This window comes from Streptomyces sp. NPDC002784, from assembly GCF_053592135.1.
Genome location: NZ_JBSFVD010000013.1, coordinates 55,325 through 110,900 on the forward strand (window position 1 = coordinate 55,325; position 55,576 = coordinate 110,900).

At 72.7% G+C, this 55,576-nt stretch carries 51 protein-coding genes and 1 pseudogene (2 of these 52 cut by a window edge); 26 read left to right on the forward strand and 26 right to left on the reverse strand.

Annotated features, from left to right (window positions below; all coding sequences use genetic code 11):
- Positions 1–909: the 3' portion of a catalase/peroxidase HPI gene (gene katG, locus ACWD1Z_RS22335; RefSeq protein WP_451121100.1), read on the forward strand. Its footprint begins 1,281 nt before the window's first position; only the last 909 of its 2,190 coding nucleotides appear in the window; the start codon falls outside the window, past its left edge; the stop codon is at positions 907–909.
- Positions 910–931: 22 nt separating this feature from the next.
- On the opposite strand, the gene ACWD1Z_RS22340 is transcribed toward katG, so the two are convergent.
- Entirely contained in the window at positions 932–2,317 is a 1,386-nt protein-coding gene (locus ACWD1Z_RS22340; protein ID WP_451121101.1) for a glycoside hydrolase family 43 protein, read from the reverse strand.
- Between the two features lie 196 nt (positions 2,318–2,513).
- Between ACWD1Z_RS22340 and ACWD1Z_RS22345 the strand changes: the two genes are divergently transcribed.
- The 7 genes from ACWD1Z_RS22345 to ACWD1Z_RS22375 all read left to right on the forward strand — a co-directional run bounded on the left by ACWD1Z_RS22345 (position 2,514) and on the right by ACWD1Z_RS22375 (position 9,467).
- Positions 2,514–3,938: an amidase gene (locus tag ACWD1Z_RS22345; RefSeq protein WP_451121103.1), complete on the forward strand. Its 1,425-nt coding sequence runs from the start codon at positions 2,514–2,516 to the stop codon at positions 3,936–3,938.
- 58 nt (positions 3,939–3,996) lie between these two features.
- Positions 3,997–4,443 (forward strand): type II toxin-antitoxin system PemK/MazF family toxin, encoded by a 447-nt coding sequence (locus ACWD1Z_RS22350; protein ID WP_451121104.1) that lies wholly within the window; start codon positions 3,997–3,999, stop codon positions 4,441–4,443.
- 392 nt (positions 4,444–4,835) lie between these two features.
- A complete protein-coding gene (gene egtA / locus ACWD1Z_RS22355; protein ID WP_451121106.1) occupies positions 4,836–6,131 on the forward strand; it encodes an ergothioneine biosynthesis glutamate--cysteine ligase EgtA in 1,296 nt (431 codons plus the stop codon).
- Complete coding sequence (egtB, locus tag ACWD1Z_RS22360) at positions 6,128–7,444, forward strand: ergothioneine biosynthesis protein EgtB (protein ID WP_451121108.1); 1,317 nt, start codon at positions 6,128–6,130, stop codon at positions 7,442–7,444. Before egtA ends, egtB begins: the two co-directional genes overlap by 4 nt.
- Positions 7,444–8,235, forward strand: a complete 792-nt coding sequence (gene egtC, locus ACWD1Z_RS22365; protein WP_451121109.1) for an ergothioneine biosynthesis protein EgtC — start codon at positions 7,444–7,446, stop codon at positions 8,233–8,235. The genes egtB and egtC overlap by 1 nt, the downstream gene beginning before the upstream one ends.
- On the forward strand, positions 8,232–9,194 hold the full coding sequence (gene egtD, locus ACWD1Z_RS22370) for an L-histidine N(alpha)-methyltransferase (RefSeq protein ID WP_451121111.1): 963 nt from the start codon (positions 8,232–8,234) through the stop codon (positions 9,192–9,194). Before egtC ends, egtD begins: the two co-directional genes overlap by 4 nt.
- 66 nt (positions 9,195–9,260) lie before the next feature.
- On the forward strand, positions 9,261–9,467 hold the full coding sequence (locus tag ACWD1Z_RS22375) for a dodecin (protein WP_451121113.1): 207 nt from the start codon (positions 9,261–9,263) through the stop codon (positions 9,465–9,467).
- A gap of 31 nt (positions 9,468–9,498) precedes the next feature.
- Here ACWD1Z_RS22375 and ACWD1Z_RS22380 read toward each other — a convergent pair whose 3' ends face one another.
- Complete coding sequence (locus tag ACWD1Z_RS22380; RefSeq protein ID WP_451121115.1) at positions 9,499–9,990, reverse strand: phosphatase domain-containing protein; 492 nt, start codon at positions 9,988–9,990, stop codon at positions 9,499–9,501.
- Positions 9,991–10,054: 64 nt separating this feature from the next.
- Here ACWD1Z_RS22380 and ACWD1Z_RS22385 point away from each other — a divergent pair, with 64 nt between their 5' ends.
- From ACWD1Z_RS22385 to ACWD1Z_RS22400, 4 genes are all read left to right on the forward strand, one after another.
- Complete coding sequence (locus tag ACWD1Z_RS22385) at positions 10,055–10,456, forward strand: (2Fe-2S) ferredoxin domain-containing protein (RefSeq protein WP_451121117.1); 402 nt, start codon at positions 10,055–10,057, stop codon at positions 10,454–10,456.
- A 74-nt stretch (positions 10,457–10,530) separates the two neighbouring features.
- The gene (gene rpmF / locus ACWD1Z_RS22390) at positions 10,531–10,701 is read left to right on the forward strand and encodes a 50S ribosomal protein L32 (protein ID WP_451121119.1); all 171 of its coding nucleotides are present in this window, start codon (positions 10,531–10,533) and stop codon (positions 10,699–10,701) included.
- A gap of 59 nt (positions 10,702–10,760) precedes the next feature.
- Positions 10,761–11,765 carry an LLM class flavin-dependent oxidoreductase gene (locus tag ACWD1Z_RS22395; RefSeq protein ID WP_451121121.1) on the forward strand — a complete coding sequence of 335 codons (1,005 nt, stop codon included), beginning with the start codon at positions 10,761–10,763 and terminating at the stop codon, positions 11,763–11,765.
- Positions 11,766–11,860: 95 nt separating this feature from the next.
- Positions 11,861–14,197: an ATP-binding cassette domain-containing protein gene (locus tag ACWD1Z_RS22400; RefSeq protein WP_451121123.1), complete on the forward strand. Its 2,337-nt coding sequence runs from the start codon at positions 11,861–11,863 to the stop codon at positions 14,195–14,197.
- Here ACWD1Z_RS22400 and ACWD1Z_RS22405 read toward each other — a convergent pair.
- The 7 genes and pseudogenes from ACWD1Z_RS22405 to ACWD1Z_RS22435 form a co-directional block, all read right to left on the reverse strand.
- Positions 14,138–15,192: pseudogene (locus tag ACWD1Z_RS22405) on the reverse strand (BtrH N-terminal domain-containing protein). The gene ACWD1Z_RS22400 and the pseudogene ACWD1Z_RS22405 sit on opposite strands and share 60 nt — an antisense overlap.
- An 11-nt stretch (positions 15,193–15,203) precedes the next feature.
- The gene (locus ACWD1Z_RS22410) at positions 15,204–16,154 is read right to left on the reverse strand and encodes a lysophospholipid acyltransferase family protein (protein WP_451121125.1); all 951 of its coding nucleotides are present in this window, start codon (positions 16,152–16,154) and stop codon (positions 15,204–15,206) included.
- Between the two features lie 5 nt (positions 16,155–16,159).
- On the reverse strand, positions 16,160–16,933 hold the full coding sequence (locus ACWD1Z_RS22415; protein ID WP_451121127.1) for a GNAT family N-acetyltransferase: 774 nt from the start codon (positions 16,931–16,933) through the stop codon (positions 16,160–16,162).
- 130 nt (positions 16,934–17,063) lie between these two features.
- Positions 17,064–18,089 carry a hypothetical protein gene (locus tag ACWD1Z_RS22420; RefSeq protein ID WP_451121129.1) on the reverse strand — a complete coding sequence of 342 codons (1,026 nt, stop codon included), beginning with the start codon at positions 18,087–18,089 and terminating at the stop codon, positions 17,064–17,066.
- A 103-nt stretch (positions 18,090–18,192) separates the two neighbouring features.
- Positions 18,193–18,942 (reverse strand): succinate dehydrogenase/fumarate reductase iron-sulfur subunit, encoded by a 750-nt coding sequence (locus ACWD1Z_RS22425; protein WP_451121131.1) that lies wholly within the window; start codon positions 18,940–18,942, stop codon positions 18,193–18,195.
- Positions 18,939–20,885, reverse strand: a complete 1,947-nt coding sequence (locus tag ACWD1Z_RS22430; RefSeq protein ID WP_451121133.1) for a fumarate reductase/succinate dehydrogenase flavoprotein subunit — start codon at positions 20,883–20,885, stop codon at positions 18,939–18,941. Before ACWD1Z_RS22430 ends, ACWD1Z_RS22425 begins: the two co-directional genes overlap by 4 nt.
- 1 nt (position 20,886) lies before the next feature.
- Positions 20,887–21,558 carry a succinate dehydrogenase gene (locus ACWD1Z_RS22435; RefSeq protein WP_250077381.1) on the reverse strand — a complete coding sequence of 224 codons (672 nt, stop codon included), beginning with the start codon at positions 21,556–21,558 and terminating at the stop codon, positions 20,887–20,889.
- Positions 21,559–21,679: 121 nt separating this feature from the next.
- Between ACWD1Z_RS22435 and ACWD1Z_RS22440 the strand changes: the two genes are divergently transcribed.
- Positions 21,680–22,564: a LysR family transcriptional regulator gene (locus ACWD1Z_RS22440; protein ID WP_451121135.1), complete on the forward strand. Its 885-nt coding sequence runs from the start codon at positions 21,680–21,682 to the stop codon at positions 22,562–22,564.
- Between the two features lie 129 nt (positions 22,565–22,693).
- On the opposite strand, the gene ACWD1Z_RS22445 is transcribed toward ACWD1Z_RS22440, so the two are convergent.
- The 3 genes from ACWD1Z_RS22445 to ACWD1Z_RS22455 form a co-directional block, all read right to left on the reverse strand.
- Positions 22,694–24,829: a putative bifunctional diguanylate cyclase/phosphodiesterase gene (locus ACWD1Z_RS22445; RefSeq protein ID WP_451121137.1), complete on the reverse strand. Its 2,136-nt coding sequence runs from the start codon at positions 24,827–24,829 to the stop codon at positions 22,694–22,696.
- A complete protein-coding gene (locus tag ACWD1Z_RS22450) occupies positions 24,826–25,638 on the reverse strand; it encodes an SAM-dependent methyltransferase (RefSeq protein ID WP_451121139.1) in 813 nt (270 codons plus the stop codon). The genes ACWD1Z_RS22445 and ACWD1Z_RS22450 overlap by 4 nt, the downstream gene beginning before the upstream one ends.
- Before the next feature lie 236 nt (positions 25,639–25,874).
- Positions 25,875–26,831, reverse strand: a complete 957-nt coding sequence (locus tag ACWD1Z_RS22455) for an SCO0930 family lipoprotein (protein ID WP_451121141.1) — start codon at positions 26,829–26,831, stop codon at positions 25,875–25,877.
- A 270-nt stretch (positions 26,832–27,101) separates the two neighbouring features.
- Here ACWD1Z_RS22455 and ACWD1Z_RS22460 point away from each other — a divergent pair, with 270 nt between their 5' ends.
- The 3 genes from ACWD1Z_RS22460 (at position 27,102) to ACWD1Z_RS22470 (ending at position 29,243) form a co-directional block, all read left to right on the forward strand.
- Positions 27,102–27,710 carry a hypothetical protein gene (locus tag ACWD1Z_RS22460; RefSeq protein WP_451121143.1) on the forward strand — a complete coding sequence of 203 codons (609 nt, stop codon included), beginning with the start codon at positions 27,102–27,104 and terminating at the stop codon, positions 27,708–27,710.
- 15 nt (positions 27,711–27,725) lie between these two features.
- A complete protein-coding gene (locus ACWD1Z_RS22465; protein WP_451121145.1) occupies positions 27,726–28,490 on the forward strand; it encodes a bestrophin-like domain in 765 nt (254 codons plus the stop codon).
- A gap of 213 nt (positions 28,491–28,703) precedes the next feature.
- The gene (locus tag ACWD1Z_RS22470) at positions 28,704–29,243 is read left to right on the forward strand and encodes a hypothetical protein (protein WP_451121147.1); all 540 of its coding nucleotides are present in this window, start codon (positions 28,704–28,706) and stop codon (positions 29,241–29,243) included.
- A gap of 98 nt (positions 29,244–29,341) precedes the next feature.
- Here ACWD1Z_RS22470 and ACWD1Z_RS22475 read toward each other — a convergent pair whose 3' ends face one another.
- Entirely contained in the window at positions 29,342–29,827 is a 486-nt protein-coding gene (locus ACWD1Z_RS22475) for a hypothetical protein (protein WP_451121149.1), read from the reverse strand.
- A 342-nt stretch (positions 29,828–30,169) separates the two neighbouring features.
- Here ACWD1Z_RS22475 and ACWD1Z_RS22480 point away from each other — a divergent pair, with 342 nt between their 5' ends.
- Positions 30,170–30,835, forward strand: coding sequence for a class F sortase (locus tag ACWD1Z_RS22480; protein ID WP_451121151.1), 666 nt, complete (start codon positions 30,170–30,172; stop codon positions 30,833–30,835).
- A gap of 30 nt (positions 30,836–30,865) precedes the next feature.
- On the opposite strand, the gene ACWD1Z_RS22485 is transcribed toward ACWD1Z_RS22480, so the two are convergent.
- The gene (locus tag ACWD1Z_RS22485) at positions 30,866–31,714 is read right to left on the reverse strand and encodes a polysaccharide deacetylase family protein (protein ID WP_451121153.1); all 849 of its coding nucleotides are present in this window, start codon (positions 31,712–31,714) and stop codon (positions 30,866–30,868) included.
- A gap of 534 nt (positions 31,715–32,248) precedes the next feature.
- Here ACWD1Z_RS22485 and ACWD1Z_RS22490 point away from each other — a divergent pair.
- Positions 32,249–32,710 (forward strand): universal stress protein, encoded by a 462-nt coding sequence (locus tag ACWD1Z_RS22490; protein ID WP_451121155.1) that lies wholly within the window; start codon positions 32,249–32,251, stop codon positions 32,708–32,710.
- 28 nt (positions 32,711–32,738) lie between these two features.
- Here ACWD1Z_RS22490 and ACWD1Z_RS22495 read toward each other — a convergent pair whose 3' ends face one another.
- Positions 32,739–33,554: an alpha/beta fold hydrolase gene (locus ACWD1Z_RS22495; RefSeq protein ID WP_451121157.1), complete on the reverse strand. Its 816-nt coding sequence runs from the start codon at positions 33,552–33,554 to the stop codon at positions 32,739–32,741.
- A gap of 72 nt (positions 33,555–33,626) precedes the next feature.
- On the opposite strand from ACWD1Z_RS22495, the gene ACWD1Z_RS22500 reads away from it, so the two are divergent.
- Positions 33,627–34,100 carry a MarR family winged helix-turn-helix transcriptional regulator gene (locus ACWD1Z_RS22500; protein ID WP_451121159.1) on the forward strand — a complete coding sequence of 158 codons (474 nt, stop codon included), beginning with the start codon at positions 33,627–33,629 and terminating at the stop codon, positions 34,098–34,100.
- Between the two features lie 42 nt (positions 34,101–34,142).
- Here the strand turns inward: ACWD1Z_RS22500 and ACWD1Z_RS22505 are convergent, their stop codons facing one another.
- Positions 34,143–35,291, reverse strand: a complete 1,149-nt coding sequence (locus ACWD1Z_RS22505) for a CapA family protein (protein ID WP_451121161.1) — start codon at positions 35,289–35,291, stop codon at positions 34,143–34,145.
- A gap of 211 nt (positions 35,292–35,502) precedes the next feature.
- Between ACWD1Z_RS22505 and ACWD1Z_RS22510 the strand changes: the two genes are divergently transcribed.
- The 4 genes from ACWD1Z_RS22510 (at position 35,503) to ACWD1Z_RS22525 (ending at position 38,811) form a co-directional block, all read left to right on the forward strand.
- Positions 35,503–36,048: a sigma-70 family RNA polymerase sigma factor gene (locus ACWD1Z_RS22510; protein WP_351980407.1), complete on the forward strand. Its 546-nt coding sequence runs from the start codon at positions 35,503–35,505 to the stop codon at positions 36,046–36,048.
- A gap of 135 nt (positions 36,049–36,183) precedes the next feature.
- A complete protein-coding gene (locus ACWD1Z_RS22515; protein ID WP_451121163.1) occupies positions 36,184–36,699 on the forward strand; it encodes a hypothetical protein in 516 nt (171 codons plus the stop codon).
- Between the two features lie 182 nt (positions 36,700–36,881).
- Positions 36,882–37,535: a zf-HC2 domain-containing protein gene (locus ACWD1Z_RS22520; protein WP_451121165.1), complete on the forward strand. Its 654-nt coding sequence runs from the start codon at positions 36,882–36,884 to the stop codon at positions 37,533–37,535.
- Between the two features lie 94 nt (positions 37,536–37,629).
- Positions 37,630–38,811 (forward strand): PP2C family protein-serine/threonine phosphatase, encoded by a 1,182-nt coding sequence (locus tag ACWD1Z_RS22525; RefSeq protein WP_451121167.1) that lies wholly within the window; start codon positions 37,630–37,632, stop codon positions 38,809–38,811.
- A 13-nt stretch (positions 38,812–38,824) separates the two neighbouring features.
- On the opposite strand, the gene ACWD1Z_RS22530 is transcribed toward ACWD1Z_RS22525, so the two are convergent.
- The 3 genes from ACWD1Z_RS22530 to ACWD1Z_RS22540 all read right to left on the reverse strand — a co-directional run bounded on the left by ACWD1Z_RS22530 (position 38,825) and on the right by ACWD1Z_RS22540 (position 43,153).
- Positions 38,825–39,688 carry an Fpg/Nei family DNA glycosylase gene (locus ACWD1Z_RS22530; RefSeq protein WP_451121169.1) on the reverse strand — a complete coding sequence of 288 codons (864 nt, stop codon included), beginning with the start codon at positions 39,686–39,688 and terminating at the stop codon, positions 38,825–38,827.
- A 26-nt stretch (positions 39,689–39,714) separates the two neighbouring features.
- On the reverse strand, positions 39,715–41,802 hold the full coding sequence (locus ACWD1Z_RS22535; RefSeq protein WP_451121171.1) for a SpoIIE family protein phosphatase: 2,088 nt from the start codon (positions 41,800–41,802) through the stop codon (positions 39,715–39,717).
- A 64-nt stretch (positions 41,803–41,866) separates the two neighbouring features.
- Positions 41,867–43,153, reverse strand: a complete 1,287-nt coding sequence (locus ACWD1Z_RS22540) for a DUF6777 domain-containing protein (RefSeq protein ID WP_451121173.1) — start codon at positions 43,151–43,153, stop codon at positions 41,867–41,869.
- A 141-nt stretch (positions 43,154–43,294) separates the two neighbouring features.
- On the opposite strand from ACWD1Z_RS22540, the gene ACWD1Z_RS22545 reads away from it, so the two are divergent.
- The gene (locus ACWD1Z_RS22545) at positions 43,295–44,722 is read left to right on the forward strand and encodes a lipase maturation factor family protein (protein WP_451121175.1); all 1,428 of its coding nucleotides are present in this window, start codon (positions 43,295–43,297) and stop codon (positions 44,720–44,722) included.
- Here ACWD1Z_RS22545 and ACWD1Z_RS22550 read toward each other — a convergent pair.
- From ACWD1Z_RS22550 to ACWD1Z_RS22575, 6 genes are all read right to left on the reverse strand, one after another.
- Positions 44,710–45,528, reverse strand: a complete 819-nt coding sequence (locus ACWD1Z_RS22550; protein WP_451121177.1) for an amidohydrolase family protein — start codon at positions 45,526–45,528, stop codon at positions 44,710–44,712. The two genes, ACWD1Z_RS22545 and ACWD1Z_RS22550, sit on opposite strands and share 13 nt — an antisense overlap.
- Entirely contained in the window at positions 45,525–46,466 is a 942-nt protein-coding gene (locus tag ACWD1Z_RS22555) for an aldo/keto reductase (RefSeq protein ID WP_451121179.1), read from the reverse strand. Before ACWD1Z_RS22555 ends, ACWD1Z_RS22550 begins: the two co-directional genes overlap by 4 nt.
- Entirely contained in the window at positions 46,463–47,218 is a 756-nt protein-coding gene (locus ACWD1Z_RS22560) for an SDR family NAD(P)-dependent oxidoreductase (protein WP_451121181.1), read from the reverse strand. Before ACWD1Z_RS22560 ends, ACWD1Z_RS22555 begins: the two co-directional genes overlap by 4 nt.
- Entirely contained in the window at positions 47,215–48,543 is a 1,329-nt protein-coding gene (locus tag ACWD1Z_RS22565) for an L-fuconate dehydratase (protein ID WP_451121183.1), read from the reverse strand. The genes ACWD1Z_RS22560 and ACWD1Z_RS22565 overlap by 4 nt, the downstream gene beginning before the upstream one ends.
- A 67-nt stretch (positions 48,544–48,610) precedes the next feature.
- The gene (locus tag ACWD1Z_RS22570; protein ID WP_451121185.1) at positions 48,611–49,744 is read right to left on the reverse strand and encodes a winged helix DNA-binding domain-containing protein; all 1,134 of its coding nucleotides are present in this window, start codon (positions 49,742–49,744) and stop codon (positions 48,611–48,613) included.
- Positions 49,741–52,764, reverse strand: a complete 3,024-nt coding sequence (locus ACWD1Z_RS22575) for an alpha-mannosidase (RefSeq protein ID WP_451121187.1) — start codon at positions 52,762–52,764, stop codon at positions 49,741–49,743. The genes ACWD1Z_RS22570 and ACWD1Z_RS22575 overlap by 4 nt, the downstream gene beginning before the upstream one ends.
- A gap of 168 nt (positions 52,765–52,932) precedes the next feature.
- Between ACWD1Z_RS22575 and ACWD1Z_RS22580 the strand changes: the two genes are divergently transcribed.
- A complete protein-coding gene (locus tag ACWD1Z_RS22580; protein ID WP_451121189.1) occupies positions 52,933–53,958 on the forward strand; it encodes an alpha/beta hydrolase family protein in 1,026 nt (341 codons plus the stop codon).
- A 104-nt stretch (positions 53,959–54,062) separates the two neighbouring features.
- A complete protein-coding gene (locus ACWD1Z_RS22585) occupies positions 54,063–55,406 on the forward strand; it encodes an amidase (protein WP_451121191.1) in 1,344 nt (447 codons plus the stop codon).
- Between the two features lie 10 nt (positions 55,407–55,416).
- Here the strand turns inward: ACWD1Z_RS22585 and ACWD1Z_RS22590 are convergent, their stop codons facing one another.
- Positions 55,417–55,576 carry the 3' portion of an N-acetyltransferase family protein gene (locus ACWD1Z_RS22590; RefSeq protein WP_451121193.1) on the reverse strand. Its footprint extends 323 nt past the window's final position, so 160 of the gene's 483 nt are visible here — the last part of the coding sequence; its start codon lies beyond the right edge, outside the window — the gene reads right to left on this strand; it ends in the stop codon at positions 55,417–55,419.

Consider the following 55,576-nt stretch of genomic DNA (forward strand, 5'->3'; position numbering starts at 1 on the left):
CAGGACCCCGTCCCCGAGGCCGACCACGAGCTGGTCGGGGACGAGGACATCGCCGCCCTCAAGGCCACGATCCTCGACTCGGGACTGTCCGTGTCCCAGCTGGCCACCACCGCGTGGGCGGCGGCGGCGAGCTTCCGCGGCACCGACAAGCGCGGCGGGGCCAACGGCGCCCGGATCCGGCTGGCACCGCAGAAGGACTGGGAGATCAACGACCTGCCCGAGGTCACCGATACGGTGGCGGCCCTGGAGCGGATCCAGCAGGACTTCAACGCCGCGCAGACCGGCGGTACGAAGGTGTCGCTCGCCGACCTGATCGTCCTGGGCGGCTGCGCGGCCGTCGAGCAGGCCGCGAGGAACGCCGGGCACCCGGTCACGGTCCCGTTCGCCCCCGGCCGCACGGACGCCTCCCAGGAGCAGACCGACGTGGAGACGTTCGCCATGCTGGAGCCCCAGGCGGACGGGTTCCGCAACTACCTGCGGGCAGGCGAGAAGCTGTCGCCGGAGACCCTCCTGCTGGACCGCGCCAACATGCTCACCCTGACCGCGCCCGAGATGACGGTGCTGATCGGCGGCATGCGGGCCCTGAACACCGGCTTCAAGCAGTCCCGGCACGGAATTCTCACCAACCGGCCGGAGACCCTGACCAACGACTTCTTCATCAACCTGCTCGACATGAGCACGGAGTGGAAGGCGTCGGCCGCGGACGAGAACGTCTTCGAGGGCCGGGAGCGCGCCACGGGCGAGGTCAGGTGGACCGCCACGGCCGTCGACCTCGTCTTCGGCTCGCACTCCCAGCTCCGGGCCCTGTCGGAGGTGTACGGCTCCAGGGACGCGGAGGAGAAGTTCGTGCGCGACTTCGTGACGGCGTGGGACAAGGTGATGAACCTGGACCGGTTCGACCTGTCCTGAGCGGATCCGGCCGCCGTACGACTCAACCCCAGGCCGCTACCGGCACGAAGGAGCTGTCCTGCCGGAACAGGTCCGTCCCGTCGGACCGTTCCACCCGCAGCTGATAGCCGTAGTGCCGCAGGTAGCGGCCCGGGTAGTTGTACGACTCGAAGCGCAGCGCGCCCGTCGCCGTGCCGGTGCGGGCGATGAACGTGGCGTCCCGGGCGAACGCCGCGGTGCCGTTGTCGGCGTCGAAGCGGGCGCGGAAGTCGTAGTGGCGCAGGTAGGCGCCGGAGGCGTCGCGGAAGGAGTAGCCGCCCGCGTCGGCGAGGCCCGCGGTGACCGTGAAGGTGGCCGCCTGCTTCTCGGCGGTGGTGCTGGAGGCGCTCACCACGGGGAGGTTGAGCAGGGCCGACTGCTGCTGCCAGTAGCGGGTGGGGTAGTTGGCGGACCGGAAGGAGCGGGTGGTGCCTCGGGCCAGGCTCGGGCCGCCCGGCACGGTCTCCTTGACCACCGTGAAGTGCCGGGCCGTGCCGGAGATCGCGGGCAGCGCGGCCGGTGCCGACCAGGTGGCGAAGGTGTCGTGGCTGTCGCTGTAGTAGTACCTGCCGTCGCCGTAGCCGTCGAAGAACATCCGCCAGGCGCCGTTGTCGAGCTGGACCAGCGCCGGGCCCTCGCGGTAGCTGCCCCAGCCGGCCCAGTCGCCCGTGCGGGAGATCGTGTAGGGCCCGGCCAGGGAGGTCGCGGTGCCGTACTCGATGTACTTCGTCGTCTCGTTCTTGGTGAAGGCGTGATAGGTCGAGCCGGTCCGCACCAGGAAGGTGTCGATGTGGTTGGCGCCGATGCCGGTCAGGGCGACCGGTGAACTCCACGCGGTCAGGGCGGAGTTGGTGGCCCTGAGCCGGTACGGCGTGAAGATCCACTCGTCGTTCGTCGTGGAGCAGGACACGATGACGTGCACGCTGCCGTCGCCGTCGACGAAGAACTCCGGCGCCCAGGCGCGGGAGAGGTTCGCGATCGGGACCGGATGGTCGTGGAGGAAGGTCCAGTTGACCCGGTCCGTGCTGCGCGCGAAGCCGATGGTGGTGCTGGTGTCCTGCCAGGTGCGGGTGGTGTAGGTGACGTAGTAGTAGCCGTCGGTGTGCCGGATGACGCTGGCGTCGCGGATGCGGCCGGCGGGCGGGGTGTAGGCGGCGGAGCGCAGCAGCCGGAAGTCGGTGGCGTCGTCGGACTGGTAGACGTTGACCGTGCCGTCGTTGCTGTTGAGGAACGGCACGATGGTGTAGCGGGTGGCGGAACCGCTCGGCGGCGCGGCGGCGGCCGTCCCGAGCAGTCCGGGCGCCTCGGACAGCAGCAGGGCCGAGGCGGGCAGGGCGGTCATCGCCCGGAGCAGGGTGCGGCGGGACGTGGTGGGGTGTTGCGGGGTCATGGGCGGCTCTCCCTCTGACGCGTGGGGCACACACCGAGTTGTTCGACTTACCGAACCCGGTTCGGAAGATCGGTCAGAAGGTAGGGGTGGGACGAGAGTGCGTCAATGGTCCGCGCACCGCCCGACGCAAGCCGACTCAAAGGGCGCCCCAGAGGCTACTGTTCAGTAGACAAGGCCGTCACCGGAGGTGCCCCGTATGACGTTCGACCGTTCCGCAGGGCTCACCGAGTCCGCCCGCGCGCTGGCCGACGGGGAGGTGACCTCCCGGGAGCTGGTCGAGCGGGCGCTCGCGCGTATCGAGGCGACGCGGGGCTCCCTCAACGCCTTCCGGATCGTCCGCGCCGAGGCGGCGCTCGCCGAGGCGGACGCGGCGGACCGGGAACTCGCCTCGGGCGGACGGCGACCGCTGCTCGGGGTGCCGGTCGCCGTCAAGGACGACATGGACGTGGCCGGGGAGCCCACCGCGTTCGGCTGCCAGGGGGAGTTCCCGCCGGTCGCCGAGGACGGCGAGGCGGTACGGCGACTGCGCGCGGCCGGGGCCGTGATCGTCGGCAAGACCAACACCTGCGAACTGGGGCAGTGGCCGTTCACCGAGGGCCCGGCCTTCGGCGAGACCCGCAATCCGTGGAACACCGAGCACACGCCGGGCGGTTCCTCGGGCGGTTCGGCCGCCGCCGTCGCCGCCGGGCTGGTCCCCGCCGCGCTCGGCTCGGACGGCGCCGGGTCGGTGCGGATCCCGGCGTCCTGGACCAACCTGGTCGGCATCAAGCCGCAGCGCGGCCGGATCTCGACCTGGCCGCGCGGCGAGTCCTTCCAGGGCATCACGGTCAACGGCACGCTGGCCCGCACGGTGGCCGACGCGGCCCTGCTGCTGGACGCGGCGAGCGGCAACCACGCCGGGGACCCCTGCCGTCCGCCGGCCGTCGACGCCTCGGCGGCCGTGGGCCGCGACCCCGGACGACTGCGCATCGCCCTGGCCCTGAAGCCCCCGTTCACCGCGGTACCGGCCCGGCTCCGGCCCGAGGTCCGCGACAAGGTGGTCCGACTCGCCGAGAGACTGGCCGCGTTGGGGCACACCGTCGAGGAGGCCGATCCGCCGTACGGACAGATCGGGCTGGCCTTCGTGCCGCGGGCCACCATGGGGATCGCCGAGTTCGTGAGCGAGTCGCCCTTTCCCGCGCTGCTGGACCGGCGCACCCTGGGCGCCGCCCGGCTGGGCCGGCTGCTCGGCGGGGCACCGCTGCGGGCGGCCCGGCGCGCCGAGGCGGTGCTGCACCGCCGTATCGGCACGTTCTTCGAGGCGTACGACGTGATGCTCGCGCCGACGACGGCCGCTCCCCCGCCGCGGATCGGCGCGATGCTGGGGCTCGGCGGGCTCGCCACCGACCGCGCGATGATCGCCGCCTGTCCCTTCGCCTGGCCGTGGAACGTGCTGGGCTGGCCCGGCGTGAACGTCCCCGCGGGCTTCGTGGAGGGCGGTCTGCCGGTCGGCGCCCAACTGCTGGGCCCGGCCCACAGCGAGCCCCTTCTGCTGTCGCTCGCCGCCCAGTTGGAGGCGGAACTGCGCTGGCACGAGGCATGGCCGCCGGGGCAGCTCGCCTCGGACATCCCGGCCGGGTAGAGCAACGGCGGGGTGCCCGGCACCCGTTCGCCCCGGCGCACGCTCTACCGTGATCCCCGTGACTGCGTCCACCGAAGAGAACATCCCCGGCCGTCAGGGCCCTTTCGCCACCGTCGAGGCCGACCCCCGCGAGGTGGGCCGGGTGCGCACCGAGTACTCGCCCGCCCACGACGGCGACCCGGATCCCGGCGAGATCGTGTGGACCTGGGTGCCGTACGAGGAGAACGACGGCCGCGGCAAGGACCGGCCCGTGCTGGTGGTGGCAGGGGAGCCGGGCGGCACCGTCCTGGCCGTGCAGTTGTCCAGCAAGCGGCATGACGCGCACCGGGACTGGGTGGCGATCGGGCGCGGGCCCTGGGACCGGTCCGGGCGGGACTCCTGGGTCGCCGTGGACCGGGTGCTGCGGCTGCACGAGCGGGGCATGCGGCGCGAGGCGTGCGCGCTGGACCGGATGCGGTTCAACGCGGTCCGCCACCGGCTGCGGGAGCGCTACGGCTGGAGCTGAGACTCCGGGCACGAACGCTACGGCTGAAGCTGAGACTCCGGGAACGCCCGTTCGAAGGCCGCTCGGGTCGTCGTTCCGTCTGCTGTGCGAGCTCCCGCAGGCGCGCGCTCATGGCGCCACCCCCGTGAGCGCCATGAGCGCGCGCCGGGCGCACTCCCCCGTCGTGCTCATGTACGCATCGTGGGCGATGGGCCACGGGTGGTGCAACGGAGTTTTTCCGGCCCGCGAACGGGCCCGGAAACCGGCGGGAACTCGATGTGTCCGATCCGGAACATCCCGGGAGGCGCCCTTGTGCGGAGCCCTCTCAGCGTCTTGGGTGGGACGAGTGTGCCGTCCCGGCCCACCCGAAATGCCGGGCCGGTGGCATGGTGGAATATCAGGAGGATTCCGATATGCCAGATTCATCCAGCGGTTCGCCGCCGAGCGGCTGTACCAAGCCCCGGACCTCGGTGTCCGAGGCGGAGGTCGAGGCCCTCGTCCGCGGCATCTGCTTCAAGACCGGCCCGCCGCGCACCCTCGGGGTCGAGGTGGAATGGCTCGTCCACGAGCTGCGCAGCCCGCAGCTCCCCGTCACACCCGAACGACTGCGGGCGGCCTACGCCGCCCTGCGGACCGTGCCCCTGAGGTCGGCGCTCACCGTCGAGCCCGGCGGCCAGCTGGAGCTCAGCTCGCCGCCCGCCGCCTCCCTGATGGAGTGTATCGGTACCGTCTCCGCCGACCTCGACGCCGTCCGCGCGGCCCTGCGCGAGCACGGTCTCGGACTGGTCGGCATCGGCCAGGATCCCTGGCACGAACCCCGCCGCTATCTGCGCGAGCCTCGCTACGACGCCATGGAGGCATGCCTGGACCGCAGAGGTCCGGCCGGGCGCGCCATGATGTGCACCTCGGCCTCCGTCCAGGTCTGCCTCGACGCCGGCCACGAGGAGCCGGGCCCGCTGGGGCACGTACGGCGCTGGTGGCTCGCCCACCAGCTCGGCGCGGTCCTGGTGGCGGCCTTCGCCAACTCCCCCCTCGCCGGGAGCGAACCCACCGGCTGGCGCTCCACCCGGCAGCTGCTGTGGATGGAGATCGGCGAGGGCCGGGCGGGCGCTCCCCCGCTGGACGGCGACCCGCGCGCCGCGTGGGCCCGGCATGTGCTGGACGCGCCGGTGATGTGCGTACGCCAGGACAGCGGACCGTGGGAGGTCCCGGAGGAACTCACCTTCCGGGAGTGGACCAGGTCGGCGCTGCCGAGACCGCCCACCCGGGAGGACCTCGGCTATCACCTGACGACCCTGTTCCCGCCGGTGAGACCGCGGGGCCATCTGGAGCTGCGCATGATCGACGCGCAGCCGGGCGAGGACGGCTGGATCGTCCCGCTCGCCGTGACGGCGGCCCTGTTCGACGACCCCGCGGCCGCGGAGACCGCCTACCGCGCGGTGAAGCCGCTGGCCGAGCGGGCGGTGCCGGTGCCCGCGCCGCACAACCCGCTGTGGACCGACGCGGCCCGGCACGCGATGAGCGACCCCGAGCTGCACGAGGCCGCCGTCATCTGCTTCGCCGCCGCGCTGGAGGCGCTGCCCAGGATGGGTGCCACCCCCGAGGTCACGGAAGCCGTCGCGGCCTACCGGGACCGCTACATCGCCCGGGGCCGATGTCCCGCCGACGACCTGCTCGACCGCCTGCCCGGGAAGGACATCCGCACATGACCGACCCCGCCATCGATCCCGAGACGCTCCGGGAGCGGGCCGTGACCACGCTGGTCACCGCGCGGGACCGCACCACCCTGCTCACCTCGTGCGTCGAGGATCCCGACCTCACCGCGCAGCACTCCCCGCTGATGTCGCCGCTGGTGTGGGACCTGGCGCACATCGGCAACCAGGAGGAGCAGTGGCTGCTGCGGGCCGTGGCGGGCCGGGAGGCCATGCGCCCCGAGATCGACAGCCTCTACGACGCCTTCGAGCACCCCCGCTCCGAGCGCCCCACCCTGCCGCTGCTGCCGCCCGCCGAGGCCCGCCGGTACGCCGCCGACGTGCGCGGCCGGGTCCTGGACCTGCTGGAGAGCACCGCGTTCCACGGCACCCGGCTGACCGAGGCGGGCTTCGCCTTCGGGATGATCGCCCAGCACGAACAGCAGCACGACGAGACCATGCTGATCACCCATCAGCTGCGCAAGGGGCCGCAGGCCCTCACCGCCCCGGACCCGGAACCGGCCGAGCTGTTCACCGGTCCGGCCGAAGTCCTGGTCCCCGGCGGCCCGTTCACCATGGGCACCTCCACCGAGCCGTGGGCGCTGGACAACGAACGGCCCGCGCACCGGCGCGAGGTGGCGCCCTTCTTCATCGACACCACGCCCGTCTCCAACGGCGCCTACCAGGCGTTCATCGAGGACGGCGGCTACGACAACGAGCGCTGGTGGGCCCCGGCGGGGTGGGCCCACATCCGGCAGCACGCCATCCAGGCGCCGCTGTTCTGGCGGCGGGACGGCAAGCAGTGGCTCCGGCGCCGGTTCGGGGTCACCGAGGTCGTACCGCCCGACGAGCCGGTGCTGCACGTGTGCTGGTACGAGGCCGACGCCTACGCCCGCTGGGCCGGACGCCGGCTGCCCACCGAGGCCGAGTGGGAGAAGGCCGCCCGCCACGACCCGGCCGGCGACCGCTCCGCCCGCTACCCCTGGGGGGACGCCGACCCGGCCCCCGAGCACGCCAACCTCGGCCAGCGCCATCTGCGCCCGGCGCCGGTCGGCAGCTACCCCGAGGGCGAATCCCCGCTCGGCGTGCGGCAGTTGATCGGCGATGTGTGGGAGTGGACGGCGAGCGACTTCCTGCCCTACCCCGGGTTCGTCGCCTTTCCGTACAAGGAGTACTCGGAGGTGTTCTTCGGGCCGGACCACAAGGTGCTGCGCGGCGGTTCGTTCGCCGTGGACGCGGTCGCCTGCCGGGGCACGTTCCGCAACTGGGACTACCCGATCCGCCGGCAGATCTTCGCCGGGTTCCGCACGGCCCGCTCGGAGGGCGTCTGATGTGCCGTCATGTGGCGTATCTGGGGCCCGAGCTGCCGCTCGCCGACTGCCTGGTGCACCCCCCGCACGCCCTGTACCGCCAGTCCTGGGCCCCCGGACGGCAGCGGTACGGGACGGTCAACGCCGACGGCTTCGGCGTCGGCTGGTACGCGGCCGGTGATCCGGTGCCGGCCCGGTACCGGCGGGCCGGGCCGATCTGGGCGGACCTGTCCTTCGCCGATCTCGCCCGCGTCGTCAGGACGACGTCCCTGCTGGCCGCGGTGCGGGACGCGACGCTCTCCGGGGCGGACGCCGAGGCCGCGGCGGCGCCCTTCGCCTCCGGCACCTGGCTGTTCAGCCACAACGGCGCCGTCCCGGGCTGGCCCGGCTCCCTCGCACCGCTCGCCGGGACCCTGTCCGCGACGGACCTGCTGTCGCTGGAGGCCCGCAACGACTCGGCGTTCGTGTGGGCACTGGTCCTGGCCCGGCTGCGCGCCGGGGACGGCGAGGCCCAGGCCCTGGCCGACACCGTCCGGGAGGTCGCCGAGGCGGCCCCGGACGCCCGGCTGAACCTGCTGCTGACCAGCGGCGACAGCATCACGGCGACCGCCTGGGGCGACACGCTGTGGTACCTCACCGCACCCGGCCGCGGCACGGTCGTGGCCTCCGAACCGTACGACGACGATCCGCTCTGGCACGAGGTCCCGGACCGCACGCTCCTCGTCGCGAGCCGCACGGACGTCACTCTCACTCCGCTGAAGGAGCCGGGCGAGTCCTCGGCCCCCGCACCGTCGAAGGAGCCCCGCACGTGAGCCCGTTCCTTCTCACCCGCCAGCTGCCCGAGGACGCCACGGAGGCCGCCCTGCGCGCCGACGTCCTGCACGGCCTGACCCGCACCCCGAAGACACTCCCGCCGAAGTGGTTCTACGACGCCCACGGCAGCGAACTGTTCGAGCAGATCACGGAGTTGCCCGAGTACTACCCCACGCGTGCCGAACGGGAGATCCTGATCGACCGTGCCGACGAGATCGCCGCGGCCACCCGCGCCCGCACCCTGGTCGAACTCGGCTCCGGCTCCTCGGAGAAGACCCGGTACGTCATCGACGCGCTCACCGAACTGCACACGTACGTCCCCGTCGACGTCAGCGAGAGCGCCCTCACCCAGGCCGGGCACGCCCTCATCGAGGAGCGGCCCGCCCTGGACGTGCACGCGCTGATCGCCGACTTCACCGGCGGGCTCACCCTGCCCGACACACCGGGCCCCCGGCTGATGGCGTTCCTCGGCGGCACGATCGGCAACCTGCTGCCCGCCGAGCGGGCGGCCTTCCTCGCCCGGGTCCGCGCGCTGATGGCGCCGGGGGACGCCCTGCTGCTCGGCACTGACCTGGTCAAGGACGAGCAGGTGCTGGTCAGGGCCTACGACGACGCGGCCGGGGTGACGGCCGCGTTCAACAAGAACGTCCTGACCGTCGTCAACCGGGAACTGGGCGCCGACTTCGATCCCGGCGCCTTCGCGCACGTGGCGCTGTGGGACGCCGGCCACGAGTGGATCGAGATGCGGCTGCGGTCCCTGACCGCGCAGACGGTGAAGGTGCCCGCCCTGGACCTCGCCGTCGACTTCGCGGCCGGCGAGGAACTGCACACCGAGGTGTCGGCGAAGTTCCGCAAGGAGGGCGTGCGCGGCGAACTGTCCGCTGCGGGGCTGGAGCTGACCTACTGGTGGACGGACCAAGACGGCCGGTTCGCGCTGTCGCTGAGCGTGGCCCGGTGACGGACGGCTCGCGCGATGTCCCGCCGTGGGGCACCGTGGAATGACGCGTGTGAGAGGAGCACCCACATGTCGAACCACACCTACCGGGTCACGGATATCGTCGGCACCTCGCCCGAGGGCGTGGACCAGGCCATCCGCAACGGTATCGAGCGGGCTTCGCAGACCCTGCGCAACCTGGACTGGTTCGAGGTGACCGAGGTGCGCGGCCAGCTGAACGACGGGCAGATCGCGCACTGGCAGGTGACCATGAAGGTCGGCTTCCGCCTGGAGTAGACCGGCCGGCGGGCGGTGCCGCCCGGTCCGCTCAGGTCCGCCCCTCCCGCTCCTGCGCGGTCTTCAGCGCGGCGGAAGGGGCGGTCCAGCGCGCCCGTACGACGGTGAACCCGGCCTGCTCGGCGTCCGCGCACACCAGCTCGTCGTCGTCCACCAGGACCCGGATCCGACGGGTCCTGGCCAGGCGGCGGAGGATCTCCAGCTTGGTGCGCCGGGCGGGCCTGCGGTCGGTGTCGCGCCGCATGTACACACGGCCCTCGGGCAGTTCCTGGGCCGCGAGCCACTCCAGGGTGTCCGCACGGCAGCGTTCGGGCCGCCCGGTCAGATAGACGACCTCGCACTCCTCGGCGCTGTCCAGCACCAGCGCGATGCCCTCGGGGATCGGCGGGTCCGCGGGCGCGGCCGCGAAGAAGGCGTCCCAGTCACGGGGCCTGGACTCCAGGAACCGCTGCCGGTGGGTGGTGTCGGCGAGCGTGTTGTCGAGGTCGAACACGGCGAGCGGGCGCTTGCTGCTGTCGGTCACGCCGTCCACCCTACGCAGGCCGCCCGGTGACCGGGGCGGCCGCGGCAGGCGCCACACTTCTGTCATGCCTTTGACGCGCCGCACGTCCCTGTCCGCCTCCGCCTGCACGCTCGTGGTCTGCCGCGGCTGCTGCTGCGGCAACGCCCGCAAGCACCCGGGCACCGATCACGAGGGGCAGCTGGAGGTGCTGCGCGCCGCAGCGGCGGAGCACGGCTTCCGGATCCGTACGACCGACTGCCTGGGCCCCTGTGATCAGGCCAATGTCATCGTCGTCGGTCCCTCGGCGGCGGGCCGGCGGGCCGGGGGGCGGCCGACGTGGGTGGGGTTCGCCTCGGATGACGACAGCACCGAGGAGGTCGTGCGCTGGCTGGCGGCCGGCGGACCCGGCGTGGCCGAGCCGCCGGTCGCGCTGGAGCTGCAGTTCATCGACCCGCCGAAGGACGCCCGGGTCCGCTCCCGCCGCTGACCACCGGACGCAATTGTTAATGGGATCCATTTTCATGTAGCGTCCTCGGCGTTCACCCACCGAGGAGGTTCGTCATGGCCGTCCCCAAGCGGAAGATGTCCCGCAGCAACACCCGCCACCGCCGAGCGCAGTGGAAGGCCGCCACCCCGGCCCTGGTGCCGGTCACCGTCGACGGCGTCCGGCACCTGGTGCCGCAGCACCTGGTCAGGGCCTACGAGCGGGGGCTGCTGCACCCCGAGGGCTGAGCGGAGAAGCGGTCACGCGGGGGAAGGAATCCTGGCGTCGGCCCGGTGTTGTACCAGGTATGAGTTCCGTGATCGCGCAGACCCGCTTCTCCGTCCTCGACCGCTCCCGCACCCGCGAGGGCCATTCGAACGGCGAGGCGCTGCGTGACACCGTTGCCCTGGCGCGGGAGCTGGAGGGGCTCGGCTACCACCGGCTGTGGGTCTCGGAACACCATGGCGTGCCCGGCGTCGCCGGGTCCGCCCCGACCGTGCTGGCCGCCGCGGTCGCCTCGGCCACCCGCACGATCCGGGTGGGGACCGGCGGGGTGATGCTGCCCAACCACCAGCCCCTCGTCGTCGCGGAGCAGTTCGGGGTACTGGAGTCCCTCTTCCCGGGCCGGATCGACATGGGCCTCGGCCGTTCCGTCGGCTTCACCGACGGGGTGCGCAGGGCGCTGGGCCGGGACAAGGACGACGCCGAGGACTTCGCCGGGCAACTCGACGAACTGCTCGGCTGGTTCCGGGGCACCTCGCCCACCGGGGTGCACGCGCGCCCCGCCGAGGGGCTGACCGTGCCGGCGTTCGTGCTCGCGATGGGGGAAGGCGCCACCATCGCGGCCCGCGCCGGGCTGCCCCTGGTCATCGGTGACCTCAGGAACCGCCCGAAGATGCAGCGCGGCATCGATCACTACCGCGCGACCTTCCGCCCCTCCCCCTGGGCCGCGGAACCCTACGTCGTCGTCTCCGGCACGATCGCCGTGGCCGCCACCCCCGAGGAGGCCCGGCGCCTGCTGATCCCGGAGGCCTGGTCGATGGCGTACTCCCGCACGCACGGCAGCTTCCCGCCCCTGCCGCCCGCCGAACGCGTCGAGACCCTGGCCATGACCGCCAAGGAGCGCGGCTTCTACGAACAGGGCCTCACCGGCCACATCGCCGGCACCGAGGAGCAGGTAGCGGACGAGCTGGACATCCTGTTGAAGGAGACGGGCGCCCAGGAAATCCTGGTCACCACCAGCACCTACGACCGTCCGTCCCTGCTGGACTCCTACCGCCGCCTCGCCGGGATCAGAGGACTTCCCGAGTGACCGATGCCGCCTCGGCGTCGTGGACCGCGTACGGCTCTTCGGGCCGGTCCCGTAGAATTGTGGAGTTTGTCCCCTCGATCCACGGAGTCTGCTCCATGCCCGACCCTCACGACCCGTACGTCCGTGTCCGGGGCGCCCGTGAGCACAACCTGAAGGGCGTGGACGTCGACATCCCGCGGGACGTGCTGGCCGTGTTCACCGGCGTCTCCGGTTCGGGGAAGTCCTCGCTCGCCTTCGGCACGATCTACGCCGAGGCGCAGCGCCGCTACTTCGAGTCGGTGGCGCCGTACGCGCGCAGGCTGATCCACCAGGTGGGGGCGCCGAAGGTCGGGGAGATCACCGGACTGCCGCCCGCGGTCTCCCTCCAGCAGCGCCGCTCGGCGCCCACCTCCCGCTCCTCGGTCGGCACGGTCACCAACCTCTCCAACTCGCTGCGCATGCTGTTCTCCCGCGCGGGCGACTACCCGCCGGGCGCCGAACGGCTCGACTCCGACGCCTTCTCCCCCAACACGGCGGCCGGGGCCTGCCCCGAGTGCCACGGTCTCGGACAGGTCCACCGTACGACCGAGCAGTTGCTGGTCCCCGACCCCTCGCTGTCGATCCGGGACGGTGCCGTCGCCGCCTGGCCGGGCGCCTGGCAGGGCAAGAACCTGCGGGACATCCTCGACGCGCTCGGCCACGACGTGGACCGGCCCTGGCGGGAGCTGCCGGCCGAGCAGCGGGAGTGGATCCTGTTCACCGACGAGCAGCCGGTCGTCACGGTGCATCCGGTGCGGGACGCCGACCGGATCCAGCGGCCGTACCAGGGCACGTACATGAGCGCCCGGCGGTATGTCATGAAGACGTTCTCCGACTCCAAGAGCGCGACCCTGCGCGCCAAGGCGGAGCGCTTCCTGGCCAGTGCGCCCTGTCCGGCCTGCGGCGGCAGCAGGCTGCGCCCGGAGGCCCTCGCGGTGACCTTCGCGGGCCGGACGATCGCCGACCTCGCGGCGCTGCCCCTGGTCGAGCTCGCCGGGATCCAGCCCGGCACCTCGGAGACCGCCCGCGTCCTCACCGAGGACCTCAACTCCCGGATCGCCCCGGTCCTGGAGCTGGGCCTCGGCTACCTCAGCCTCGACCGCGCCACCCCCACCCTCTCCGCGGGCGAACTCCAGCGGCTGCGCCTGGCCACCCAACTGCGCTCCGGGCTCTTCGGCGTCGTCTACGTCCTCGACGAGCCGTCCGCCGGACTGCACCCGGCGGACACGGAGGCGCTGCTGACGGTGCTGGCACGGCTGAAGGCCGCCGGGAACTCGGTGTTCGTGGTGGAGCACCAGCTGGACGTGATGCGCGGCGCCGACTGGCTGGTGGACGTGGGCCCACGCGCGGGCGAGCACGGCGGGCAGGTGCTCTACAGCGGACCGCCGGAACACCTCGCCGCGGTCGAGGAGTCGGCGACGGCCCGTTTCCTCTTCGACCGCGCCCCCGCCCCCGTACGCGAAGTACGCACGCCCACCGGGCAGTTGAAGGTCGGCCCGGTCACCCGGCACAACCTGCGCGCGGTGACGGCCGAGTTCCCGCTCGGGGCGTTCACGGCGGTCACCGGGGTCTCCGGGTCCGGGAAGTCCACCCTGATCGGGGAGATCACGGAGGACCTCGCGGGCGTCGGACGTCTGGTCTGCGTCGACCAGAAGCCCATCGGGCGCACCCCGCGCTCCAACCTCGCCACCTACACGGGCCTGTTGGACGTCGTGCGGAAGGCGTTCGCGGCCACGGACCAGGCACGGCAGCGGGGTTACGGCGTCGGCCGGTTCTCCTTCAACGTCGCCGGCGGGCGCTGCGAGACCTGTCAGGGCGAGGGGTTCGTCAGCGTCGAGCTGCTGTTCCTGCCGAGCACGTACGCGGCGTGCCCCGACTGCGGGGGCGCGCGCTACCGCCCCGAGACGCTGGAAGTGACCTACCGGGGGCGGAACATCGCGCAGGTGCTGGACCTCACGGTGGAGGCGGCGGCGGACTTCTTCGCGGACACCCCGTCCGTCGCCCGCAGCCTCGGCACGCTGCTCGACGTCGGCCTCGGCTATCTGCGGCTCGGGCAGCCCGCGACCGAGCTGTCCGGCGGCGAGGCCCAGCGGATCAAGCTGGCGAGCGAACTCCAGCGCGGCCGGCGCGGGCACACCCTGTACCTCCTCGACGAGCCGACGACCGGCCTCCACCCGGCCGACGTCGAGGTGCTGATGCGGCAGCTGCACGGCCTGGTCGACGCCGGGCACACCGTGGTCGTCGTCGAGCACGACATGGCGGTGGTGGCGGACGCGGACTGGGTGATCGACCTCGGCCCCGGCGGCGGCGACGCGGGCGGCCGCATCGTGGCGACGGGGCCGCCGGCGGAGGTGTCACGGGCGGAGGGGAGCGCCACGGCGGGGTACCTGGCCCGCGCGATGGCGGCGTCCTAGCCGATCAGGCTCCTGGAGCAGGCTGAGGGCGCGCATCGCGTCGCGTTCGATGCGGGCGAGCTCGTGGAGGATGGTGCCGGCCCGCTCCAGGTTCCCCAGGTCGCCCGATTCCCCGCTGTCGCGACGAGTGCGGCCACCTGGGTCCAGAGGGTGGCGGCCTCGGTGTACAGGCGGTGCCCGGTGCGCAGGTGGCTGTCGTCGATCAGCTGGGCGCACTCGGCGAGGAAGTCCCAGTAGAGAGTGCGGAACAGGGCGCCGCCGGTGCCGGCCTTCTCCATGAGAACGGCCGCCCGGGGCAGGTCCTCCCGCGGATTCGCGCTGCGCCGCAGCCACTTCGGTACTTCTCCGGCCGCTTTCTCGATGCCCCGGTGGCCCAGGTTCGCGATGGGTGGGTTCAGGAAGGCGTCGGCGCACTTCTTGACCGCGGGGATGATCCGGTCCTGCGGTGGCGGCGGGTTGCCGGGTGCCGTGATGGTGAAGGAGCGGTGCCTGGCGGTCATGGGGCCGCGCTCGGCTCTGGCCCTGGCCAGCCCGGCGAGCCCGGTCGAGACGGCTCCGCCCTGCGCGGCGGTGTCCACCAGGTAGGCGTCCTGTTCGTCGTAGCCGTACATGGCCACGACGTGCCCGCCGAAGTGCACCTTGGTACTGAAGTAGTCCAGGTGGTAGCTGTCGAGCTGCAGGCCGACCGGCCGGCCGGCGTCGAGGGGTCCTGCCACGTCCTGCCACGCCTTGCGGGGCGAGGTGGTCTCCCTGACCAGCAGTTCGAGCCCGAGTTCGGCGGCCAGGTTCCTGGTGAGCTCGAACGGCTTGACGCGGCCTCCCAGGAAGGGGAAGCCCATGGCTTTGCTGTCCCAGTAGAGGAAGGACAGCCCGGCGCCGAGCCCGAACAGCATGGGCTCGGACAAGTCGAGTCCCTCATGCCGCAACAACACGCCGAGCGCCGTCGTCTCGCAGTGCTGCATACCGCGGACGTCGATGTCCTTCACCATCGTCATGCCGCTCATTCTTACTGTCCCGCGCGCCCCCTCGGCCCTCGGAACCCCTCCGCCGCCAGCGCCGCGTGCGCCCAGGCGAGTTCTCCTCCGGTCGGCCGCGGCTGGGCCGCCTGTGCCAGGGAACGGCGGTCGGGGTGGGTGCCCGCCGGGATCTCGGGGCGGATCTCGACCTCGGCGACCAGGTGGCGGGCCGTGACCACCCGCCACACCGAGGAGAGCAGGGAGTCCTCCCCGACGAAGGCGGGCAGGGTGCTCGCCGGGCCGCCGTCGAACCGGTAGCGCAGCCGCACCGGCTGCACCGCCACACCGGCGTCCAGCGCGGCCTGGAACACCGCCCGGCGGAAGGGGCCCTGCGCCCGGCCGCACCAGGTGCTGCCCTCCGGGAAGGCGACCACCGCGGCACCGGAGCGCAGGGTCCCGGCGATCCGGGCGACCGTGTCCGGCAGCGCGCGCAGCCGGTCCCGCTCGATGAACAGGGCGCCGCTGCTCGCGGTGAGCCCGCCCGCCACCGGCCAGCGCCGGATCTCCGCCTTGGCCAGCATTCGGGCCGGGCGCACCGCCGCGAGCAGCGGGATGTCCAGCCACGAGATGTGGTTGGCGACCAGCAGCAGACCGCCCTGGGGCGCCGCCGTGCCGGTGATGCGCACGCGCACCCCGGCGGCCCGGACCACGGCCCGGCTCCACCCGCGGATCAGCGGGTCCCGGCGGGCGGCGGGGACGGCCCCGAACACCGGCAGCAGGGCGATGCCCACGAGCAGCGTGACCAGCAGCGCCCCGAGCCGCAGCGCCGCGCGCGGCACGTCCGCCAGGGAGCGGGCGGAGGCGACGCAGACCTGCGGGGAGCAGGGCGCGGTCGGCAGCCAGGCGCTCGACGGCACGACCGGGCGGGGCACGACCGCCGCCGCCCGGCGCTCCCGCCGCGGGGGCAGGACCCGCACCCCCACCGGCACCGTGCGCAGCATGTTCATCAGGCCGGGACGAGCGAGAGGAAGTGCTTCAGATAGCGCGCGTTGACCCGGCGCATCGACAGCAGCACGTACAGGTCGGCGACCCCGAAGTCCGGGTCGTGCGCGGGTTCCGCGCAGACCCAGGCACCGAGGCGGAGGTAGCCGCGCAGCAGCGGGGGCAGTTCGGTACGGCCCTCGGGACGGGCCACGCCCTCGGCGTTCCAGGGCAGCAGCGGACGGACCCGGTACTCCTCGGGCGCCAGGTGCTTGTCCCGCACCCGGTCCCAGGTGCCGGCCGCGAGGGCGCCGCCGTCGGCGAGCGGGACGGAGCAGCAGCCGGCCAGCCACTCGTGGCCGTTGTCCACCATGTAGCGGGCTATGCCGGCCCAGATCAGGCCGATGACCGCGCCGTCGCGGTGGTCGGGGTGGACACAGGAGCGCCCCACCTCGACCAGGCCCGGCCGGATCGGGTCGAGGGGCGACAGGTCGAACTCGCCCTCGGAGTAGAGCCGCCCGGCGACCGCGGCGCGGTCCGGGGGCAGCAGCCGGTAGGTGCCCACGACCTGGTCGGTGAACGTGTCCCGGACCAGCAGGTGGTCGCAGTACGCGTCGAAGGCGTCGATGTCGTGTCCCGGCTGGGGGGTGGACAGCAGGGCGCCCATCTCCCCGGCGAAGACGTCGTGCCGCAGCCGCTGGGCGGCCCGCACGTCGTCCTCGGTGCGGGCGACGCTGACGGTGTAGCGGGTGGGGGCCGCCGGCTGCGGGGGGCGGTCGAGCGTGGAAACGCCGGTCATGGCTGACTCCTGGTCACGGGCCGGGGACGGTTGAGCGGCCGAACCAGTTCTTCCGACACCGGGCGTCCGGGGCGTGACCGGCGTCAGGAGCGGGGATGTGAGGTTGTTGAACGGAACGCTCGGGCCGCCGTCACCGGGGCGGCGCGCACCCCTCCAGCCAGTACCGTGTCTCCGCGGCGTCGAGCACCCGCTCCAGGACGAGGTCGCCTCTCATGTGCGGGAAGAACCGGCCCGAGGGCCAGCTGCGCTCGTAGGGCGGCGGGTCGAGGACGAGCAGGCGTACGCCGTCGACGACCGGGATGTCGGTGGGCGTGCCCTCGTTCCACACCCACTCCCCGCCGGGCGTCACCAGGTTGAACGATCCCACGGTGTGCACCTGCCCCGGCGCGTCCCGGCACACCGCCGCTTCCTGCGGTGAGGGGGCCCGGCCGGGCACATGCCCGCCGCCGACGAGGACGTCGGCGAGCAGGGTGTGCAGCTGGAAGTTGTCGCCGATCCCGCTCATCCGCAGCCGGTAGCCGGTGCCGGTGGGGCGGTGCAGCACGACCAGCGGCTCGTCGTCGAGGACGAGCAGGGCGTACGTCAGGCACTTGAACCCGTGGCCCGTCGCCTCCGCCACGGTCCGCACCGCCCGCAGCAGCCGGGCCCGCAGCGAGCCGTCCAGCGCGGTGCGCACGGCCGGGTGGTTGAGCATGGCGAGGGACGCCATCTCCCACTGGGGCATCGACAGCCAGGCCAGCGCCGGTTCCGGTCCCACGCGCTCGAAGAGTGCCGGGTCCGCCTCGCCGGGCTTCGGATCGGGGAAGTCCCCGCCGCCGGTCTGCGCCCAGCGCTCGCAGAACTCCCCCACGGCGGCCAGCGTCTCGGCCAGCTCCACGAAGACGTACGGCGCGCAGGGCGCCGGGTCGGCGCCGCGCTCCACGCAGGCGCCGACGATGACGGCCAGGGTGGCGCGCGGTCCCGGGGGCACCTCGGGCAGCAGCGCGGCCAGGCGCGGCGCGGCCTGGACGACCTCCTGGGGTGCCGCGTCCCGGAAGCTCCGGTACAGCTCGTGGAACGCGTCTTCCGCCCGGTCCGGTTCCTGTGCGCGCACGGCGGCCTCGAAACGGCCGACGGCCTCGACGAACCGCTCCCGCCGGCGACTTCCCATGATCATACGGGCAGCGTAGCGAGCCCGGTCAGGCGAAACGGGGCCGGGGAGCACCCTCCCGGCCCCGCTCGTCCGCACCTGTCGGCGAACGTTCACCTGGCCCGCGGCGCTACCGCTTGCCCGCCTTGCGGGTGGCCCGCAGCCACTCCTTGTTCATGCTGGTGATGGAGACCAGCGGGATGCCCTTGGGGCAGGCCGTGGCGCACTCGCCGGCCAGCGTGCAGCCGCCGAATCCCTCGTCGTCCATCTGGGCCACCATGTGCAGCACCCGGGTCTCCCGCTCGGGGGCGCCCTGGGGCAGCACGTTGAGGTGGTTGACCTTGGCGGAGGTGAACAGCATCGCCGCGCCGTTCGGACAGGCGGCGACGCAGGCCCCGCAGCCGATGCACTCGGCGTGCTCGAAGGCGAAGTCGGCGTCCGGCTTGGGCACCGGAGTCGCGTGCGCCTCGGGCGCCGCCCCGGTGGGCGCGGTGATGTAGCCGCCGGCCTGGATGATCCGGTCGAACGCCGACCGGTCCACCACCAGGTCCTTGATCACCGGGAACGCGGACGCCCGCCACGGCTCGATGTCGATGGTGTCGCCGTCCTTGAAGGACCGCATGTGCAGCTGACACGTGGTGGTCCGCTCGGGGCCGTGCGCGTCGCCGTTGATGACCAGGGAACAGGCGCCGCAGATGCCCTCGCGGCAGTCGTGGTCGAAGGCGACCGGGTCCTCGCCGCGCAGGATGAGCTCTTCGTTGAGCGTGTCGAGCATCTCCAGGAACGACATGTCCTTGGAGATCCCGTCCACCTCGTACGTGGACATGGCGCCGTCGGCGTCGGCGTTCTTCTGCCGCCAGACGCGCAGGGTGAGCTTCATGCGTAGCTCCGCTGAGTGGGGTGGACGTACTCGAAGACCAGGTCTTCCTTGTGCAGGGTCGGCGCCTCGCCGGTCCCGGTGAACTCCCAGGCGGCCGCGTAGGAGAACTCGTCGTCGCGGCGCTCGGCCTCGCCGTCGGGGGTCTGGGACTCCTCGCGGAAGTGGCCGCCGCAGGACTCGGCGCGGTGCAGCGCGTCGAGGCACATCAGCTCGGCGAGCTCCAGGTAGTCGACGACGCGGTTGGCCTTCTCCAGCGACTGGTTGAACTCCTCGCCGGTGCCGGGCACCTTGATGCGCCGCCAGAACTCCTCGCGGATCTGCGGGATGCGCTCCAGCGCCTTGCGCAGCCCGGAGTCGGTGCGGGCCATGCCGCAGAACTCCCACATGAGTTCGCCGACTTCGCGGTGGAAGGAGTCGGGGGTGCGGTCGCCGTTCACCGAGAGCAGGAGGTTGATCCGGTCCTCGGTCTCGGCCAGCACGTCCTGGACGACGGGGTGGTCGGGGGTGACCGCTTCCTGGTGCGGGTTCCTGGCCAGGTAGTCGTTGATGGTCGCCGGCAGCACGAAGTAGCCGTCGGCCAGGCCCTGCATCAGCGCGGAGGCGCCGAGGCGGTTGGCGCCGTGGTCGGAGAAGTTGGCCTCGCCGATCGCGAACAGGCCGGGGACGGTGGTCTGGAGGTCGTAGTCGACCCACAGTCCGCCCATCGTGTAGTGCACGGCGGGGTAGATCCGCATCGGCACCTGGTACGGATCCTCGTCGGTGATCCGCTGGTACATGTCGAAGAGGTTGCCGTACTTGGCCTCGACGGCCTTGCGGCCCATGCGCTGGATGGCGTCGGCGAAGTCGAGGTAGACGCCCTGCCCGCCCGGTCCCACGCCGCGGCCCTCGTCGCAGACGTTCTTCGCGGCGCGGGAGGCGATGTCACGGGGGACGAGGTTGCCGAAGGACGGGTAGATGCGCTCCAGGTAGTAGTCGCGCTCGTCCTCGGGGATCTTGTTCGCGGGGCGGTCGTCGCCCTTGGCCTTCGGCACCCAGATCCGGCCGTCGTTGCGCAGCGACTCGCTCATCAGCGTCAGCTTGGACTGGTGGTCGCCGGTGCGCGGGATGCAGGTCGGGTGGATCTGGGTGAAGCAGGGGTTGGCGAAGTAGGCGCCGCGCCGGTGGGCCCGCCAGATCGCGGTGGCGTTGGAGTTCATGGCGTTGGTCGACAGGTAGAAGACGTTGCCGTAGCCGCCGCTGGCGAGGACGACGGCGTCGGCGAAGTACGTGTCGATCTTGCCGGTGACGAGGTCCCGGGCGACGATGCCGCGGGCCCGGCCGTCCACCACGATCAGGTCGAGCATCTCGGTGCGCGGGTGCATCTCAATGTTCCCGGCGGCGATCTGCCGGCTGAGGGCCTGGTAGGCGCCGAGGAGGAGCTGCTGGCCCGTCTGGCCGCGGGCGTAGAAGGTCCGGGAGACCTGGACGCCGCCGAAGGAGCGGGTGTCGAGGAGGCCGCCGTACTCGCGGGCGAAGGGCACGCCCTGGGCGACGCACTGGTCGATGATCTCCACCGAGATCTGCGCGAGGCGGTGGACGTTGGACTCCCGCGCCCGGAAGTCGCCGCCCTTGACGGTGTCGTAGAACAGCCGGTGGACGGAGTCGCCGTCGTTGCGGTAGTTCTTCGCGGCGTTGATGCCGCCCTGCGCGGCGATGGAGTGGGCGCGGCGCGGGGAGTCCTGGTAGCAGAACTGGACGACGTGGTAGCCCTGTTCGGCGAGCGTGGCGCCGGCCGAGCCGCCGGCCAGACCGGTGCCGACGACGATCACCGTGTGCTTGCGCCGGTTGGCGGGGTTGACCAGCTTGGCCTCGAAACGGCGCTTGTCCCAGCGCTCGTTGACCGGGCCCTTCGGCGCCTTGGTGTCGACGACCGGCTCGCCGGTCTGGTAGTCGGTGTAGGTCATCTCAGCTCACCACTCCGGTCATGACGCCCACGGGCACGGCGAGGAAGCCGCACGTGAGCACAAGCGCGAGAACGTTTGCTACGGCCTTCAGGGCGCGGTCGCGGGTGCGGCTGCCGGCGCCCAGGGTCTGGGCGGCGCTCCAGAAGCCGTGCCGGATGTGCATGCCGACGGCGAGCACCGCCACGATGTAGATGACGTTGCCGTACCAGGTGGAGAAGGTGTCCACCACGTTCTGGTACGGGCGCCCCTCCTCGAATCCGCCGGAGTGCACGGTGCCGGTCGTCAGGTCGAGGATGTGCCAGACGATGAACAGGGCGAGGATGATCCCGCCCCAGCGCATGGTGCGGGTGGCGTAGCTCGCCCGCGGCTTCTTGTGCACGTACTTGCTGGGCCGCGCCTTGATGTCGCGGCGGCTGAGCTGGTACGCGGAGACGCCGTGCGCGATCACGGCGACCACCAGCACGACGCGGACGAGCCAGAGCGTCCACTCGTAGTGCATGAAGGGCTCGCCGACCGTGCGCAGCCAGTGCGCGTACTCGTTGAACTCCCCGGCCCCGAAGAAGATCTTCAGGTTTCCCATCATGTGGACGACCAGATACGACAGCATGATCAGCCCGCTGACCGCCATGACGGTCTTCTTGCCGACGGAGCTGTCCCACACCGTGCGTGCCATGGACGGTCGTCGGTCCGTCCGCGTTGCCAGAGCCATGTCACCAGAAGGTACGGGGCGGGTGGCCGATCGGTCCAAGACATCCTCCGGCTCGTTTCCATAGCCAACGGCTATCGTGAGTTCCATGCAGTTCCAGCAGCTCCAGTACTTCGTGGCGGTCGCCGAGACCCGGCACTTCACCCGGGCCGCCGACCTGGTCCACGTGGCGCAGCCGTCCCTGTCCCAGCAGATCAAGGCCCTGGAGCGGGAGCTCGGCGCGGACCTGTTCCTGCGGGCCCGGGGCAACATCACGCTCACCGACGCGGGCGAGGCCCTGCTGCCGCTGGCCCGGCGCATCCTGGCCGACGCGGATACAGCGCGGCTCGAGGTCCAGGAGCTGGTGCAGTTGCGCAGCGGTCGGGTCCGGCTCGGCGCGACCCCGAGCCTGTGCACCGGTCTGCTCCCCGACGTCCTGCGCGCCTTCCACGACCGCTACCCCGGCATCCGCCTGCTGATCGAGGAGGGCGGCTCCCACGACCTGGTGCGCGAGCTCGCCCGCGGCGCGCTGGACCTGGCGTTGGTGGTCCTCCCCCTGCCGACCCCGTCACCGGCCCTGGCGACGGTGGAGCTGCTGCGCGAGGACCTGGTCGTGGTCTCCTCGCCGGACGCCCCGAGGCCCGGCCGGGGCAAGCGCGCGATCAGCGTCGCCGACCTGGAGGGCGAACGCCTGGTGATGTTCCGCCACGGCTACGACCTGCGCGAACTCACCGTCGCGGCCTGTCGCGCGGAGGGCTTCGAACCGGACTTCGCGGTGGAGGGCGGCGAGATGGACGCGGTCCTGGGCTTCGCGCGGGCGGGGCTGGGCGTGGCGGTGGTCCCGCGGATGGTGGCGGCGCGGGCGGGGCGGGGCCTACGGGTCACCCCGCTGGCCCGTCCCGGCCTGCACCGCACGATCGCGCTGGCCCACCGCAGCGATGTGGCTCCGCCGCGGGCCGCGCGGGAGTTGCAGCGGATGTTGCTGGAGCGGTGATGTGGGTGGGGTGAGGTCCCGGAGCGCGTCTGCCTGGTGGCTCGTTGGTGCGGGGTGCCGGTCGTCTGTGGTTGCTCGCGCAGTTCCCCGCGCCCCTTGGGGGTTTTCCCCAAGGGGCGTTCAGGAAGCTCAGCCCGTCGCGTCCACCAGCGCCAGCTCGTGCAGGCGCTCCGGGGGGCCCGGGCGGGCGTAGTACCAGCCCTGGGCCGTGTCGCAGCCGAGTATGCGCAGCTGTTCGGCCTGGGCGCCGGTCTCGACGCCCTCCACCGTCACCGTGAGGTCCAGGCTGTGGGCGAGGGAAACGATCCCTTCGACGATCTTGAGGTCGACGGGGTCCGCCGGGAACTGCTGCATGCTCTGGGTGAAGGAGCGGTCCAGCTTCAGGACGCTCACCGGCAGCCGGCGCAGGTTGGCGAGGTTGGAGTAGCCGGTGCCGAAGTCGTCCAGGGCGATGTCGACGCCCATCTCGGCCAGCCGGCGCAGCGGCTTGAGCAGGTCGTCGTCGGCGCCGATCAGCGCCGACTCGGTGACCTCCAGGCACAGCGCGTCGGGGTCGACGCCCGTGCGCTCCAGGATGTCCACCGTGTCCTGCACCAGGCCGGGGTGGGTGAGCTGGCACGGGGAGAGGTTGACGTTGATGCGCAGCGGGCCCGCGTCCGAGTGCCGGTCGCGCCACTCCCGGGCCTGGCGCACCGACTGCTCCAGCACCCAGCGGCCGAGCGGAACGATCAGTCCCGTGTGCTCGGCGAGCGGGATGAACCGGTCGGGGCCGAGGACGCCGTGCTGCGGGTGCAGCCAGCGGACCAGGGCCTCGGCGCCGCGGACGCTGCCGTCGCCCAGGTGCACCAGCGGCTGGTACTCGATGAAGAACTCGCCCCGGTCCAGGGCGGTCGGCAGCGATGTCGTGAGCCCGTGCCGGGTGATGGCGCGGGCGTCGGCCTCGGGGTCGGCCAGCTCGTAGCGGTTGCCGCCCGCCGACTTGGCCCGGTACATCGTGATGTCGGCGCTGCGCAGCACCTCCGCCGGGCTGCGCTCGCCCGCCGGTCCCTCCACGATGCCGATGCTGCCGCGCACGGTCAGCTCCCGGCCGTCGACGCTGATCGGGGCGACCAGCGCGTTCATGATCCGGGCGGCCAGCTCGTCGACCTCCCGGGCGGTGTCCGGTCCCGTGGTCAGCGCCACGAACTCGTCGCCGCCGAGGCGGGCGACCATCTCGCCGGGCGCGGTCGCGCAGGCCTGGAGCCGGTCGGCGACCTCCACCAGCAGCCGGTCGCCGGCCGCGTGGCCGAGGCTGTCGTTGATGGTCTTGAAGCCGTCCAGGTCGAGGTAGCACAGCCCGAACCGCTGGCCCTCCCCCGCACCGAGGGCCTTCTCCAGGCGCTCGAAGAACAGCGTGCGGTTGGGCAGCCCGGTGAGCGCGTCGTGCGTGGCCTCGTAGCGCAGCCGGAGGTTGAGCAGCCGGCGCTCGGTGGTGTCCTCCATGAGGGCGAGCTGGTACTCGGGGTTGCCGTCGGCGTCCCGCAGCAGGGAGACGGTCAGATTGGTCCACAGGACCGTTCCGTCGGGGCGGTAGAACGCCTTCTCCACGTGGTAGTGCTCGCGCTCGCCGCGCACCAGCTCCTCGTAGAGCTTCCAGACCTGCGGCGCGTCCTCGGGATGCGTCCAGTCCATGACGTTGCGGGCCCGCACCATCTGCTCGGCGCCGCCGAACATACGCACCAGGGCGCCGTTGACCTGCAGTATGTTGCCGCCGAGGTCGGCGATGCCGATCCCTATGGCGGCGCCCTCGAACACCGCGCGGAAGCGGGCCTCACTGGCGTGCAGGGCCTGCGCCACCACGCCCTGCGCCTTCAGGGCGGCCACGGAGATCGCCTCCTGCTCGGCCAGCGTCCGCTCGCGCAGCGCCTGGGCGTACCCGGCGGCCATGGCGTGCTGGAGCCGCGCGGAGCGGGCCCGCAGGTCCTCCCGGGGGCCGTCGCCGCCGCAGTACAGCACCAGATAGGCCTCGACGCAGTCGAGACTGTGGCTGAGCGCCTCGGGGTCGGTGCAGTGCGCGCCCACCAGGGCGGCGCCCACCGCCCGGCCCTCCTCGGCGTCGAAGGTCCTGGCCCGGAGCGCCACGCTCAACCGGCGGGCGAGCGGCAGCAGTTGCTTCTCGAACTCCGGGCGGGTCGACGACGTCGAGGTCACCGGGAACACCGCCCGGCTCCAGATGGTCGCGAACCGGCGCAGTCTGTCCTCCGGCCCGTCCGGCTCCGCGCTCACGCCGTACGCCCCACGCCCGCGAAACCGGAGAAGGCCCAGGGGTCCTCCTCCTCCGGTGCGGTGTCCGGCCGCCACCGCGGCATCGACACCAGTCCGGGTTCCACCATGTCGTACCCCTCGAAGAACCGCGCGATCTCCTCGCGCGAGCGCATGATCAGCGGGTTGCGAATGTCCTTGTATACGCCCACCGTGCCCTCGGCCCGCTCCGCGGGAAGCGGGATTCCCTCGTACGAGGCATGCGTGAGGATCAGCAGGCTGCCGGGCGCGAGCGCGTCGCGCAGCTCGGCCACCGCTGAGTACGGGTCGTCCGCGTCTTCCACGAAGTGCAGTATGGCAACGAGCAGCAGGGCCACCGGACGGTTCAGGTCGATCAGCCGCTCGACCTGAGGGCTGGCCAGAATCTCCCGCGGCTTGCGCAGATCGGCCGCGACGACGTCGGTGTGCTCGTCGCCGTCCAGGACCGCCTGGCTGTGCGCGACGGCCACCGGGTCGTGGTCGACGTAGACCACGTGCGCGCCGGGGCTGGCCGCCTGGGCCACCTCGTGGACGTTGCCGAAGGTCGGGATGCCCGAGCCGATGTCGAGGAACTGGGTGATCCCCTCGCCGGCCGCGTACCGCACGGCGCGGCGCATGAACGCCCGGTTCGCCTGCATGATCTTGGGAAGGCCCGGCATGAACCCCATGGCCTTGCGCGCGGCTTCCCGGTCGACCTCGAAGTTGTGCGAACCGCCCAGGTAGTAGTCGTAGATCCGCGAGACGCTCGGCACCGAGATGTCGATGCTCCGTGGTGCCCAGGCGGGACGCTCCATCTATCTCTCCAAGGCTCAGGCGATCCAGTGTTCGAGCTGAGGCTACTGATCGCCCGCCAAAGGAGCGAGCGGAAACGGAAATTGACCATCCGTTCCCGGTCACTGCCTGCGGCACGTGCCGAATTCGCCCGCACCACGACCCACGGGTCCACCCCCTCCGTGCGGTGCGGAGGGGGTGGACCCGTGGGCGCGCGCTGACCGTTCGTCCGGCTCTCTCGCCTGCGAAGTCCCGCCTGCTACTTCTTTTCCGGCGCGCCGACCGGTTTTCCGTCGGGGGCCACGGCGTACCAGGTGCCGCCGACACCCTGGCCGTTGGTGTCACCGGGAGCCTTGTCACCGGCGAAGGTGTAGATCGGCCAGCAGTCGACCGTCTGCTGCTTGGCGCCGTCGGGCCGGGTGAAGCTCATCAGGCCCTTCTTCTCCACGCCCTTGGTGTCGTTGTTCGCCACCGGCGCCACCACCGGCCACTTCTCCAGGCAGGCGCCGGTGCAGGCGGAGACCGGCTCGGGCCAGGCCTCGTCCTTCATGAAGCGGTAGACCGTCATGCCGTTCTTGTCGACGACGATCTCGCCGAGGTCGGGGTCCTCCCGGGTGGACAGGCCGGGCAGATCGGCCAGTTCGGCCTTCTTGCCGTCGGGGGCCAGCGCGTACCACGTGCCGCCCACGCCCTGCCCCTTGGTGTCGCCCGCGTTGACGTCCTTGGCATAGCGGTACGCCGGCCAGCCGCCGATCGTCAGCTGCTTGGTGCCGTCGGGCCGGGTGACCTCGCCGAGCTGGGACTTGTCGACACCGGCGCCGGCGTCGGCGTCGTCCGCGGGAACCGGAGGCCAGGTCGTGGCGCAGTCGCCCTCGCAGTTCGTCTTGGGCGGTTCCGCGGTGTCCTTGTCGAAGCGGTAGAGGGTGAGCCCGGCGCTGTCGGTCAGCACCTGGCCCAGCTCCTCGTCGGTGGAGACGGACAGCTCACCGGCGGGGGTCGTCTGGGTCGCGGCACCTTGCGCACCGGCCCCGGCGGTGCCGGACCCGGCGGCGTCACCCAGGCCCGTCCCCGCGGTTCCGTAGTCTCCGGCCGCCGCTGTCGCACCGACGTTCTGGCTGCTCGCCGGCGGGGTGGTCTCCTGACCGCACGCCGTCGTCAGCGCCAGCGTTGCCACGGCGCTCACCACGAGCGAAGCGCTCCGCCACGAGGTCTTCATCGTCAACTCCCCATATATGTACGGGTGTTGCAGCGCCCTGCTGCGCCGCCGCACGACACTGGGTACGCACGGGGACCCCCGCCGTGTTCAACCGGGGCGCGATTTTCTTTCCGGAACCTGTGACACCGGCCGCCCTCGCACGGGTGATCGGGTCGGCGGACGGGCGAGCGGGCCGTCGATCAAACGGCCCGCCGCTCCCGTCCTCCCTTCGGGGCATTCCCCTGCGAAGAAAGGTTTCTGCGCGGCGGCCGGGCCGCAAGATCCTTTGTCGTGCATGCACCCGAAACGACCCAATCCGCCCTCGCCGCCCGGATATTGGCCCTGCTGGCGCTGAGCTGGCTGCTCGTGGGGGCGCCGGCCGGTCCCGCGGCGGCCGACGCCTGCGCGTACGCCTCGACCGGACCGGGCGGCACCGAGGCGGTGGCGGTCGCCGGGAGTGCGACCCGGCTCACTGCCCCGGCGTGCGCCCCACCGCCACAGCCTCCCCCTCCTCCGCCGACGCCCTGCCCGACCCCCACGCCCACACCCACGCCGACCCCCACCCCGGACCCCCCGCCGAAGCCGCCCGAGCCGACCCCCGCACCCACCCCACCACCGGCGCCGAAGCCCTCACCACCCCCGGCCCCGGCACCCGCGGCCGCCCTCCCGGAACCACCCCCACCCCCGCCCACCAGCCCCACCCCGCAGCCCGAGCCGAAGCCGACTCCGACGCCGTCGGCCACGCCCGCCCCGGGTCCCTCCGCGGCCCCGGTGCACTACCCGCGCCACCGCCCCACCGCCGAGCGGCCGCCCACCCGCAGCGCCACCGCCCCGCTCACCTTCGTCCTGCTCATCGCCGCGCCCGCGATCGTCGCCGTCGCCGCGCTGCGCCCGCGCTGATCCTGGAGGCACTCCTTGCCGGAATGGCTTGTTCTCACCCTCGCGATGCTGGCCGCCTGCGTCGTGGTGGTCGTCATCACCTTCGTCCGCCATCGCACGGCGGCGGAGGACGAGGACCCCTCCGAGACGCCGGACGTCATCGAGTACATGACGATGTGGATCGGCGTGGTGTACGCCATCGTCCTGGGCCTGGCCATCGCCGGGGTGTGGGAGGGGCGCAGCGCGGCGCAGGACCACGTCCAGGCGGAGGCGGTCGCCCTGCACGAGATCTCCGAGCGGGTCCGGGTGTACCCACCGGAGGTGCGTGACCGTATTCGGGAGGATGTCAACGCCTATGTCGGACACGTCGTCACCTCCGAGTGGCAGGCGATGGCCGACCGCGGCGAGGTCACCGAGCACGGCACCCAGCTCCTCCAGCGGGTCCGCGAGGACGTCACCGACTACGAGCCGCGCACCGACTTCGAGGCCCAGGCCTACCAGCCGATCGTGGACCAGGTCGCCGCCGCGGACCAGGCACGCAACGCCCGCGCCAACTCGACCGGGGAGACCATGCCGGGGGTGGTGTGGTTCGGGCTGATCGCCGGGGCCGTCGTCACCATCGGGATGATCCTCGCCCTGCAGATCCGGCGGACACCGCGCGAGCTGATCCTCGCCGTGCTGTTCTCCGCGCTGATCGCCTTCCTGCTCTTCCTCATCTGGGACTTCGACGCGCCCTACAGCCGTGGCGTCACGGCATCCGCGGAGCCGTTCCTGAACCTGTTCCCCGACGCCAAGGGCTGAGGGGAGCCCACCCGGGGGACGAAGGCGCCACGCCGCCGCCGTCCCCCGGCCGCAGGAACGGCGGTCCCCCGAACGGCCCACACGCTTGCCCCATTCGTACGACTGCGTTCGCGCGGGTGTGCGCACCTTCCTAGCGTTTCGATCATCGAGGTGCATTTCTGGCGCAAGCGGAAAAGGTCCGCAGCTGCTCCTCGGGGACCCGGAGGAACCACCATGCGCGCGATACGCGTCGCTTCGGCCGCGCTGCTGGGCGTCACCGCCCTGACCGTCACCGCGCCGGCCGCCCTGGCCAAGGGCGAGGAGAACATCACGCCGTTCGGCTTCAGCGTCCTGCCCGCCACGATCGCCGCGGGCGGGCAGGTCGCGCTCAGGCTCGAACGGGACGGCGGCTGCAGAGGACCGGCGACGGTCACCTCGGCGGTCTTCGACACGGTCACCATCCGCCCGCACCAGTCCCAGGCGACAGCGGTCGTGGACTGGGACGCCAGACCGGGCGCGATGTACAAGGTCACGTTCTCCTGCGACAACATCAGCGGCTCGACGGATCTGACCATCACCGGCGGCCGCACGCCCACCCACCGTCCCTCGCCCCAGGCGCACCCGCACCCGCACAAGGGCGTCCACGCGGGCGGGGGCGGCAGCCTCGCCGGGTTCGACCTCCAGGAGATCGGGCTCGGTGCCGCGCTCATCGCGGGCTCCATCGGGGCGGCGTACCACCTTTCCCGCAAGCGCACCTCGGAGGACGGCGGCTGACGCCGGCACCGCGCGCACAGGCCTTCGCCCCGGTTCCCCCCGCGAGGGGGGCCGGGGCGAAGGCCTTCAGTGACGTGCGATCCCCGAGCGGCTGCGGATCAGATCCGCTTCTCGGACCTGCGGCGCATCCAGAACAGTCCGCCACCGACCACGGCGGCGGCGACCAGACCGCCGCCGATGGCGATGTCGGTCGGCGTGGCCCCGGACGAGGAGCTGCCGCCGATACCGCCGCGCACGCCGCCGATGACGGTGAACGCGGCCGGACGGGTCAGTGTCCTGCCGGAGCAGGTGACGGTGATGTCGTACGTGCCCGGGCTCGCGTTGCTGTTGATCGTCGCGGTGCCCTTCGAGGTCTCGTTGGCGCCGTGGATGGGCGACAGCCGGGTCGAGGGGAAGGCGTTGGAGGTCGCGGTGCCGCCGTCCCGGCAGCCGTCGACGGTGATGGTCATCTGGCCCCCGCGGGCGATGACACTGGGCAGGGCGACGATGTTGCTCGGCTGGTCCCAGGCGACGGCCGCGGGGGCGGCGAGCCCGAGGGCGGCGACCGCCGCCGCTGACACCGCCAGGGCACGAGAGTTGCGCATCTGATCCTCCGCGGAAGACGCCCCGGGAACCGTCCCCGGTCGATCGGCGAGAAAGCGCCTCCCAGATAGACCCTCAGACGCCGATCAGGAGGCCGCATTTCGAGAATGGTCCGTCCTGGTGAGAGGACACGCCGAGAGAAAACCGCACAATCGGATATTGTCGCAGGTCACGGCCCGTCAGAAAATTCCTTTCGACGGCAACTCGGATGGCGCACCACCGGATGCCGAAAGGAGTCGGGGCCACCCGTTCGCAGCCGCACCCGTCGCCGGTTTCCCGCTTCGGACTTAGCGTTCTCGTATGCGCGAATGACGGGGCGACGGCCGCGTCGAGAGGGGTAGCGAATGTCTGGGTCCGAGCTGGCCGAAGAGGAGGAGCAGCGGAAGAAGCGTGCTCCTTGGGGCGTGATAGCGCTTGTTCTGCTGACCGGCCTCGCGCTCATTCGGAATGGTTCGGGGGAATTCGACGTCGGCCCTCCGCAGCCCGCGTCGGCCGCCGCCGCCGACAGCCGGGTGCAGGGCGCCACCACCTTCGCGGGCACCCCCGCGCCGCTGCCGTACGCCGTGCCCGACCGGGTCCGGATCCCCGCGATCCAGGTCGACGCGCCGATGCTGGCCGTGGGTCTGGACGCCGAGGGCTGGGTGGACGCCCCGCCGCCGGAGGACCCGAACCTGGCGGGCTGGTTCACCGGCGCCGTCTCGCCCGGCGAGAAGGGCACCGCGGTCGTCGTGGGCCATGTCGACAACAGCCAGGGGCCCGCCGTCTTCTACGGGCTCGGCGCCCTGAAGAAGGGAAATCGCGTCGAGGTGGCGCGCAAGGACGGAAAGACGGCCGTGTTCGAGATCTACGGCATCGAGGTCTTCGAGAAGAACAACTTCCCCGGCGACCGGGTCTACGGCTCCAAGGGCGCCGCGGAATTGCGGGTCATCACCTGCGGCGGCGGTTTCTCCAAGCAGAACGGCTACGACGGCAATGTGGTGGCCTTCGCCCGCCTGGTCGAGGTCCGCTGAGCGTTCCCCGGCCGGGCGGGCGGGAGCCCGTCAGGCGTACTGCCGCCGGGGGACGGTGACGTGATAGCCGGCGTCCAGCAGTTCGGGCAGATAGTCCCGCAGGGCGTGGACGCTCTGGGAGCGGTCGCCCCCGGCGTCGTGCGAGAGCACCACGACGCCGGGGGCGGCGCCGTTCTCCACCCGGCCGACGATGGTCCGGGTGCCGGGGGTGGTCCAGTCGAGGGTGTCGACCGTCCAGGCCAGCGGCTCCATGCCCAGTTCGGCGCCGAGCTGGAAGGCGGCGCGGTTCCAGGCGCCGTAGGGGGCGCGGAACCACTGGGGGCGTTCGCCCCAGGCCTCCTCGACGATGTCGCAGGTACGTTCCATCTGGGAGCGAATCTGGCCGCGGGTCAGCCGGGTCAGCAGCGGGTGGGACCAGGTGTGGTTGCCCACGACATGGCCCTCCTCGGCCATCCGGGCCAGCAGATCGGGGCGGGCGGCGGCCATTTCTCCGCACACGAAGAACATCGCCCGCACCTGGTACTCCGCGAGGGTGTCCAGGATGGCGGGGGTGTAGCGCGGGTCGGGGCCGTCGTCGAAGGTCAGCACCATGGTCCGGCCGCGGCCGGAGACCCGCAGCAGCGGGGTGCGGCGGACCAGGGTGCGGCGGGGCGCCGCCCGGGGCGGGCCGTAGCCGGTCAGGGGCTGGAGTCGGTAGGAGGAGGGCTTGAGGGCGCTGCGCGCCTGGGGGCCCGCGGCCGGGGCGGCGGGCCTGACCGGTTCGGTGTCCCCGCCCAGGGCGAACAGCCCGGCGGTGCCGGCCGCCCCGACGGCGGTGACGCCGGCGAGCAGGGCCCGGCGGCGGGTGAGCAGCCGGGTGAGCAACGGATCCTTCTGCATGACTCATCAGTCGCCCGGCCGGGCACCGGCGCACCACGACGACACCTCAGCGGCGGCACGATTCCACCCGCCCGGCCCATGACGGGCCGTCAGCGGCGGCGCGTCCGGGGGAACCGGGGGGACGGGAAGCCCTCCTCCCGGATCATCAGGCCGCCTCGATGCACGGCCGCTGCCGTGCCGGTGCGCTGCTGCTGCCGTGCCGATGCCGGACGCGGACCTGTGCGGACAGGTCCGCGTCCGGCTCGACGCGCCCGGCCTGGTCCCCTCCGGCGAGGCCGAACGCCGTCGGCGCGCGGCACCGCGGTGCTCGCGGGGCGCGGGCCGTCGTTCGGGTGCCCGTTTCCGCGGAGTTTGCGCAGGGGCGTACGCGGTGGCGTACGCGGTGGTGCGGGGCGGCGCTGAACGGGACGCGGGCGGCGGGGACTTTGCCGAGGGGACTGATGCCGGGCGGCCCCCGCAGAGACGGCGGCGGCGTTCTCGCCGGTCGAGCCGCCCCTCGGGGGCCCGGCCCGCGGGCTCCGATAGCCTCGGCGCGTGACGGAACAGCACGCGCACCGGTTCGAGCGGGGCACGGACGGGCCCAAGGTCATTGTGGTCGGGGTGGACGGCTCCGACTCCTCCCTGCGGGCGGCGGCGTACGCCGGTGGTCTCGCCCGGCGTCAGCACGCTCTGCTCGCCGTGGTGTACGTCCAGCCGGTGATGGCGGCGGGGGCGGCCCTCGGGGCGCCGGTCGCCGAGGTGACCGACGAGATCGCCGAGGATCTGGTGGCGCAGATCCGGGACGCGACGGAGCGCACGAGGGGGATATTCGATGTGCGCTGGGAGTTCCACACCTTCCGCGGCGACCCCTACAACGGCCTGGTGAAGGCGGCCGACGACCTCAAGGCGGACGCCGTGGTGGTGGGCGCCTCGGAGCAGGCGGGGCACCGGATCGTCGGGTCGGTCGCGATCCGGCTGGTGAAGGCGGGGCGGTGGCCGGTGACGGTGGTGCCCTGACCGGCCCGGCCGGGGGGATCGCGGGGCGTCAGAGGGAGCGCAGGAACTCCAGCACCAGGCGGTTGAAGGCGTCCGGCTGCTCCATGGAGAGGTAGTGGCCGACGCCTTCGACCGTCTCCGCCCGCCCGTTCGGGACCTCGCGGACGAGGCGTTCGGCGGCGTCGATCAGGTCGGCCGGTTCGAGGGTGCCGTTGAGCGCGAGCACGGGTACGTCGATCGTGGCCAGCCGGGACCAGGAGTCGGTCACCGGCACGTGCCAGTCCTTCTCGCCCGGCGTGTGCTTCGTGATCGTGTGCAGGGCCATCTCCCTGAGCCGGCGCAGGATCTCCGGGTCGATGTCCGCGGCGCTGCGGTGTTCGCCGGGCACGACCCGCAGGAAGGCCGTGAGCCAGCCCTCGATGTCGCCGGCGCCCAGGGTGCGCGCGAACTCGGCCTGGATCTCGCGGGTCCACGGGTCCGTGTACTGGTGATCGCCGGTCGCGGCACCGCACGTGACCACGGCGCGGACCAGTTCGGGGTGCTCCAGCACCGTGTCCGTGGCGATCACCCCGCCCATCGACACGCCGACCAGGGCCGCGGGCCCCGCGCCGAGGTGGCGCAGCAGTGCGGCGAGGTCGTCGGCCCAGCGGAACGGCGCGTTCGCGTTGGCCGAGAAGCCGTGGCCGCGTACGTCCGGCGCGATCACGCGGTACTCGGCGGCGAGCGCCGGTATCTGGTCCGCCCAGAAGCGGTGGTCGACGAACCCGCAGTGCAGGAGGACCACCGGGTCCCCCGAGCCGGTGTCCAGGTAGGCGAGGTCACCGTCGGCGGACGGGAAGAAGCGAAGCTCCGAGGCAGCAGTCATGACAACCAAGGTGTCATCCTCTGGATAGTTTGACAACCTGGTTGTCATGATGGGGCGGTGCATGATGTCCGGGTGAACGACAACGACGCCCCGCTTCCCCCCGACGCACTCGGCCACCACGTCTCCGAGGTGTTCGACCTGATCGGCGCGGTCTACCGCCGCGGGTTGCGGAAGGTCGAGCAGGGGGAACAGGTCGAGGGGGTCTCCGTCGGTGTGCGCTCCGTCCTCGGGCTGCTGCGCCGGAACGGGGCCATGACGGTGCCCCAGATGGGCCGGCTGATGGCGCTGTCCCGGCAGTTCGTGCAGCGGATGGTCAACGACGCGGTGGCCGAGAGCTGGGCGGAGGTCACGCCCAACCCGGCGCACCAGCGTTCCTCGCTGATCCGGATCACGGCCGCGGGCGAGGCGGTGATCGACGCGATCCTCGCCCGCGAGCACGCCCTGAACCGGCAGGTCGGCGGCGATCTGACCGACGCCGAACTGCGGGCGTGCAAGCGGGTGCTGAAGGAGATGCTCAAGACCTTCGACCACGTCGACATGGACTGAGCGCCGCCCCCAGCGCAGGGGGCGACCCCGAGGGCATGGGACCTACTCCCCCATCACCAGCCCGTCCTCGGCCGCGCCCCGGCTGAACACCACGTCCCGGATCCGGTCGCGCACCCCCGTGACGTCGGCGCCCTGTCCGAGCGCCTGGTTGAGGTTGACCACCCGGCCGGCGTCGACGTCGAACAGCTGGGGCACGAATTCGGCCTTGGCCACCTCCCAGCGCCCGCCGGGGCGCTTCGGCGGGGCGAAGGTGAAGCGGCCGAGCGTGGACTGGTTGCCGCGCGGGTCGGGGCTGCCCGCGTGGTTGAACATCTGGCCGGCGATCTGGTCGCCCATGCCGTAGATCACCCAGGTCCCGTTCACCTTCTCGTAGGCCTGCGGGACGTGCGCGTGGGTGCCGAGGATGAGGTCGACGGCGGGGCCGTCGCCGGTGCGGGCCGCGGTGAGCGAGCGGGCCAGGGTCAGCTGCTGCCGGTCGGGCTCGTCCTGCCATTCGGTGCCCCAGTGCAGCGATACGACGACCACGTCGGCGCCCGCCCGGCGGGCGGCCCGGGCGTCGGCGAGGATCCGGCCCTCGTCGATCAGATTGACCGCCCAGGGCTGTCCGGGCGGGAGCGGATAGCCGTTGGTGCCGTAGGTGTAGGCGAGGTGCGCCACCTGCGCCCGCCCGGCACGCAGCACGTTGACCGTGCGCGCCTCGGCCTCCGCGCGGGCGGATCCGGCATGCCGTACGCCGGCCCGGTCGAGGGCGTCCAGGGTGCGGCGGATGCCGTCGGCGCCGTCGTCGAGGCTGTGGTTGGAGGCGGTCGAGCAGCCGTCGTAGCCGGTGGCGGCGAGGCCCGCGGCGACTTCCGGCGGGGACTTGAAGGCGGGGTAGCCGGTGTAGTTCCCGTTCTCACCGTAGACCGTCTCCATATGGCACAGGGCCAGGTCGGCGCGGGTGACCAGGGGCTTCACCCCGGCGAACATGGGGCGGAAGTCGTAGCCCCGGCCGCCCGCGTCGAAGCGGGCGCGGTCGATGATCGAACTGTGCGGCAGGACGTCACCGGAGGCGACGAGCGTGAAGCCACCGGAGCCGGTGACGGAGGGGGCGGGACGCCCGGGGGCCTCGTGGCGGTCGGCCTGGCAGGCCGCGCCCGCGGCCAGGACCGCGGTGAGGGCCAGGGCCACCTGTCTACTGCGTGCGATCATCTCTCACCCCGATGTAGTCGTATTTACACATCAATAGGTAAGAATCAGCGCACTTCGGTACCCGGTTCCGACACGCCTCTTAGCCCGTCCGGCCCTGCGCCGGCGATGGCCGAGACCGTTCGTCGAACCGTTCGTCGACGCGATCGACCGTCCGTCGCAGACCCGTGTGCGCGGCCTGTCCTCCACGGGCGCCCTGCGATGCCATACGGCCATGACGGCCGGAACCACTCTGATGAACGGGACGACCGCCGAGCACGAGCTCGCCGCACTCCAGCGCGAGCACGGCCGGCCCCTCTTCGCGCTGCTGCTCAGGCTCTGCGACGGAGACCGGCAGCGCGCCGAGGATCTGGTGCAGGAGACCCTGGTCCGCGCCTGGCAGCATCCCGAGGCCCTGCGCGCCGACGACTTCGACTCCGTACGGCCCTGGCTGCTGACCGTCGGCCGGCGGCTCGCCATCGACGCGCGGCGGGCCCGGCAGGCGCGGCCCCCCGAGGTCGGCGACGCGATCCTGGAGAACGCCCGGGTCTGCGCCGACCACGCGGAACGAGCGGCCGCCGCCCTCGATGTGCGGGAGGCTGTGAAGACACTCACTCCGGAGCACCGTGAAGTCCTGGTGCTGGTGTACTTCCAGGGGGCCAGTGTGGCGGAAGCCGCGCAGACCCTCGGCATCCCGCCCGGTACCGTGAAGTCCCGCGCGTACTACGCGCTGCGCGCCCTGCGCCGGGTGCTTCCCGGATACGCGGCCGACCTGCGGTGAAACCCAAGGCCGGGTCAAACCTCCGTAAAGCGCCTTGCCGTGGACCATGGTTGAGTAATCGGCTGTCTTCATCCGTGTTCCGGACTGGAAGCCCGGTTCGGGCGACGCGTACGCACCGGAGGAAGGCAGGAAGGGATGCAGCACAGAGGCCAAGAGAGCACCGACGGCACCGACGGCGGTGAACTGACCGTTCCCATGGCGTGGTTGTACGCCGAGTACATCGCCGACGAACTGCTGCGGACCGGCGATCTGATGCCGCCGACGTCCTTCGAGTTCCGCGCCGGCCGGGACGCGCTGGCGCTGACGATCTTCCTGTCCGACGCCGGGGGTGAGCTCTCGGGCATCCGGGTCGTCTCCCAGCTCGACACCTGGCTGTCGCTGACGGCGTACGACCAGCCGTGGCAGGACTGGGTGCGCGAGCGCATGGCGAGGAGGGCCGCCGAGGCGATCGAGTCCGGCGTCCCCGCCCCCGATCTGGACCTCGCCGAGGCGGCGTGGCGCTGGCTGGAGGAGACCGAACTGCTCGCACCTGACCTGAACGCGGTGCCGGGCGGTGGCGCCCCCGGAGGCGAGGACGAGGGCCCCAAGGTGTGGACGCCGGCCTGGCAGCTGGGGCTGCCGCTCGGGCACTTGGCGATCCACCTGTTCTAGGCGCGGTCGCGCGGCCGAAGCCCCGCGGAAAAATTTTCCGGGACGGGACCAATCCGCCGCCCCGGCCGCTCCGAAACCCTTGGTCGGGATTCTGTGCGGTGCTTGAGTGATTCGGCTGTCCGGTGCGTACGGGTGGGAGCAAGGAGTAACCCACCCCGCACCCAACGGCACGAGGATTCCGCATGAGGTCCCTGGAGAGGCATCGCGACGTCGCCGCGTACGCGCTCGGCGTGCTGGACGAGGCGGACGCCTTCCGCTTCGAGGATCACCTCATGGAGTGCCCCAGCTGCGCGGCACACGTGACGGAATTCGGCCCCGCCACACGGCAGTTGATGCTGTACCGCAGGGCGACTCCGCGCTCCGTGCACCCGATGGCCGGCCCGGGCCCCCGGCTGCTGGACCGCCTGCTGGGCGAGGTGGCGGGACGCCACCGGACCGGCCGCAGGCGCCTGCTGTTCGGCCTGGCCGCGTCGGCGGCGGTGGCGCTGGCCGCGCCGGGGGTCGCGATGACGGCGGCGGACGAGGGCTCGACGGCACGACGGGTCTCGGCCACCGACGAACGCTCCGGGGTGTGGGCGCAGGTGACGGCCGAGAGCGAGCCCTGGGGCACCCAGGTCGAGCTGAAGGTGAAGGACGGGGCGGGCCCGCGCGCATGCCGGCTGATCGCCGTCGGCCGCGACGGCTCGGAGCAGATGATCACCAGCTGGAGCGTGGCCCGCCACGACGCCCGCGCGAACACGATGATGGGCGCCGCCGCCTTCCAGACCCACGAGATCGCCCACTACGAGGTCCGCACCTCGGACGGGGAGCACCTGGTGACCCTGCCCTCCGAGTGACCCCGCTGCCCCCGTCGGCGGGCGGGCCCGGCACCCCGGTGTGACACTGCTGGGGACACACCCGAGAGCCCGGGTCCCGACGAGGGGAGCGCAGGTGGGGACGCCCGACGCCGACGACGGTCCGCTGGAGGAGTTCCTCGCCGACCCGGCCAACGCCGCGCTCGAACTGGCCACCGCCGTGGCCCGCTGCTCCAAGGCCCTGGGCCTGCAGCAGTCCGTGGTCTACCTCGTCGACCTCCAGCAGCGTCAGCTCGTCCCGCTCACCGACGTGGCCGAGGCGCTGGAGATCGACACCACGCTCGCGGGCTGGGCGTACCGCACGCAGTCCCTGCGCGTGGAGGAGTCCGAGAACGGCGGCCTGACGGCCTGGTTCCCCCTGCTGGACGGCGCCGAGCGGCTCGGCGTCCTCGCGGTGCACGCCCCGTCCCTCACCTCGCGGACCCTGCGCCGCGGCCGGGCCCTGGCCGCCCTGCTGGCCATGATGATCACGTCCAAGCGGTTGTACAAGGACTCCTTCGTACGGCGCACGCGCTCCGAGCCGATGCAGTTGCCCGCGGAGATGCTCCGCGCCTTCCTGCCGCCGCGCACGATCGGCACCACGCACGTCGTGTCCACCGGGGTGCTGGAACCGGCCTACGAGATCGGCGGCGACGCCTTCGACCACTCGCTGACCGAGACGACCCTGCACATCGCGGTGCTGGACGCCATGGGGCACAACCTCGCCTCCGGGCTCACCACCGCCGTGTCGCTCGCCGCCTTCCGCAACGCGCGGCGCACCGGCGCGGATCTGCCGGACCTGGTGTCGTGCGTGGACGACGCGCTGGCGGAGTGGCTGCCGGACCAGTTCTGCACCGGCATCCTCGCCCAGCTCGACCTGGCGAGCGGGATGCTGCGCTGGAGCAACTGCGGGCATCCCATGCCCCTGCTGATCCGCGACCGGCGGCTCCTCGTGGACGCCATGGAGCGCGACCCCGAGCCGCCGATGGGCCTGCCGGGCCGGTTCGCGACGCGGCCGCGGCAGACCCATGAGATCGCCCTGGAACCCGGCGACCGGGTGCTCATGTACACCGACGGGGTCACCGAGGCACGGACCGAGGACGGCGGCGAGTTCGGCCTGGAGCGGTTCGCCGACTACGTCATCCGGGCCACCGCGGCGGGCGAGCTGGCGCCGGAGACACTGCGCCGTCTCATCCACTCGATCACCGACACCCCCAGCAACCGGCTCCGGGACGACGCGACCATCCTGATGTTCGAGTGGTGGCCCCGGACCAAGTGACGTCCTGTGCGGGCTACTTGAGGAGCCGGGACAGCCGCCGGTCGGCGAGGACGTGCCCGCCGGTCTGGCAGGTCGGGCAGTACTGCAGCGAGGAGTCGCTGAAGGACACCTCGCGCACGGTGTCACCGCAGACCGGGCAGGGCTCGCCGGTGCGGCCGTGGACGCGCAGCCCGCTCTTCTTCTCCGCCTTCAGCCGGCCCGCCGCCAGGCCCCGGGAGCGCTCCACCGCCTCGGTCAGCGTGGTGCGCAGGGCCCGGTAGAGGGTACCCGTCTCCTCCGGGGTCAGCTTCGCGGCCAGTTTGAAGGGGGACATCCTCGCCGCGTGCAGGATCTCGTCGCTGTAGGCGTTGCCGACGCCGGCGATCAGGCTCTGGTCCCGCAGGGCGCCCTTGAGCTGACGCCGCTCGTCCTTCAGGAGGGCCGCCAGGCGGGGCTCGTCGAAGTCGTCTGCCAGCGGGTCCGGGCCGAGGCGGGCGATGCCCGGGACGTCCTGCGGGTCCTGGACGACGTAGACCGCCAGGCGTTTCTGGGTGCCCGCCTCGGTCAGGTCGAAGCCCTCGCCGGTCTCCAGGGCGACCCGGAGCGCCAGCGGGCCCTTGCCGGGCCGGGGCGGGCCGTCGGGGAGGCGGTCCTTCCAGTGGAGCCAGCCGGCGCGGGCGAGATGGGTGATCAGGTGGGGGCCGTCCGCCGTCTCGAGGTCCAGGAACTTGCCGTACCGGCGCACCGCGGAGACCTCGTGCCCCTCGACGGCGGCCAGGGGCGGGTCGTACGTCTTCAGCACGCTGATCGCCACGGGCAGCACCCGGACGATCTCGTGGCCGACCAGGTGCTCGGTGAGGAAGTCCTTGAGCGCTTCCACCTCGGGGAGTTCCGGCATACGTCCAGAGTGCCACCGGGGGCGGCTCAGTTCCGCCCGGGCACCACGAACTCGCACCACACGCACTTGCCGCCGCCGCGGGCCTCCACTCCCCAGACGTCGGTGAGCAGCTCCACCAGGAGCAGGCCGCGGCCGGACACCCCGTCGTCGCCCGCCTCCCGGCGCCGGGGCAGGGCGCTGGAGGAGTCCTCGACCTCCACCCGCAGCCGGCGGTCGGCGCCGGTGAGCACCCGCAGCGTGACGATCGCGGCGCCCTCGGTGTGCATGAGGGCGTTGGTGATCAGCTCGTCGGCGACCAGTTCGATCTCGTCGTCCCGCTCGCCGGAGCCCCAGGCCCGCACGGCGGCGCGGATCATGTGGCGGGCCTGGGTGAGCGCCTCGGGGTCGCCCGGCGCCACATGCTGCTGCAGCCGCCCGCCGGTCTGCGGGGCGTCCAGGCCACGGCGCCGCAGCAGAAGCAGGGCGACATCGTCGTCACCGCCGCGCTCCTCGGCCACCTCGATCAGCCGGTCGGCGAGTTTGCGCACGTCGTCCGGGCCGTCGGCGACCAGGGCGGTGAGCGTCTGCATGCCTTCGTCGAGGTCGAAGCCGGGCTGTTCCACCAGACCGTCGGTGCACAGCAGCAGGGTGTGCCCGGGGTCCAGTTCGAGGGTGCGCACCGGGTACTCCAGGCTCCCGAACTCGGCCGACAGACCGAGCGGCAGGCCGCCCTCCACGGCCACTCGCCGGCAGGTGCCGTCGGGCTGCCGGACGAGCGGGTCGATATGGCCGGCGCGCACCGCCTGCACCACTCCGGTGGACAGGTCGGCCTCGGCGTACAGGCAGGTCGCGAACCGGTCGGTGTCCAGTTCGTGCAGGAAGACCGAGGCGCGGGCCATCACGGTCGCGGGGGTGTGCCCCTCGGCCGCGTAGGCCCGCAGCACGATGCGGAGCTGGCCCATGACGGCGGCGGCATGGGTGTCATGGCCCTGGACGTCGCCGATGACCGCGCCGACCCGGCCGCCCGGCAGCGGGATCAGGTCGTACCAGTCGCCGCCGATGTCCCGGCCGAGGGTGCCCGCCGCGGTGCCGGCCCGGTAGCGGACGGCGACGTCGGCGCCGGGGACGCTCGGGATGGTGCGCGGCAGCATGGCCTGCTGGAGGCCGGTGGCCAGGTCCTTCTCCTGCTCGTAGAACATGGCCCGCTGCAGGCTCTGCGCGATGCTGCTGCCGAGGGCGACCAGGACGTTGCGGTCCTCGGGCGAGAAGCCGCGCCGGTCGCTGTAGAGCAGGCCCATGGCGCCGATGGGCCGGGCCTGGGCGATCAGCGGCAGATAGGCGGCCGAGGTGATGTCCAGGCCGGTGATGTGCTGCCACAGCCGGGGATAGCCGTCCGCGAACTCCTGCGGTGACTCGATGAACCGCGGGGTGAGGGTCCGTACCACCTCGCTCATCGGGTACGGCTCGTCGATGCGGGTGACGCTGGTGCCGGGGACGAAGCTGCCCGCCGGGCCCTCGGCGATCAGCCGGATCCGGCCGGCCTCGACCAGGCCCATGACCAGGCTGGTGGCGCCCAGATGGGTGAGGCCGTGGGTGTCCTTCAGTACGTCGATGACGTCCTGGACCGTGCGGGCGTGCGCCAGCGCGGCGGTGGTCAGCTCGACGACGTTGGTCTGCTGCCGGCGCGCCTCGTCCGCCTCGGCCCGGTCCCGGCGCGCGGCACTCTCGGCCAGCTCCTGGGTGGCGTCCCGGACGATGCCGATGATGCGGCGCGGGCGGCCGGTCTCGTCGCGCCGGATGTAGCCCTGGGTGTGGGTCCAGCGCAGGCTGCCGTCGCGGCGGCGCAGGCGGAAGTAGGCGCCGTAGTTCTCGCTGCCGTCCTTTATGGCCTGGGCGACCATGGTGTCGAGGCGGTGCCCCTCGGCCGGCGGGACCCGGACACCGAGGCTCTCGGGGCGGCCGTCGTACTCGTCGGGGCGCAGGTCGAAGACCTCGTAGGCCTGGGCGTCCATGTGGAACAGACCGCTGTCCAGGTCCCAGTCGAAGCTGCCCATGCGGTTGAGCGCCAGGATCGGATCCGGGTGGGCGGGCCAGTCGTCCGGGAGTGACAGGGCGCTCGCTCCCCGATCAACCATGCGCCCACTTTGACAGGAATTGTCCGATTCTTCGACCGGGAAGGGCGGACCGGGGAGCGAGCCGTCAACTGGTGAAGACATCCGTCGGACTGCCGAAGATGCTGCCGGAGGCGGACCGCTCCTCGGGCGCGTCGGGGATCAGCCCGCCGGCGTCGGGCACGTCGGGCGTGTCCGGCACGGCCCCCGGGCCGATCTCGTCCGAGGCGTCGAGGGAGAGCTCCGGCGCGTCGGGCACCGAGGACTCGGTCCCGGTGTCCTCGTCCGAGGGCGCCGGCGGGGTCTGCGGCTCGGTCGTGGGCGGAGTGGCCGTGACGGTGGCGCTGGAGCAGTCCGTCGGGGCCGGCGGTGCCGCGGGGGCGTCCTCGGTGGCGCCGGGGGTGGCGGTGGGGGTGACGGTGACGGTGGGGGTCGCGCAGTCGGCCGGTGTGCTCTCCAGCGTTCCGTCGGGCGATCCTTCGGGTGTTCCGTCGGGCGTTCCCTCGGGCAGGGTGGAGCCGGTGCGCCCGTCGGACGGTTCGGTGCTCTCGTCGTCCGGGGCGAGGCTGTCGTCGGGGCTCGGGGTGCTGGGCGTCGAGGTGCCGGGCGTCAGCGGTTCCGGCCGGGGTACGGGGCGGTCGTGCCGTACGTCGTGGCCGACCCGGCGTTCGATCCAGGTGTTGCTGACGACGTTGATGATCGTGATGTTGGTGATCACCTGGGGCGCCGGAGTCACCACGACGACCCGGGCCGGACGGTAGCCCGCCCACGCGGGACCGCTGACGGCGGGGCTGCCCTGGGTCGCCGCGGGCGGCTTCAGCGGGTTGCCGCAGGCGCAGCGCACCCTGGGCACGCCCCGGTCGTCGACGAGGACGGCGGTGCCGGCCTGGAGGACGGACTGGTAGGTGGTCGTCCGTCCGGCGCGGTACCCGTGGTTGGTGACCCGGGTGTCGGCGCGCAGCACGACGGGGGCGAGGCCGCGCAGGTACTGCGGAATCCCGGCTTCGGAGATGCCGGCTGCCCCGGCGAAGGCGCGCGCCTTGCCCCGGTCGGCGGTGAGATAGCCGATCTGCCGGTTCACATCGCAGCTGCCGACGCGCTCGGTGCCGCTGTACAGGCCGGGTGTGGACCCGGAGTAGGAGCGCACGCCGTCGGAGGTCGGGGTGGACTGCGGCGTTCGGGTGACGGGCGGCGGGGTAGCCGTCGAGGTGGCCGTGGAGTCCGTGAAGGGATCGGGTCCCTGTGCCGCCACCGGCTGGAGGAAGACCTCCCCGCTCGCCGCCGTGCCCGTGCCGCTCTCCGAGCCACAGCCGGTGACCAGCAGCGCCGTGGCGAGCGCGCCGGCCGTGACCAGGGTTCCTGTGGGGGTTCGCACCGCACTCTCCCGCCTCTTTTCGGGCAGTTCGCCACTCATTGTCTGCTTCACCCGCATGGGTTACGCAACCGGAGGGGCGATGCACGCAGAGTGACCGCACGGCGGAGGCTGGCGGGACAACGGAACGAAGGAGCGCAGGCCGTGGAGTGGTTCACCGCATCCGAGTACTGGCTGAGCCGGCTGGTCTTCCAGCGGGCGCTGGCCGGCGTGTACCTCGTCGCGTTCCTGACGGCGGCGCTCCAGTTCCGGGCACTGATCGGCGAGCGCGGCCTGCTGCCCGTGCCCGCTCACGTGGCGCGGGTGCCGTTCCGGGCGGCGCCGAGCCTGTTCCACTTCCGCTACACCGACCGGCTGTTCGCGGTGTGCGCCTGGTCGGGCTGCGCGGTGTCGGCGGCGCTGCTCGCCGGAGTGGACGGGCTGCTGCCGTTGTGGGGCGGCATGCTGCTGTGGCTGGTGCCCTGGGTGCTGTACCTGTCGATCGTCAACGTGGGGCAGACCTGGTACTCCTTCGGCTGGGAGTCCCTGCTGCTGGAGGTGGGTTTCCTCGCCGTCCTGCTCGGCAACGACGAGGTGGCCCCGCCGATCGTGGTGCTGTTCCTGCTGCGCTGGGTCCTGTTCCGCGTCGAGTTCGGGGCGGGTCTGATCAAGATGCGGGGCGACGAGTGCTGGCGGAAGCTGACCTGTCTCGACCACCACCACGAGACCCAGCCGATGCCCGGCCCGCTGAGCTGGTTCTTCCACCATCTCCCGCGACCGCTGCACCGCGTGGAGGTGGCCGCCAACCACGTCACCCAACTCGTCGTGCCGTTCCTGCTGTTCGCCCCCCAGCCGGTCGCCTCGGCCGCCGCGGCCCTGATGATCCTCACCCAGCTGTGGCTGGTGCTGTCGGGGAACTTCTCCTGGCTGAACTGGATCACCATCGTGCTGGCGCTGTCCGCGCTCGCGCTCCCCGACACCTCCCCCTCGGCGGCGGTGCCGGACACGCCCGCCTGGTACCAGGTCGTGGTCCTCGCCGTCTCCGCGGTGCTCCTCGCCCTCAGCTACCGTCCGGTGCGCAACATGCTCTCCCGCCGCCAGGTCATGAACCGCTCCTTCGACCCCCTCCATCTGGTCAATACCTACGGCGCGTTCGGCAGCGTCAGCCGGGTCCGCTACGAGGTCGTGATCGAGGGCACGGACGAGGACGTACCGCGCGAGGACTCCGACTGGCGGGAGTACGAGTTCAAGGGCAAGCCCGGTGATCCCCGGCACTGGCCGCGGCAGTTCGCGCCGTACCACCTCCGGCTGGACTGGATGATGTGGTTCGCCGCGCTCTCCCCCGCCTACGCGGGCGCCTGGTTCGGCACCCTGGTGGAGCGCCTCCTGGAGAACGACCCGGCCACCCTGAAGCTGCTGCGCCGCTCCCCCTTCCCGCCCGACGCGCCGCCCCGCTACATCCGCGCCCGCCTGTTCCGCTACCGCTTCACGACCTGGCGCGAACTGCGGGAGACGGGCGCGTGCTGGGACCGGACGTATGTGCGGGAGTATCTGCCGCCCACCCGGCTGGCGGGGGTGACTCACAGGTCGTAGACGCGGCGGGCGGTGACGCCGAAGATCTCGTCCCCGTCGGCCAGCTCCCGGGTGAGGGCGAGCACTTCACCGTAGGAGGCGAGCGGGGTGCTCACCGGCCAGTCCGAGCCGAACATCAGGCGGTGCGGCCCGAAGGCATCGAGCACGGTGTCGGCGTACGGGCGCAGGTCGTCCACCGTCCAGGAGGCGGGGTCGGCCTCGGTGAGCAGGCCGGAGAGCTTGCAGACCGTGTTGGGCAGCGCGGCCAGGGCGCGCAGGTCGGTGGCCCAGGGTTCGAGGGCGCCGGAGGCGACGGGCGGCTTGCCCGCGTGGTCCAGGACGAAGGTGAGTCCGGGCAGGGCGGCGGCCGCCTCGGCGCAGGCGGGGAGCTGAGGGGGCCGCACCACGAGGTCGTACACCAGTCCGGCCTCGGCGACGGCGGCCAGGCCGCGGCGTACGTCCGCCCGCAGCAGCCACCGCGGGTCCGCCTCGCCCTGCACCTGGTGGCGGATGCCCTTGAGGTACCGGCCGCCGGGGAGTGCGCGCAGGCGGGCGAGTTCCCCGGCCACGCCGGGGCCGGTCAGGTCGGTCCAGCCGACCACCCCGGCGACGAGGTCGTGCCCGGCGGCCAGGGCCAGGAGTTCCGGGGTCTCCTCCGGCACGGTGACGGTCTGGACGAGGACCACTTCCTCCACGCCTGCAGCGCGGGCCCGAGGCGCCAGTTCCGTGACGGTGAAGTCGCGTCGGAGCGGGCTGCCCGGAGCGATCCAGTCCTGGTCGCGGACGGCCAGCTCCCAGACATGGACATGCGCGTCCACCACCGTCACGGCAGCTCCCCCACCCCGCCCAGCAGGCCCATTTCCCGCAGTTCCTGCCAGAAGGAGGCGGGCACCTCGGTCGCGAACTGCTCGGCGCAGTCGTGCACTTCGGCTGCCGAGCGGGCGCCGACGAGCACGCTGGTGACCGCCGGGTGGGCCGCGCAGAAGGCCAGGGCCGCGGCGCGCAAAGTGATGCCGTGGCGCTCGGCCGTCTCCTTCATGCGCAGGGCGCGGTCCACCAACTCCTGTGGTGCGCGCGCGTAGTTGTACGTCGCTCCCGGCCGCGGGTCCGCCAGCAGACCGGAGTTGAAGGGCCCGCCGATCACCACCGACGCGCCCCGTTCCACGGCGGCGGGCAGGAGTTCGGCGAGGGCGCTCTGGTCGAGCAGGGTGTAGCGGCCGGCGCAGAGGACCACGTCCACGTCGGTGTCGCGGACGAAGCGGGTGAGCATCTCCGCCTGGTTCATCCCGGCGCCGATCGCGCCGACCACGCCCTCGGAACGCAGCTTCTCCAGCGCCGGATATCCCTCGCGGAAGGCGTCTTCGGCGTGGTCGTCGGGGTCGTGGAGGTAGACGAGGTCCACCCGGTCCAGGCCCAGCCGTTCCAGACTGGAGTCCAGGGTGCGGCGGATGCCGTCGGCGGTGAAGTCCCACACCCTGCGGTGGGTGGCGGGGACGGCGAAGCCGTGGGCCAGGTCGTCGCCGCCCCGGTCCGACGGTTCCAGGCGGCGGCCCACCTTCGTCGAGATCGTGTACTCCTCGCGCGGCCGCTCGCGCAGGGCGGCGCCCAGGCGGCGCTCGGACAGGCCGAGGCCGTAGTGCGGGGCGGTGTCGAAGTAGCGGATGCCGCGGTCCCAGGCGGCGCCGACCGCCTCGTACGCCTGCTCGTCGCTGATCCGGGTGTAGAGGTTGCCGAGGGCTCCGGCGCCGAAGCCGAGCCGGGTCACGAGGTCACCGGCCGCAGGCGCAGGCCCTGCATGCCGCCGTCCACGGCGAGGGCGGTACCGGTGGTGGCGCCGGACAGCGGGCTCGCCAAGTAGGCGATGGCGCCCGCCACTTCCTCGGCCGACACCAGGCGTCCGGTGGGCTGGCGGGCCTCCAGTGCGGCGCGCTCGGCGGCGGGGTCGGGGGCCCGGGAGAGCAGCCGGCCGATCCAGGGGGTGTCCGCCGTACCGGGGTTGACGCAGTTGACGCGGATGCCCTCGCGGACGTGGTCGGCGGCCATGGCGAGGGTGAGGGCGTGCACGGCACCCTTGGTGGCGCTGTACAGCGCGCGCTGGGGCAGGCCCGCCGTGGCGGCGATCGAGCAGGTGTTGACGATCGCCGCGTGCCGCGACTCGCGCAGCCGGGGCAGGGCGGCGCGGGCCGTGCGGACCATGCCGACGACGTTGACGTCCAGGACGCGGTGCCACTCGTCGTCGTCGTTGTCCTCGACGGTCCCCTGGGCGCCGATGCCCGCGTTGTTGACCAGCACGTCGAGGCCGCCGAGGTCGGCCACGGCGGCGCCGACCGCCGCCCGCACCTCGGCGTCGTCGGTGACGTCGGCGCGGTACGCGAGCAGCGGTTCGTCCACCGCGGCCGGGTCCAGGTCGAGGACGGCGACCCGGGCGCCGCGCGCGGCGAGCAGGTGCGCCGTGGCCCGTCCGATGCCGGAGGCGCCCCCGGTCACCAGAGCCTTGACTCCCGCGAAGTCGTTCATGCGGCGTGCCCCTTCTGCTCGTCGAGGGCGGTGGCCCAGTAGGTGCCGTCCGGGAAGGTGTACCGGGCGAGGGACTCGGGGCGCATGGCCGCCGAGAAGCCCGGAGCGGTGGGTGCCGTGTAGTGGCCCTCGCGGATCACCACGGGGTCGAGGAAGTGGTCGTGCAGATGGTCGACGTACTCGATGACCCGGTTCTCGGTGGTCCCGGTGACCGCGACGTAGTCGAACATCGACAGGTGCTGGACGAGTTCGCACAGTCCGACCCCGCCGGCGTGCGGGCAGACCGGCACGCCGAACTTGGCGGCCAGCAGCAGGATGGCGAGGTTCTCGTTGACACCGCCGACGCGGGCCGCGTCGAGCTGGACGATGTCGAGGGCGCCGGCCTGGAGCAGTTGCTTGAACACCACCCGGTTGTGGCCGTGTTCGCCGGTGGCGACCTTCACCGGGGCGACCGCCTCGCGGATCGCCGCGTGGCCGAGGATGTCGTCGGGGCTGGTGGGCTCCTCGATCCAGTACGGGCCGAACTCGGCGAGGGCACGGGTCCAGCGGATCGCCTCGGCCACGTCCCAGCGCTGGTTGGCGTCGAGCGCCAGGCGGATCCCGGGGCCGATGGCCGAGCGGGCGGCGCGGCAGCGCCGGATGTCGTCGGCCAGGTCGGCGCCGACCTTGAGCTTGATCTGACGGAAGCCGTCGGCGACGGCCTCGGTCGCGAGCCGGGTCAGCTTCGCGTCGTCGTAGCCGAGCCAGCCGGGGGAGGTGGTGTAGGCGGGGTAGCCCGTGCTCCGGAGTGCCGCCGAGCGCTCGTCGGCGCCGTCCCGGCCCCGGCGCAGGAGCTCCAGGGCCTCCTCGGGAGTGAGGGCGTCGGTGAGGTACCGGAAGTCGATCTGGCGGACGATCCACTCGGGTTCGGCGTCGGCCAGGAGCCGCCACAGCGGCTTGGCGGCGCGCTTGGCGGCCAGGTCCCACACCGCGTTGACGACCGCCCCGATCGCCATGTGCATCACGCCCTTCTCCGGTCCCAGCCACCGCAGTTGGCTGTCGCCGGTCAGGTCGCGGCTCAACGTCCCGGGATCCGCGCACAGTTCCTCGACGGACCGTCCGGTCACCGGTCCGCGCAGGGCGTCGATCGCGGCGACCTGGACCTCGTTGCCCCGCCCGATGGTGAAGGCGAAGCCGTGCCCCTCGTGCCCGTCGGCGGCGTCGGTGCGCAGGACGACGTAGGCCGCCGAGTAGTCGGGGTCCGGGTTCATCGCGTCGGAGCCGTCGAGCTCCCGCGAGGTGGGGAAACGGATGTCGTAGGTGTCCACCGCGATGATGCGATTCATACGACCATTCTCCGTCGTACGGCCCCCGAGGGGGCGGATTTCGCGGAATCCAGTCCCAGAGGTCCGATCAATCGGCGGGGAGTACGCGTACGTGGGCGGCGGGGAGCTTCTTCCACCAGTGGCCGTAGCGGCTGTAGACGCGCGGCTCGCGTGCCGCCAGCAGCGCCGGCAGGAGCCGGGCCTCCTGGGCCAGCTCCTGCCACACCCCGGGCGGCAGCTCGTGGAAGGCCGTGGCCTCGATGCCGCCCTCGGCCGGGCGCCAGACGCCCGCCACCTGGCCGTCGACCAGGAGTGTCGGCAGCACATCGCCGTTGACGCGGATCACCAGCGGGCGGTAGGCGGGCGGGATCACCCGGGCGCGATCGGCGTACGCGAGCAGCACGCTGTCCCACATCGCCATCAGCCGGGGCGGGGCCGGGGTGTCCCCGGGCGGGCGCGGGGCGCCCGGGACGTCGTAGTGGACCGTGCCGTCGGGGCCTTCCAGTTGCTCCAGGGAGCCGGCGAGCGCGCGCAGGGCGGTGCGGACGCGGGTCCGCTGCACCGTGGCGAACTGGGCCAGGTCGGCGACCGAGGCGGGCCCGAAGGAGGCGAGGTAGCGCAGGGCGAGGGCCTGCAACGCCTCCTCGGGTCCGCCCTCGGCCCGGTCCTCCGGCCCCGCGACGTACGCCGGTGACGTACCGAAGGACCATGGCCCCCCGGTCACCGCGTGCACGAGCGGAGTGAAGGACCGCAGCCCCCACCACGCCCCCTCCTTCCGCTCCTCGCCGACCCGTTCCCCGAGCCACGCCGTCATCTCGCCGTTCGACCGCGGCTCGGCCGCGAACTCCAGCAGGCCCGGCTCCAGTTCGGCGGCGTCGGCCGGGGTGAGCCCGGCGGCGGCGAAGCGGTACCCGAGCCGGGAGGCGTGCAGCGTCGGCCGCATCGCCTCCCGGAGCATCGGGTAGTCCTCGTGGTGGACGGCGTGCAGGGTGATCCGCAGCAGGGTCGCCTTCAGGAGGGTGCGGTCGGCGAAGGCGGCGTCCAGATCGGCCGGCGCGAAGCCGGCGAGCCGGTTCCACAGCGCGAGATACGGCGACGCCGGCTGCTGCGCCTGCACCGCCAGGATCCGCCGTACGGCCTCGGCCACCCCCAGCGGCTCGCGGCGCAGCAGCAGTTGGCGGGCGAGGGTGGCCCGGTTCAGTTCCCGCGCGCTGATCTTCACAGCACGGATTCTGCCCTCCGGAACCGCAACGTCACCAGCTCGAACGGCCGCAGCCGTACGGCGACACGGTTGCCGTCCCGCTCGACGGAACCGTCCGCGAGGGGGCGCTCCAGCAGGTCCGTGGCGGTGACGTCCGCGACCTCGAAACCGGCGGTGAGGGTCGCGCGGGAGCGGCCTCCGTGCGCTTCGTGGCAGCGGACGACCACATCGCCGCTGCCGTCGTCGGCGAGCTTGACCGCGGTGACGACGACGGCGTCCCGGTCGACGCCGACGAGTGGGGCGACCTCCCCGGCGCCGGTGCGGCGCCGCTCGGGCAGGTTGATCCGCCAGCCCTCGCGGACGGCGTCCCCGATGGCCGCGCCCGGCACCAGGGCGTGCCGGAAGCGGTGGACGCCCTGGTCGGTCTCGGGGTCGGGGAAGCGCGGGGCGCGCAGCAGGGAGACGCGCACCGTGGTGGTCGTCCCGCGGTCGCCGCCGGTACGGACCGTGCGGGTCACGTCATGGCCGTACGTCGAGTCGTTGACGATCGCCACGCCCCAGCCCGGCTCCTCCAGGTGCACGAACCGGTGGTTGCACGCCTCGAACTTCGCCGCCTCCCAGGAGGTGTTGGTGTGGGTGGGCCGGTGGACGTGCCCGAACTGGGTCTCGGAGGCGTACCGTTCGGCGTGCACGTCGAGCGGGAAGGCGAGCTTGAGGAACTTCTCCGTCTCGTGCCAGTCGACCTCCGTGTCCACGAGCAGCCGCCGCTCGCCCGGCGCGAGGGAGAGCACCTGCGTGACGCGTGAGCCGCCGAAGGACCGCACGATCCGTACCGCGTGCCCGTCGGGGACGATCTCGTCCACCTCGGTGAGATCGGTGACCGTGTTCCGGTAGAACTCGTCGACGTCCCAGGCGTCCCACATGTTGGGGAAGTCCGCGTGGAGCTGGAGGAGGTTCGCGGCGCTGCCGGGCGCGATCGTCTCGCGGTCGGCGCCGAGGTCGTAGGCGGAGACGACCAGCCCGCGCGCGTCGATCCCGATGCGCAGCAGGCCGTTGTCCAGGACGTGCCCGCCGCCCGGCCCCGAGGTGAGCCGGGTGCGGCCCTCGTCGGCCGGGGTCCGGGCGCCGCCCGCCGGGACGCCGTCGCGGGGGTGCGGGGCGGCGTTGAAGACGAGCGGGGTCGAGCCCTCCCCGGCCAGGGCGCCCTGGGCGGCGTCGATGATCCCGTTCAGCTCCGCGGCGAGCCGCTCGTAGGTCGCCCGCGCCTCCCGGTGCACCCACGCGATGGACGAACCGGGCAGGATGTCGTGGAACTGGTGCAGCAGCACCGTCTTCCAGATGCGGTCCAACTCCTCGTACGGGTAAGGGAATCCGGTGCGTACGGCGGCCGTCGCGGCCCACAGTTCGGCCTCGCGCAGGAGGTGTTCGCTGCGCCGGTTGCCCTGCTTGGTCCGCGCCTGGCTGGTGAGGGTGGCGCGGTGGAGTTCGAGGTAGAGCTCGCCGACCCAGACCGGCGGGTCGGGGTACTCGGCCTGCGCCTTGGTGAAGAACTCCGCCGGGGTCTCCCACACCACCGTCGCCGAGCCTTCGAGGTCGCGCAGCCGGGCCGCCTTGGCGACCATCTCGCGGGTGGTGCCGCCGCCTCCGTCGCCCCAGCCGGTGGGCGCGAGGGAGTGCCGGGCGACGCCCTTCTCCCGGAAGTTGCGGGCGGCGTGGGCGATCTCGCGGCCGTGCATGGAGCAGTTGTAGGTGTCGACGGGCGGGAAGTGCGTGAAGATCCGGGTGCCGTCGATGCCCTCCCAGCTGAAGGTGTGGTGCGGGAAGGTGTTCGTCCGCGACCAGGAGATCTTCTGCGTCAGCAGCCACTTGGAGCCCGCCGCCCTGATGATCTGCGGCAGGCCCGCGGCGAAGCCGAAGGTGTCGGGCAGCCACGCCTCGTCGTTCTCGATGCCGAACTCGTCGAGGAAGAACCGCTTGCCGTGCACGAACTGCCGGGCCATCGCCTCCGAGCCCGGCATGTTGGTGTCCGACTCCACCCACATCCCGCCGGCCGGCACGAACCGCCCGTCCGCCACCGCCTTCTTCACCCGCGCCCACACCTCGGGCCGGTGCTCCTTCACCCACGCCCACTGCTGCGCCTGGGACATGGCGAACACGAACTCCGGCTCGTCCTCCAGCAGCGCGGTCATGTTGGCGGTGGTGCGGGCCACTTTGCGGACCGTCTCGCGCAGCGGCCACAGCCACGCCGAGTCGATGTGCGCGTGGCCGACGGCGCTGATCCGGTGGGCGGAGGGCACGGCCGGTTCGGACAGCACCGTCTCCAGACGCGCCCGCGCCTGCGCCGCCGTGCCGTTGACGTCCTGGAGGTCGATCGCGTCCAGCGCCCGGTCCACCGCCCGCAGCAGCTCCCAGCGCCGCGGGGAGTCCACGGGCAGCTCGGCCATCAGCTCACCGAGCACCTCCAGATCGAGCACCAGCTCCCACACCGTCTCGTCGAGGACCGCGAGATCCATCCGGGCGAGCGTGTACTGGGGTGCGCTGCCCGCGGTGTGCTGGTCGCCCAACGGCGTGGGCACGAAGGGGTGGTAGCCGAGGACGACCGGGTTGGACGCGGCCTCGACGTGCAGCCGCACCTCCTCGCCGCCCTCGACGGGCGCGCCGATCCGCACCCACTGGTTGCGCGGGTTGAGCCCTTTCACCGGGCTGCCGTCGGGCCGGTAGACCAGGCCCTCGCACTGGAAGCCGGGCATGTTCTCGTCGAAGCCGAGGTCGAGCAGGGCCTCGACGGTCCGCCCGGCCCACGCCTCGGGGACGGTGCCGGTGACCCGGAACCAGCTGGTGCCCCACGGAGCACCCCAGCTGTCGCCCACCTCGATCGGCTCGGGCTCGGCCGCGAGTCCCTCGGCGACCGGCACGGGCTCACCGGGCGCGTGCCACACCGCCACCTGGAGCGGTACGGACTCGGGGTACACGGCGGGACGGATGCGCTCGTCGAGGACGCGCTTGAGGCGGCCTTCGACCAGGCTGCGGTCGTCATGCATACGGGGTCTCCGTAGGTCGTCCGGGCGGGGTTCCGAGCGGGTGGCGGCCACCGGGAGCGGGTGACCGCCGGGGGCTGACCTGGTGTACGGCTCCCCTGCCGCACCCGCTTCGAACCGGCCCCGGGGAAACCGCTCCCCGCCGGCGCCCCGCAGGGGGACAATGGCGGCATGCGGCTGCGGGGACTGGCTTGTGCCGCCGCCGGGCTGTCGCTGCTGCTGGCGGCGGGCTGCACCGGCGGCGCGGACGAGGACGCGCGCCCGACGGCGTCCGCGAGCGCGAGCCCCCGTACGGCATCCGCCTCCCCGTCGCCCTCGCCCTCCCCCGTGGACCCCGTCTCCCTCCAGGCCCTGATCCAGCGCGAGCACCGCGGCTCCGATCTGCGCCTGGGGACCGTCCTGGCGCGCACCGCCGCCTACACCTCGTACGCCGTGACGTACGAGAGCGACGGTCTGACGATCTCGGGGCTGATGAACATCCCGGCGGGCAAGGGCCCCTTCCCGGCGCTGGTGCTCGCGCACGGCTACATCGACCCGGCCGTCTACACCACCGGCCGGGGCCTGGCCCGCGAACAGGACCTGCTCGCCCGCGAGGGATACGTCGTCCTGCACACCGACTACCGCAATCACGCCCGCTCCGACGACGACCCCGACAACGACGTGAACCTGCGCCTCGGTTACACCTCGGACGTCATCGGCGCGGTCCTGGCACTGCGCGGCTCCGGCCGGCCGGAGATCGACGGGGACCGGATCGGGCTGCTCGGGCGCTCGATGGGCGGCGGGGTTGTGTACAACACGCTCGTGGTGGCGCCCGGCCTGGTCGACGCGGCGGTGGTCTTCGCGCCGGTGAGCGGCCGGCCGCAGGACAACCTGGAGCGGTTCCAGCGCGGCGAGGGCGACCCGATCGCCGCCGAGATCGACGCGGCGCACGGCACGCCCGAGGAGAACCCGCGGTTCTGGCGGAACGTCTCGCCGCTGACCTTCGCACACCGGGCGACGGAGCCGCTGCTGATCCACCACGGCACCGCCGACGACACCTGCCCGCTCGCCTGGTCGAAGCGGACGGTGGCGGCGTTCGAGGCGGCCGGGAAGGACGTGGAGCTGCGCCAGTACCGGGGTGAGGGGCACACCTTCGGACCGCGGTGGGCGGACTCGATGGAGGCGACGACGGCGTTCTTCGAGCGGCACCTGCGCTGAGCGGCGCCGGGCCGCGCTCTCGACGCCGGGGCGCTCGGCGGGCAGAGTTCTCTCCGACGTACCCGCGAGTAGTCCCCTCGCGCAGCCCCCCGAAGGAGCCCCCTGTGAGCAGCTGGGTCGGCCGGACCGCCGTCGAGATCGCCGCCGCCGTACGGGAGAAGCGGGCCACGCCCCGGGATGTGGTCGCCGAGCACCTCGACCGGATCGCGCGCCTGGACGGCCGGATCGGCGCCTTCCGCACGGTGCGCGCGGAGGCGGCGCTCGCCGAGGCGGAGGCCGTGGGCGCCCGCGGTGACCTGGCCGAACTGCCGCTGGCGGGCGTGCCGGTGGCGGTCAAGGACAACCTCGCGGTGTGCGGCGAGTCGCTGCGCGTCGGCTCCGCAGCGACGTCGCAGGCACCGGCCGCCGACGACCATGTCACGGTGGCCCGGCTGCGGGCGGCGGGGGCGGTGGTCGTCGGGCTGACGAACGTGCCGGAGCTGTGCGTCTTCGGCACCACGGACGGGGTGCACGGCATCTCCCGCAATCCGTGGGACACCTCGCGCTCGGCGGGCGGTTCGTCGGGCGGCAGCGCGGCCGCGGTCGCCGCAGGCCTGGTGCCGGTCGCCCTCGGCAACGACGGCATGGGCTCACTGCGCATCCCGGCGGCCAACTGCGGCCTGGTGACCGTCAAGCCGGGCCGTGGAGTGGTGCCGGCGGGCATCGGTGAGGGCGACTGGTTCGGCATGTCGGAGAACGGGCCCCTCACAACGACGGTCGAGGACGCGCGCCTGCTGCTGGCAGTGATGGCCGACGGGGAGCTCCCGCCCGCCTCCACGCGGGGCGGACGGCGCGTCGCGGTGTCGCTGCGCAGCCCGATCGCGGGGGTCGCGGTGAGCGCCCCGTACCGGGCGGCGGCGCGCGAGGCGGCGGGCGTGCTGATGAAGGCGGGCCACCAGGTGCGCCGGGCGGATCCCCCGTACCCGATGACGCTCGGGCTCACCGCGCTCGCCCACTGGACGGCGGGCACGTCGGTCGACGCCCGGGGCCTGGACCCGCGGTCGCTGACCCGCCGCACGAAGGTGCACGCGGCGATCGGCGGGCGCTTCGCCGGTCAGGCCCGCAAGGGCACGGCCCGGGAGGAGTTGCGCCGGGTCCTCGACCCGTTCTTCGAGCGGTACGACATCCTGCTCACCCCCGCCCTGGCCCGCCGCTCTCCCGAGGCCGCGCCCTGGCACGAGCGGGGGTGGCTGCGCAACATCGTGGCGAACACCGCCTGCTTCCCCTTCACCCCGCCCTGGAACCTCACCGGCTGGCCGGCCATGAGCATCCCCGTCGGCGCCCTGCCCTCGGGCGCGCCGTGCGCCATACAGCTGGTGGGCCGCCCGGGTGCGGAGACCGATCTGCTGGAACTGGCGGCCCAGTTGGAGATCTTGCGGCCGTGGCGGCGGACCGCGCCGCTGGACTGAACCGGGACTTCTACAAGGCTCGGTACATGATGTGCAGGCCCACCGGCCCGTGCCGCGGATGCTCGAACGCGTCCGGGACCGTGCCGAGGATCGTGAAGCCGAGGGACAGCCACAGCGTGACGGCGGGGTTGGTCTCGACGACGGCGTTGAAGACCATGCCCCGGTAGCCG

What these genes read in the sequence shown, in the direction of transcription:
- ACWD1Z_RS22340 (WP_451121101.1), bottom strand. Translation starts at nt 2,317, where the DNA reads ATGACCCCGCAACACCCCACCACGTCCCGCCGCACCCTGCTCCGGGCG.
- ACWD1Z_RS22345 (WP_451121103.1), top strand. Translation starts at nt 2,514, where the DNA reads ATGACGTTCGACCGTTCCGCAGGGCTCACCGAGTCCGCCCGCGCGCTG.
- egtA (WP_451121106.1), top strand. Translation starts at nt 4,836, where the DNA reads ATGCCAGATTCATCCAGCGGTTCGCCGCCGAGCGGCTGTACCAAGCCC.
- egtB (WP_451121108.1), top strand. Translation starts at nt 6,128, where the DNA reads ATGACCGACCCCGCCATCGATCCCGAGACGCTCCGGGAGCGGGCCGTG.
- egtC (WP_451121109.1), top strand. Translation starts at nt 7,444, where the DNA reads ATGTGCCGTCATGTGGCGTATCTGGGGCCCGAGCTGCCGCTCGCCGAC.
- ACWD1Z_RS22375 (WP_451121113.1), top strand. Translation starts at nt 9,261, where the DNA reads ATGTCGAACCACACCTACCGGGTCACGGATATCGTCGGCACCTCGCCC.
- ACWD1Z_RS22385 (WP_451121117.1), top strand. Translation starts at nt 10,055, where the DNA reads ATGCCTTTGACGCGCCGCACGTCCCTGTCCGCCTCCGCCTGCACGCTC.
- rpmF (WP_451121119.1), top strand. Translation starts at nt 10,531, where the DNA reads ATGGCCGTCCCCAAGCGGAAGATGTCCCGCAGCAACACCCGCCACCGC.
- ACWD1Z_RS22395 (WP_451121121.1), top strand. Translation starts at nt 10,761, where the DNA reads ATGAGTTCCGTGATCGCGCAGACCCGCTTCTCCGTCCTCGACCGCTCC.
- ACWD1Z_RS22400 (WP_451121123.1), top strand. Translation starts at nt 11,861, where the DNA reads ATGCCCGACCCTCACGACCCGTACGTCCGTGTCCGGGGCGCCCGTGAG.
- ACWD1Z_RS22410 (WP_451121125.1), bottom strand. Translation starts at nt 16,154, where the DNA reads ATGCTGCGCACGGTGCCGGTGGGGGTGCGGGTCCTGCCCCCGCGGCGG.
- ACWD1Z_RS22415 (WP_451121127.1), bottom strand. Translation starts at nt 16,933, where the DNA reads ATGACCGGCGTTTCCACGCTCGACCGCCCCCCGCAGCCGGCGGCCCCC.
- ACWD1Z_RS22420 (WP_451121129.1), bottom strand. Translation starts at nt 18,089, where the DNA reads ATGATCATGGGAAGTCGCCGGCGGGAGCGGTTCGTCGAGGCCGTCGGC.
- ACWD1Z_RS22425 (WP_451121131.1), bottom strand. Translation starts at nt 18,942, where the DNA reads ATGAAGCTCACCCTGCGCGTCTGGCGGCAGAAGAACGCCGACGCCGAC.
- ACWD1Z_RS22430 (WP_451121133.1), bottom strand. Translation starts at nt 20,885, where the DNA reads ATGACCTACACCGACTACCAGACCGGCGAGCCGGTCGTCGACACCAAG.
- ACWD1Z_RS22435 (WP_250077381.1), bottom strand. Translation starts at nt 21,558, where the DNA reads ATGGCACGCACGGTGTGGGACAGCTCCGTCGGCAAGAAGACCGTCATG.
- ACWD1Z_RS22440 (WP_451121135.1), top strand. Translation starts at nt 21,680, where the DNA reads ATGCAGTTCCAGCAGCTCCAGTACTTCGTGGCGGTCGCCGAGACCCGG.
- ACWD1Z_RS22450 (WP_451121139.1), bottom strand. Translation starts at nt 25,638, where the DNA reads ATGGAGCGTCCCGCCTGGGCACCACGGAGCATCGACATCTCGGTGCCG.
- ACWD1Z_RS22455 (WP_451121141.1), bottom strand. Translation starts at nt 26,831, where the DNA reads ATGAAGACCTCGTGGCGGAGCGCTTCGCTCGTGGTGAGCGCCGTGGCA.
- ACWD1Z_RS22470 (WP_451121147.1), top strand. Translation starts at nt 28,704, where the DNA reads ATGCGCGCGATACGCGTCGCTTCGGCCGCGCTGCTGGGCGTCACCGCC.
- ACWD1Z_RS22475 (WP_451121149.1), bottom strand. Translation starts at nt 29,827, where the DNA reads ATGCGCAACTCTCGTGCCCTGGCGGTGTCAGCGGCGGCGGTCGCCGCC.
- ACWD1Z_RS22480 (WP_451121151.1), top strand. Translation starts at nt 30,170, where the DNA reads ATGTCTGGGTCCGAGCTGGCCGAAGAGGAGGAGCAGCGGAAGAAGCGT.
- ACWD1Z_RS22485 (WP_451121153.1), bottom strand. Translation starts at nt 31,714, where the DNA reads ATGCAGAAGGATCCGTTGCTCACCCGGCTGCTCACCCGCCGCCGGGCC.
- ACWD1Z_RS22495 (WP_451121157.1), bottom strand. Translation starts at nt 33,554, where the DNA reads ATGACTGCTGCCTCGGAGCTTCGCTTCTTCCCGTCCGCCGACGGTGAC.
- ACWD1Z_RS22505 (WP_451121161.1), bottom strand. Translation starts at nt 35,291, where the DNA reads ATGATCGCACGCAGTAGACAGGTGGCCCTGGCCCTCACCGCGGTCCTG.
- ACWD1Z_RS22510 (WP_351980407.1), top strand. Translation starts at nt 35,503, where the DNA reads ATGACGGCCGGAACCACTCTGATGAACGGGACGACCGCCGAGCACGAG.
- ACWD1Z_RS22515 (WP_451121163.1), top strand. Translation starts at nt 36,184, where the DNA reads ATGCAGCACAGAGGCCAAGAGAGCACCGACGGCACCGACGGCGGTGAA.
- ACWD1Z_RS22520 (WP_451121165.1), top strand. Translation starts at nt 36,882, where the DNA reads ATGAGGTCCCTGGAGAGGCATCGCGACGTCGCCGCGTACGCGCTCGGC.
- ACWD1Z_RS22530 (WP_451121169.1), bottom strand. Translation starts at nt 39,688, where the DNA reads ATGCCGGAACTCCCCGAGGTGGAAGCGCTCAAGGACTTCCTCACCGAG.
- ACWD1Z_RS22535 (WP_451121171.1), bottom strand. Translation starts at nt 41,802, where the DNA reads ATGGTTGATCGGGGAGCGAGCGCCCTGTCACTCCCGGACGACTGGCCC.
- ACWD1Z_RS22560 (WP_451121181.1), bottom strand. Translation starts at nt 47,218, where the DNA reads ATGAACGACTTCGCGGGAGTCAAGGCTCTGGTGACCGGGGGCGCCTCC.
- ACWD1Z_RS22565 (WP_451121183.1), bottom strand. Translation starts at nt 48,543, where the DNA reads ATGAATCGCATCATCGCGGTGGACACCTACGACATCCGTTTCCCCACC.
- ACWD1Z_RS22575 (WP_451121187.1), bottom strand. Translation starts at nt 52,764, where the DNA reads ATGCATGACGACCGCAGCCTGGTCGAAGGCCGCCTCAAGCGCGTCCTC.
- ACWD1Z_RS22580 (WP_451121189.1), top strand. Translation starts at nt 52,933, where the DNA reads ATGCGGCTGCGGGGACTGGCTTGTGCCGCCGCCGGGCTGTCGCTGCTG.